The sequence below is a fragment of the Microbacterium stercoris genome (genome assembly GCF_017592545.1).
Lineage (GTDB): Bacteria > Actinomycetota > Actinomycetes > Actinomycetales > Microbacteriaceae > Microbacterium > Microbacterium stercoris.
On the sequence record NZ_JAGFOA010000001.1, the window covers coordinates 284,405 to 342,075 of the forward strand.

The 57,671-nt window shown below is 70.1% G+C and carries 47 protein-coding genes and 1 tRNA gene (1 of these 48 cut by a window edge); 35 read left to right on the top strand and 13 right to left on the bottom strand.

Annotated features, from left to right (window positions below):
• Positions 1–48: 48 nt before the first annotated feature.
• Positions 49–987: a 4-(cytidine 5'-diphospho)-2-C-methyl-D-erythritol kinase gene (locus J5V96_RS01295; RefSeq protein WP_208499781.1), complete on the top strand. Its 939-nt coding sequence runs from the start codon at positions 49–51 to the stop codon at positions 985–987.
• Positions 988–1,002: 15 nt separating this feature from the next.
• Here the strand turns inward: J5V96_RS01295 and J5V96_RS01300 are convergent, their stop codons facing one another.
• The 4 genes from J5V96_RS01300 to J5V96_RS01315 form a co-directional block, all read right to left on the bottom strand.
• Positions 1,003–1,971 (bottom strand): glycoside hydrolase family 43 protein, encoded by a 969-nt coding sequence (locus tag J5V96_RS01300; RefSeq protein WP_208499783.1) that lies wholly within the window; start codon positions 1,969–1,971, stop codon positions 1,003–1,005.
• Positions 1,971–2,933 carry a carbohydrate ABC transporter permease gene (locus J5V96_RS01305; RefSeq protein ID WP_372439926.1) on the bottom strand — a complete coding sequence of 321 codons (963 nt, stop codon included), beginning with the start codon at positions 2,931–2,933 and terminating at the stop codon, positions 1,971–1,973. Before J5V96_RS01305 ends, J5V96_RS01300 begins: the two co-directional genes overlap by 1 nt.
• Positions 2,933–3,871, bottom strand: coding sequence for an ABC transporter permease (locus J5V96_RS01310; RefSeq protein WP_208499784.1), 939 nt, complete (start codon positions 3,869–3,871; stop codon positions 2,933–2,935). Before J5V96_RS01310 ends, J5V96_RS01305 begins: the two co-directional genes overlap by 1 nt.
• 72 nt (positions 3,872–3,943) lie before the next feature.
• Complete coding sequence (locus J5V96_RS01315; protein WP_208499786.1) at positions 3,944–5,611, bottom strand: ABC transporter substrate-binding protein; 1,668 nt, start codon at positions 5,609–5,611, stop codon at positions 3,944–3,946.
• 208 nt (positions 5,612–5,819) lie between these two features.
• On the opposite strand from J5V96_RS01315, the gene J5V96_RS01320 reads away from it, so the two are divergent.
• The 22 genes from J5V96_RS01320 (at position 5,820) to J5V96_RS01425 (ending at position 29,361) form a co-directional block, all read left to right on the top strand.
• Positions 5,820–6,836 carry a LacI family DNA-binding transcriptional regulator gene (locus tag J5V96_RS01320; protein WP_236014354.1) on the top strand — a complete coding sequence of 339 codons (1,017 nt, stop codon included), beginning with the start codon at positions 5,820–5,822 and terminating at the stop codon, positions 6,834–6,836.
• Between the two features lie 64 nt (positions 6,837–6,900).
• On the top strand, positions 6,901–8,427 hold the full coding sequence (locus J5V96_RS01325; RefSeq protein ID WP_208499788.1) for an alpha-N-arabinofuranosidase: 1,527 nt from the start codon (positions 6,901–6,903) through the stop codon (positions 8,425–8,427).
• Positions 8,428–8,489: 62 nt separating this feature from the next.
• Positions 8,490–8,804, top strand: a complete 315-nt coding sequence (locus J5V96_RS01330; RefSeq protein ID WP_208499790.1) for a DUF427 domain-containing protein — start codon at positions 8,490–8,492, stop codon at positions 8,802–8,804.
• A 2-nt stretch (positions 8,805–8,806) separates the two neighbouring features.
• Positions 8,807–9,640: an ABC transporter ATP-binding protein gene (locus tag J5V96_RS01335; protein ID WP_208499793.1), complete on the top strand. Its 834-nt coding sequence runs from the start codon at positions 8,807–8,809 to the stop codon at positions 9,638–9,640.
• Positions 9,637–10,284: an ABC transporter permease gene (locus J5V96_RS01340; RefSeq protein ID WP_208499794.1), complete on the top strand. Its 648-nt coding sequence runs from the start codon at positions 9,637–9,639 to the stop codon at positions 10,282–10,284. The genes J5V96_RS01335 and J5V96_RS01340 overlap by 4 nt, the downstream gene beginning before the upstream one ends.
• Positions 10,281–11,000 (top strand): ABC transporter permease, encoded by a 720-nt coding sequence (locus J5V96_RS01345; protein ID WP_208499795.1) that lies wholly within the window; start codon positions 10,281–10,283, stop codon positions 10,998–11,000. The genes J5V96_RS01340 and J5V96_RS01345 overlap by 4 nt, the downstream gene beginning before the upstream one ends.
• A gap of 106 nt (positions 11,001–11,106) precedes the next feature.
• The gene (locus J5V96_RS01350; RefSeq protein ID WP_208499797.1) at positions 11,107–12,102 is read left to right on the top strand and encodes a LacI family DNA-binding transcriptional regulator; all 996 of its coding nucleotides are present in this window, start codon (positions 11,107–11,109) and stop codon (positions 12,100–12,102) included.
• A 183-nt stretch (positions 12,103–12,285) separates the two neighbouring features.
• A complete protein-coding gene (mmsA, locus tag J5V96_RS01355; protein WP_208500512.1) occupies positions 12,286–13,827 on the top strand; it encodes a multiple monosaccharide ABC transporter ATP-binding protein in 1,542 nt (513 codons plus the stop codon).
• Positions 13,828–13,838: 11 nt separating this feature from the next.
• Positions 13,839–15,182 carry a multiple monosaccharide ABC transporter permease gene (mmsB, locus tag J5V96_RS01360; RefSeq protein ID WP_208499799.1) on the top strand — a complete coding sequence of 448 codons (1,344 nt, stop codon included), beginning with the start codon at positions 13,839–13,841 and terminating at the stop codon, positions 15,180–15,182.
• A gap of 37 nt (positions 15,183–15,219) precedes the next feature.
• Positions 15,220–16,347 carry a substrate-binding domain-containing protein gene (locus J5V96_RS01365; RefSeq protein WP_208499800.1) on the top strand — a complete coding sequence of 376 codons (1,128 nt, stop codon included), beginning with the start codon at positions 15,220–15,222 and terminating at the stop codon, positions 16,345–16,347.
• Positions 16,348–16,493: 146 nt separating this feature from the next.
• Positions 16,494–17,513, top strand: a complete 1,020-nt coding sequence (locus tag J5V96_RS01370) for a LacI family DNA-binding transcriptional regulator (RefSeq protein ID WP_208499803.1) — start codon at positions 16,494–16,496, stop codon at positions 17,511–17,513.
• On the top strand, positions 17,510–19,051 hold the full coding sequence (locus J5V96_RS01375) for a sugar ABC transporter ATP-binding protein (protein WP_236014355.1): 1,542 nt from the start codon (positions 17,510–17,512) through the stop codon (positions 19,049–19,051). Before J5V96_RS01370 ends, J5V96_RS01375 begins: the two co-directional genes overlap by 4 nt.
• A 168-nt stretch (positions 19,052–19,219) precedes the next feature.
• A complete protein-coding gene (locus tag J5V96_RS01380; protein ID WP_208499805.1) occupies positions 19,220–20,224 on the top strand; it encodes a substrate-binding domain-containing protein in 1,005 nt (334 codons plus the stop codon).
• Positions 20,225–20,289: 65 nt separating this feature from the next.
• Positions 20,290–21,903: a sugar ABC transporter ATP-binding protein gene (locus tag J5V96_RS01385; protein WP_236014356.1), complete on the top strand. Its 1,614-nt coding sequence runs from the start codon at positions 20,290–20,292 to the stop codon at positions 21,901–21,903.
• On the top strand, positions 21,900–22,982 hold the full coding sequence (locus J5V96_RS01390; protein WP_208499808.1) for an ABC transporter permease: 1,083 nt from the start codon (positions 21,900–21,902) through the stop codon (positions 22,980–22,982). Before J5V96_RS01385 ends, J5V96_RS01390 begins: the two co-directional genes overlap by 4 nt.
• Positions 22,979–24,019: an ABC transporter permease gene (locus J5V96_RS01395; protein WP_208499810.1), complete on the top strand. Its 1,041-nt coding sequence runs from the start codon at positions 22,979–22,981 to the stop codon at positions 24,017–24,019. Before J5V96_RS01390 ends, J5V96_RS01395 begins: the two co-directional genes overlap by 4 nt.
• Positions 24,020–24,112: 93 nt before the next feature.
• The gene (locus J5V96_RS01400) at positions 24,113–24,913 is read left to right on the top strand and encodes a DNA/RNA non-specific endonuclease (RefSeq protein WP_208499812.1); all 801 of its coding nucleotides are present in this window, start codon (positions 24,113–24,115) and stop codon (positions 24,911–24,913) included.
• A gap of 67 nt (positions 24,914–24,980) precedes the next feature.
• Positions 24,981–25,832: an SDR family NAD(P)-dependent oxidoreductase gene (locus J5V96_RS01405; RefSeq protein WP_208499823.1), complete on the top strand. Its 852-nt coding sequence runs from the start codon at positions 24,981–24,983 to the stop codon at positions 25,830–25,832.
• Between the two features lie 618 nt (positions 25,833–26,450).
• The gene (locus tag J5V96_RS01410; RefSeq protein WP_208499825.1) at positions 26,451–28,064 is read left to right on the top strand and encodes an HNH endonuclease signature motif containing protein; all 1,614 of its coding nucleotides are present in this window, start codon (positions 26,451–26,453) and stop codon (positions 28,062–28,064) included.
• 32 nt (positions 28,065–28,096) lie between these two features.
• Positions 28,097–28,612 carry an NUDIX domain-containing protein gene (locus tag J5V96_RS01415; protein WP_208499827.1) on the top strand — a complete coding sequence of 172 codons (516 nt, stop codon included), beginning with the start codon at positions 28,097–28,099 and terminating at the stop codon, positions 28,610–28,612.
• A 35-nt stretch (positions 28,613–28,647) separates the two neighbouring features.
• Positions 28,648–28,899: a hypothetical protein gene (locus J5V96_RS01420; RefSeq protein WP_208499829.1), complete on the top strand. Its 252-nt coding sequence runs from the start codon at positions 28,648–28,650 to the stop codon at positions 28,897–28,899.
• A gap of 9 nt (positions 28,900–28,908) precedes the next feature.
• The gene (locus J5V96_RS01425) at positions 28,909–29,361 is read left to right on the top strand and encodes a GNAT family N-acetyltransferase (RefSeq protein WP_208499831.1); all 453 of its coding nucleotides are present in this window, start codon (positions 28,909–28,911) and stop codon (positions 29,359–29,361) included.
• 41 nt (positions 29,362–29,402) lie between these two features.
• On the opposite strand, the gene J5V96_RS01430 is transcribed toward J5V96_RS01425, so the two are convergent.
• Together J5V96_RS01430 and J5V96_RS01435 are read right to left on the bottom strand one after the other, a co-directional pair.
• On the bottom strand, positions 29,403–29,984 hold the full coding sequence (locus tag J5V96_RS01430; RefSeq protein WP_307793157.1) for an alpha/beta fold hydrolase: 582 nt from the start codon (positions 29,982–29,984) through the stop codon (positions 29,403–29,405).
• Positions 29,985–30,189: 205 nt separating this feature from the next.
• The gene (locus J5V96_RS01435; RefSeq protein WP_208499833.1) at positions 30,190–30,975 is read right to left on the bottom strand and encodes an alpha/beta hydrolase; all 786 of its coding nucleotides are present in this window, start codon (positions 30,973–30,975) and stop codon (positions 30,190–30,192) included.
• A 303-nt stretch (positions 30,976–31,278) separates the two neighbouring features.
• Here J5V96_RS01435 and J5V96_RS01440 point away from each other — a divergent pair, with 303 nt between their 5' ends.
• On the top strand, positions 31,279–33,072 hold the full coding sequence (locus J5V96_RS01440; RefSeq protein WP_208499835.1) for an ABC-F family ATP-binding cassette domain-containing protein: 1,794 nt from the start codon (positions 31,279–31,281) through the stop codon (positions 33,070–33,072).
• Here J5V96_RS01440 and J5V96_RS01445 read toward each other — a convergent pair whose 3' ends face one another.
• Together J5V96_RS01445 and J5V96_RS01450 are read right to left on the bottom strand one after the other, a co-directional pair.
• The gene (locus tag J5V96_RS01445; protein ID WP_208499837.1) at positions 33,073–33,789 is read right to left on the bottom strand and encodes an MBL fold metallo-hydrolase; all 717 of its coding nucleotides are present in this window, start codon (positions 33,787–33,789) and stop codon (positions 33,073–33,075) included.
• Positions 33,790–33,818: 29 nt separating this feature from the next.
• Entirely contained in the window at positions 33,819–34,727 is a 909-nt protein-coding gene (locus J5V96_RS01450; RefSeq protein ID WP_208499839.1) for an alpha/beta hydrolase, read from the bottom strand.
• A gap of 97 nt (positions 34,728–34,824) precedes the next feature.
• Between J5V96_RS01450 and J5V96_RS01455 the strand changes: the two genes are divergently transcribed.
• Entirely contained in the window at positions 34,825–35,469 is a 645-nt protein-coding gene (locus J5V96_RS01455) for a TetR/AcrR family transcriptional regulator (RefSeq protein WP_208499841.1), read from the top strand.
• Between the two features lie 25 nt (positions 35,470–35,494).
• Here the strand turns inward: J5V96_RS01455 and J5V96_RS01460 are convergent, their stop codons facing one another.
• Positions 35,495–36,004 carry a MarR family winged helix-turn-helix transcriptional regulator gene (locus J5V96_RS01460; protein ID WP_208499842.1) on the bottom strand — a complete coding sequence of 170 codons (510 nt, stop codon included), beginning with the start codon at positions 36,002–36,004 and terminating at the stop codon, positions 35,495–35,497.
• A gap of 104 nt (positions 36,005–36,108) precedes the next feature.
• Here J5V96_RS01460 and J5V96_RS01465 point away from each other — a divergent pair.
• From J5V96_RS01465 to J5V96_RS01475, 3 genes are all read left to right on the top strand, one after another.
• A tRNA-Gln gene (locus J5V96_RS01465) sits at positions 36,109–36,180 on the top strand.
• A 1-nt stretch (position 36,181) separates the two neighbouring features.
• A complete protein-coding gene (gene glmU / locus J5V96_RS01470) occupies positions 36,182–37,612 on the top strand; it encodes a bifunctional UDP-N-acetylglucosamine diphosphorylase/glucosamine-1-phosphate N-acetyltransferase GlmU (RefSeq protein WP_208499843.1) in 1,431 nt (476 codons plus the stop codon).
• An 8-nt stretch (positions 37,613–37,620) separates the two neighbouring features.
• Complete coding sequence (locus J5V96_RS01475; protein ID WP_208499845.1) at positions 37,621–38,658, top strand: ribose-phosphate diphosphokinase; 1,038 nt, start codon at positions 37,621–37,623, stop codon at positions 38,656–38,658.
• A gap of 205 nt (positions 38,659–38,863) precedes the next feature.
• Here J5V96_RS01475 and J5V96_RS01480 read toward each other — a convergent pair whose 3' ends face one another.
• Both J5V96_RS01480 and J5V96_RS01485 read right to left on the bottom strand, forming a co-directional pair.
• Positions 38,864–40,297, bottom strand: a complete 1,434-nt coding sequence (locus J5V96_RS01480) for a sensor histidine kinase (protein ID WP_208500521.1) — start codon at positions 40,295–40,297, stop codon at positions 38,864–38,866.
• An 89-nt stretch (positions 40,298–40,386) separates the two neighbouring features.
• Positions 40,387–41,118 carry a response regulator transcription factor gene (locus J5V96_RS01485; RefSeq protein WP_208499847.1) on the bottom strand — a complete coding sequence of 244 codons (732 nt, stop codon included), beginning with the start codon at positions 41,116–41,118 and terminating at the stop codon, positions 40,387–40,389.
• A 171-nt stretch (positions 41,119–41,289) separates the two neighbouring features.
• Between J5V96_RS01485 and J5V96_RS01490 the strand changes: the two genes are divergently transcribed.
• Together J5V96_RS01490 and J5V96_RS01495 are read left to right on the top strand one after the other, a co-directional pair.
• Complete coding sequence (locus J5V96_RS01490; protein WP_208499849.1) at positions 41,290–42,747, top strand: ABC transporter permease; 1,458 nt, start codon at positions 41,290–41,292, stop codon at positions 42,745–42,747.
• Between the two features lie 32 nt (positions 42,748–42,779).
• Positions 42,780–43,478, top strand: coding sequence for an ABC transporter ATP-binding protein (locus J5V96_RS01495; protein WP_208500527.1), 699 nt, complete (start codon positions 42,780–42,782; stop codon positions 43,476–43,478).
• A gap of 84 nt (positions 43,479–43,562) precedes the next feature.
• Here the strand turns inward: J5V96_RS01495 and gnd are convergent, their stop codons facing one another.
• Positions 43,563–45,026, bottom strand: a complete 1,464-nt coding sequence (gnd, locus tag J5V96_RS01500; protein ID WP_307793166.1) for an NADP-dependent phosphogluconate dehydrogenase — start codon at positions 45,024–45,026, stop codon at positions 43,563–43,565.
• Between the two features lie 533 nt (positions 45,027–45,559).
• Between gnd and J5V96_RS01505 the strand changes: the two genes are divergently transcribed.
• Together J5V96_RS01505 and pth are read left to right on the top strand one after the other, a co-directional pair.
• The gene (locus tag J5V96_RS01505; RefSeq protein ID WP_208499853.1) at positions 45,560–46,162 is read left to right on the top strand and encodes a 50S ribosomal protein L25/general stress protein Ctc; all 603 of its coding nucleotides are present in this window, start codon (positions 45,560–45,562) and stop codon (positions 46,160–46,162) included.
• A gap of 102 nt (positions 46,163–46,264) precedes the next feature.
• A complete protein-coding gene (gene pth, locus J5V96_RS01510) occupies positions 46,265–46,849 on the top strand; it encodes an aminoacyl-tRNA hydrolase (protein ID WP_208499855.1) in 585 nt (194 codons plus the stop codon).
• Positions 46,850–46,855: 6 nt separating this feature from the next.
• On the opposite strand, the gene J5V96_RS01515 is transcribed toward pth, so the two are convergent.
• A complete protein-coding gene (locus J5V96_RS01515) occupies positions 46,856–47,419 on the bottom strand; it encodes a hypothetical protein (RefSeq protein ID WP_208499857.1) in 564 nt (187 codons plus the stop codon).
• 59 nt (positions 47,420–47,478) lie between these two features.
• On the opposite strand from J5V96_RS01515, the gene mfd reads away from it, so the two are divergent.
• The 3 genes from mfd to J5V96_RS01530 form a co-directional block, all read left to right on the top strand.
• Entirely contained in the window at positions 47,479–51,096 is a 3,618-nt protein-coding gene (gene mfd, locus J5V96_RS01520) for a transcription-repair coupling factor (protein ID WP_208499859.1), read from the top strand.
• A gap of 8 nt (positions 51,097–51,104) precedes the next feature.
• On the top strand, positions 51,105–51,419 hold the full coding sequence (locus tag J5V96_RS01525) for a GNAT family N-acetyltransferase (RefSeq protein WP_208499862.1): 315 nt from the start codon (positions 51,105–51,107) through the stop codon (positions 51,417–51,419).
• A 116-nt stretch (positions 51,420–51,535) separates the two neighbouring features.
• Positions 51,536–57,671, top strand: partial view of an Ig-like domain-containing protein gene (locus J5V96_RS01530; RefSeq protein WP_208499864.1) — the 5' portion only. Its footprint extends 26 nt past the window's final position; only the first 6,136 of its 6,162 coding nucleotides appear in the window; the start codon lies at positions 51,536–51,538; the stop codon falls past the right edge of the window.

Here is a 57,671-nt window from a genome sequence, read left to right on the forward strand (position 1 = left end):
CGTGATCTCCGCCACAAGCGCCACCGATCTGCCCGACAGGACCGCCGCATGACGTTCGCGGAGGAGATCCCGTCGGTGCGCGTGCGCGCTCCGGGGAAGATCAATGTCTACCTCGAGGTCGGCGCGCTCCAGGACGACGGATATCACGAGCTGGCGACCGCCTTCCAGGCGGTGTCGCTGTACGAGGACGTGGTCGCGACCATGGCCGACACGTTCAGCCTGACGGTCACGGGCGCGGACGGCGTCGACCTCGACGGTGTGCCCACCGACGACCGTAATCTCGCGCTGAAGGCCGCGCTGCTGCTCGCCGACGCCACGGGCTACGAGGGCGGCGTGCACCTCGACATCCACAAGCAGGTGCCGGTCGCCGGCGGCATGGGAGGCGGATCGGCGGACGCCGCCGCCGCGCTGCTCGCCTGCGACGCGCTGTGGGACACGCGCCTGACGCACCAGGAGCTGCACCGGCTCGCCGCCCAGCTCGGCGCCGACGTGCCTTTCGCTCTCAAGGGCGGCACGGCCGTCGGCACGGGCCGGGGCGACGTGCTCAACCCGGCGCTGGCGCGCGGACGCTTCGACTGGGTGCTCGTCACGAGCGAGGAGGGCGTCTCGACCCCGAAGGTCTACGGGGAGCTCGACCTGCACCGCGAGCGCCACAAGGTCGACATCGGACCGGTCGCCCAGACGCCGTCGGTCGACGTGGAGGTGCTGCACGCGCTGCGAGCGGGCGACGCCGACATGCTCGCCGCGTCGCTGCGCAACGACCTGCAGGTGGCGACCCTGCGTCTGCGCCCCGATCTGGCCGCCGTGCTCGAACTCGGCGAGGCCTCCGGCGCGCTGGCGGGCATCGTCTCCGGATCGGGCCCGACCCTCGCGTTCCTCTGCGCCTCTCCCGAGCACGCGCTCGAGCTCAGCACCGACCTGCAGCGGGCCGGCCACGCCTCGCTGCACGTGCACGGCCCGGTGCCGGGCGCCCGCATCGTCGGCTGACGCCCGGCGCGCCCGTCAGCCCCAGCGCTCCCGCAGCGCGCTGTACTCGTGGCGCCGCAGCGGCAGCACCGCCCCGTGCTTGGTGTTCGGCGGCAGGTCGAAGGCGTCATCCGGAACCGGCTCCCACCGACCCGATGCCGGATCGTCCGACGTCAGCGCGTGGTACCCCTGCGGCATGCGCGAGTACTGGTCGACCCAGAGATACCAGCGCTCGGGCTCGCCGGCCCGGGGGTGCGCGCGGAAGACCAGCGGCCCTTCGACGTGCTCGGCGATGTGCTGGCCGATGCCCCGCGCGACCGTCGTGTAGTCGTCGCTCTCGAGCCCGCCGCCCACCTGCTGGAAGATCCGCCAGGAACCCGGGTATGCGTCATCCTGCTTCGCGAAGCGCATGACGCGCCCGTCGTCGAGCAGCGCGATCGTCAGGTCGATCACGCCGCCCGGGCGCTCGAGCACGATCCGCGGCTCGGTGAAGGTGCGGAAGTCGCGCGTGCGCGACGCCAGGATGCAGGCCGGGCCCGTCGCCCCGGTCGAGTCGCCGGCGTCGGCGGGCAGACCGGAGGCCCAGTGCACGAGGAACTCCCCGGTCGAGGAATCGAGCACGCTCTCCGGCGCCCACGCCATGCCGGCGCCCTCGGGGGCCACGGTGACCGCCCGGGGGGTGCTCCACGTCACGAGGTCGGGGGAGTCCCACACCACCAGATCGCGACTGCCCCGGTGACGGTAGGCGCCCCAGTCGGGGCCCTCCGGACGCCAGACGCGCAGGTCGGTGGCGATGAGGTGGAAGCCCTCCGGCCCGCGCACGATGTGCGGATCGCGCACCCCGCCCGTGCCCGACGTCCACTCGAGCACCGGCTCGCCTCCGTTCATCCGCTCCCACGCGAGCGGATCGTCCCCCCGGGACAGCGAGAAGAAGATCTTCTCGCTGTGCCCGGAGGGATCCTCGACGAAGTGGACGAGGAGGTATCCGAAGCCGTCGTCGCTCATCAGCCCTTGACCGCGCCGAGCATCACGCCCGAGACGAAGTGACGCTGCACGAACGGGTAGATGGCGAGGATGGGGATGATCGCCAGCACCATCGTGACGGCCCGGACGTTGTCCTTGATCGCCGCCGAGGTCGTGCCCACGGCCGCCGCGCTCTCCGCCGTGGTGGTCGTCGCGCCGGCGATGAGGTTGCGCAGGTGGAGCGAGAGCGGATAGAGGTCCGTCTGATCCAGATACAGGAACGCGCTGAACCAGTCGTTCCAGAACTGCACGGAGTAGAACAGCGTCATCGTCGCGAGAACGGGCTTGGACAGCGGCAGGGCGATCCGGGTGAAGATGCCCCACCAGCCGAGACCGTCGATGCGCGCGGCCTCCTCGAGCTCGCGCGGGAGGCTCTCGAAGAACGACTTCATCACGAGGAGATTGAACACCGACATGGCGCCGGGCAGGATGACGGCCCACATCGTGTTCTTCAGCTCGAGCGATGAGATCAGCACGTAATTCGGGATGATGCCGCCGTTGAAGAACATCGTGAACACCGCGATGCCGATGATCACGTTGCGTCCGCGCAGGTGCTCGCGGCTCATCACGTACGCCAGCAGCGTGGTGAGCACCATCGCCACGAGCGTGCCCACCACCGTGTACAGCACCGTGTTGCCGTAGCTGCGCCAGAAGTGCACGTCGTTCGTGACCGCGTGATAGGTGTCGAGGTTGAAGCCGACCGGCAGCAGGTTCACCAGACCGGCCTTGATCGCCCCGCTGGAGGAGAACGACTGGGCGATCAGCGTGACGAACGGGTAGAGCGTGACCGCGCAGATGATCACCAGCGCGATCGCGTTGACGGTGAGATACGTCCGGTATCCCCTCGACTCCTGGGGGAGGCGCCCGCGGGGGCGGGGCTTTCCCGTCAGGATCGTCTCCGTGCGCGGATCGGTGCGCACCTCTACGGGCGCGGGGTTCAGGATCACCACAGGCTTGCTCCAACCGTTCGGCGCGAGATCAGGTTCGCGGACAGCACCATCACGAGCCCGATGCACGCCTGGAACAGGCCGATCGCGGCGGCGTAGCTGAGATTGTTCGACACGAGGCCGACGCGGTACAGGTAGGTCGAGATGACATCGGCCGTCTGGTAGGTGAGCGGCGTGTAGAGCAGCAGCACCTTCTCGAAGCCGACGTTGAGGAACGTGCCGATGTTCAGGATCAGCAGGGTGATCATGGTCGGCCGGATGCCCGGCAGCGTCACATGCCAGGTCTGGCGCAGGCGATTGGCGCCGTCGATGCGCGCCGCCTCGTAGAGCGAGTCGTCGATGGTCGTGAGGGCCGCGAGGTAGAGGATCGTGCCCCATCCGACCGTCTGCCAGACCTCGGATCCGACGTAGATCGTGCGGAACCACTCGGGCTTCTGCAGGAAGGGGATCTTCTCACCGCCCATCGCGGTGATGATCTGGTTGACGGTGCCCTCGAGCGAGAGCAGCTGCATCACGATGCCGACGACGATGACCACCGAGAGGAAGTGCGGCAGGTACGTGATCGACTGCACGATCGTCTTGAACGCCCTCTTGCGCACCTCGTTCAGCATCAGGGCGAGGATGATCGGCAGCGGGAAGCAGACGATGAGCGTGAGGGCGCCGAGGATGGCCGTGTTCGCGAACACGTGCCAGAAGGTCGGGTCAGACAGGAACATGCTGACGTAGCGCAGGCCGACCCACTCCTCGCCGAGGATGCTTCCGCCGGGGCGGAAGCGGCGGAAGGCGATGACGTTTCCGATCATGGGCACGTAGCGGAAGATGACGAGGTACACGATCGGCACAAGGGCCATCGCGTACAGCACGCCGTCGTGGCGGAGCGTTCGGCTCCACGGCACCTGCGCTCTGCGGCGCTCGGTGCGGGTGAGGGATGTCATGGGTGCGTCTCCGTTCGCGAGAGGACCCGGTGGGGCCGATCGCTCCGCCCCACCGGATCCTCGTCGGGATGATCAGCCGTTGTTCTCGGCCCAGCGCTGGGACGCGCCGTTGATCAGGTCGAGGTAGCCCTGGAGGTTCTTGCCCTCGAGCTCGGAGACGAACGCATCCCACTCGGAGAGCGGGCGCTCGCCCATGATGAACTTCAGCGTGTTCGTGTCGACGTGGTCCTTGAGCGGGGTCGACAGAAGCGAGGCCTGCTCCAGCTCGCTCTCGTTCAGCGGTGCCGGCGGGAACGGATCGCGCGGGGTGCGGTCGGTCAGCACGGAGTCGATGTACTCGACGAAGGCGGGCACGTTGTACGACTCCTTGAGCGCGCGCGACTCGGTGGATCCGGTCAGCGGGTCATTCGAGAAGCCGAGGTCCTTCTGGATGTCGGTCTTGCCGTCCGGGTTGATGTTGAAGGCGTCGAGCGAGTACTCGGGGTTCAGCGTGTAGGTGTCGCCGTCCTTCGTGTAGGTCTCGCCCTCGATGCCCCAGCGCAGCATGTCGCGGGCCTCCGGGCTGTAGTACAGCCAGTCGAGGAACTGCAGCATCGCGATGAAGTTCGGGCTCTCCTCCGCCTCCTTCGTCAGCATGAAGCCGTTCCAGAAGTTGCGGGGCTCGACGAGCTGACCGGCCGGGCCGCCCGGGGGAGCGATCTGGAGCACCTCGTAGTCGGTGACGCCGGCCGCATCGAGCGCCGTGTTGAACTCCTGCACGGTGCCGTTCGCGCCGGAGGCGACGAAGACCTTCTCGGACGCGAGCTTCTCGGTGACGGTGCTGCCGCCCTCGACGGCCGCCGTGAACGACTCGGTGTCCAGCAGGCGGTCGGCGACGAGCCCGTGGAAGTACTCGACCATCTCCTTGTAGCCGTCGTTGGTGGCGGCGTACTCGAACTCGCCGGCGTCCTCGTTCCAGAACGTGCCGTTTCCGAAGCCCCACCCGGCGACGGTGCCGAAGGCGTGCGCCGCGTAGTTCAGCATCGACTGGCCCTCGAAGCCGTCGGCCAGCGGCGCGCTGTCGGGGTACTTCGCCTTGATCTTCTCGAGGACCGTGCGCAGCTCATCCCACGTCTGGGGGATCTCCTCGCCGACCTCCTCCACCACGTCCTTGCGGACCAGCAGGGTGAACGTCGGGACCGAGACCTCCTGGAGGCCGGGCATCATGTAGTACTTGCCGTCGTCCTGGCGGAGGTTGTCGACCATGTCGCGCAGGTCCCATTCCTCCACGTACTTCTGGAAGTTGGGCATGTAGTCCTCGTAGTCGCTGAGGGCGACGACGGCCCCGGTCGCGGCGAACTGCTTCTCCTCGCCGGTGTAGACGAGGGGGATGATCTGCGGCGCGTCTCCCGCGCTGATGAGGAGGCTGCGCTTCTCGGTGGCGTCGCTGAAGGGGATGTTGGTCAGATCCAGGTGCACGTTCGTGCGCTTCTCGATCTCGTCGAAGACCTGCCACGACTCGGTGATGGGCACCTCGGGCCAGTCGGTCCACAGGAGCGAGAAGTCGATCGGCTCGGTCGCCTTGAACGTCGTGTCCGCCTTGTAGTCCTTCATGGACGCCGCGGTGTTGTCGGCGCCCGCGGCCTCGTCGCCGCCGGACCCGCCGGCGGTGCAGCCCGAGAGGGCGAGGGTGCCTGCCACGGCGAGCGCGATGGCCGCTCGCCCGAATCGGCGCGGCGCGCGCGTGGTGATCCTCTTCATGTCTCTCCTTCGAGAACCGTCCGATCGTCATCGACCGGACGTCGCTGTGCATGGTGGCGAGGGGTGACGCGCCTCCGATGCGGGGGGATTTTAACGTCAAACTAAATCGTTATCGGTGGGGCGTCAAGAGGCAGTTTTATCGATATAGTTCGAGCACTCCGACGCCGGGTCGGCGGATCGTGCGCGATGACCGCGTGCGGATGGGAGGATGCAGACGGGAGGAAAGCCGATGGTCACGATGTCCGACGTCGCGCGCGCCGCCGGGGTGTCCACCATGACCGTGTCCAACGTGCTCAACGAACGCCGACCCGTCGCGCCGGCGACGCGCGAGCGCGTGCTCGCCAGCGTCGAGAGCCTCGGCTACGAGATGAACCAGACCGCGCGCAACCTGCGCGCGGGACGCACGGGGACGATCGCGCTGATCGTGCCCAGCTTCTTCGACTACTACAGCGAGCTCGCCGACGCCGTGGCGCGCGAGGTCGAGCCGCGCGGCAGCCACCTGGTGCTCGAGCGCACCGCCGCGACGGCCGAGCACGAGATGGCCTCGGTCAGCGGCGCCCGCCTGCAGCTGTACGACGGCGTGATCATGTCCTCGGTGGGGCTGGACCGCGAGCAGCTCGACCGCATCCGCCGTCCGAAGCCGATCGTGCTTCTCGGCGAGCGGGACGTGCCCGAGAGGTTCGATCACGTGCGCCTCGCCAACGAGGACGGCGCGCGGATGGCCACCGCCCACATGATCGAGCGCGGATCGCGACGGATCCTCGCCCTCGGTGCGACGCCGGGGGACGGGCACGCGATGACGACCGATCGACGCGTGGGATGGGAGCAGGCGCTCCGCGACGCCGGCCTTCCGGCCGACGAGCGCTACGTCGTGCCCATCGGCGACTACTCGTTCGAGAACGCACGCGCGGCCATGCTGTCGATCATCGATTCGGGGCTGCCCGTCGACGGCGTCTTCGCCATGACCGATGTGATCGCCATCGCCGCCCTCGGCGCCCTGCACGAGCGCGGCCTCCGGGTGCCGGACGACGTGCAGGTGGCGGGCTTCGACGACCTCAAGGTCGGCCGCTTCCTGCCCCCGGCGCTGACCTCGATCGATCCGGGCCATGAGGCGGTCGCCCGCGAGGCGGTGCGCCTGCTGCACCGCCGGATGGATGATCCCGAGGTCGCCGCCGAGCACGTCAGCGTGCCGGTGACCCTCTCGGTGCGCGGCACCACGCGCTAATCCGACGACCCTTTCCGACCCGCAAGACCCCGCAGACCTGCAAGACCCCCACGAAAGGCAGACAGTGACGTCCACCACGACCGCGATCATCAACCTCGACCTCGCGGGTCCCACCATCTCCCGACACGTCTACGGCCAGTTCGCCGAGCATCTCGGTCGCTGCATCTACGGCGGCTTCTGGGTCGGCGAGGACTCCGAGGTGCCCAATGTGCGCGGCATCCGCAGCGACGTCGTCGAGGCGCTGCGCGCGATCCGGATCCCCAACCTGCGCTGGCCGGGCGGCTGCTTCGCCGACGACTACCACTGGCGCGACGGCATCGGCCCGCGCGACCAGCGGCCCCGCATGGTCAACTCGCACTGGGGCGATGTCGTCGAGGACAACTCGTTCGGCACCCATGAGTTCATGGACCTGTGCGAGATGCTCGACGCCGATCCGTACATCTCGGGCAATGTCGGCTCCGGAACCGTGCAGGAGATGAGCGACTGGGTCGAGTACCTCACCCGCGGCGACGATTCCCCGATGGCGGCGCTTCGCCGGGAGAACGGCCGCGACGAGCCGTGGAAGGTGCCGTTCTGGGGCCTCGGCAACGAGGCCTGGGGCTGTGGCGGCCACATGCGCATCGAGACCTTCGCCGCCCTCGCACGCCAGTACGCGACGTATGCCCGCAACCACGGCGACAACAAGCTGTACCGGGTCGCGGCGGGAGCCGACACGGCCGACTACCACTGGACCGAGACGCTGATGCGCTCGTTCGGCGACCTCGCGGCCGATGCGGACGGCGCGGCGCACCCATATCAGGCGCTGTCGCTGCACTACTACACGATGAGCGGCGACTGGGCAGACAAGGGCGCCGCCACCTCGTTCACCGAGGACGAGTGGTACCTGACGCTCTCGCGTGCGCACCGTATGCGCGAGCTGCTCTCGCGCCACTCCACGGTGATGGACCGCTACGACCCGCATCGCAAGGTCGGGCTCGTCGTCGACGAGTGGGGCACCTGGTGGAACGTGGAGGAGGGCACCAACCCGGGCTTCCTGTACCAGCAGAACACGCTCCGCGACGCGCTCGTGGCCTCGACGCACTTCGACGCGTTCCACGCGCACGCCGACCGCGTGGTGATGACGAACATCGCGCAGACGGTGAACGTGCTGCAGGCGATGATCCTGACCGATCCCGACACCAACGCGCTGGTGCTCACGCCGACGTACCACGTCTTCGCGATGAACACCGGGCACCAGGATGCGCAGGCGCTCGATGTGCATCTGCGCGACGTGCCCACCGTCGCCTCCGACGGCCGCGAGCTGCCGCTCGTGTCGGCATCCGCGTCGACGAAGGACGACGGCGCGCTGATCTCGCTGTCCAACCTGTCGACCGACGAGGACCGCACGGTGCAGCTCGATCTGCGCGGGCGATCCGTGGCGGGCTTCACCGCGCAGATCCTGAGCGCGGGCGAGCTGAGCGCGCACAACACGCCCGAGGCCCCGGCGGCGGTCGCCCCGGCCGACCACGCCGGTGTGCGCGCGACAGAGCGCGGCCTCGAGGTCGACCTGCCCGCCCACTCGTACGTGACGGTCTCGCTGCGGCTCGTGTGAGGTCACCGCGAGGATGACGCCCCCGGGTGCCGGATGTCGGCACCCGGGGCTACCCTCGCGGTATGCGCGCACTCTGGCGCGACCATGTGGTCGCCGACTCCCCGGATGATCGGATCATCGTGATCGAGGGCAACCGGTACTTCCCGCCGGACACCCTCGACCGCTCGCTGTTCCACGCCAGCCCCACGCCGTACACGTGCCCGTGGAAGGGCGAGTGCCAGTACTGGACGCTGCGGCACAGTCAGGGCGATCAGCACGACGAGGCGGTCGACGCCGCCTGGAGCTACCCGACGCCCCTGCCCACCGCCATCGAGCGCGTCGGGGGCGACTTCTCCGGCTACGTCGCGTTCGGCGATGCCGTGACGATCCTGCCCTGACCGTGGGAATCGAGTTCCGGGGAGTACGCAAGGAGTATCCCGACGGCACCGTCGCGGTCGACGGGGTCGACCTCGTTGTGCCCTCTCGACGCACGGTTGTGCTGCTGGGCTCGTCCGGCTCGGGCAAGACCACCCTTCTGCGCATGGTCAACCGCATGGTCGACCCGACCGCGGGATCCGTGCTCATCGACGATCAGGACGTGCGCGAGCAGGATGCGGTCGCCCTGCGCCGCCGTATCGGGTACGTGATGCAGCAGGCGGGCCTGCTGCCGCACGTGCGCGTGATCGACAACATCGCCACGGTGCCCCTGCTGAACGGCGTCCCGCGCGGCGAGGCCCGCGGGCGCGCCCGCGAGCTCATGGAGACGGTGGGCCTCGACGCGAAGCTCGCGCAGCGCTATCCCTCGCAGCTCTCCGGCGGACAGCAGCAGCGCGTGGGCGTCGCCCGAGCGCTCGCCGCGGACCCGAACATCCTGCTGATGGACGAGCCGTTCGGCGCCGTCGATCCCATCGTGCGACGCGAGCTGCAGCAGGAGCTCCTGCGCCTGCAGAGCGAGCTGGGCAAGACGATCCTGTTCGTCACGCATGACGTCGACGAGGCGTTCCTGCTGGGCGACGAGGTCGTGATCCTTGCGACGGGCGGACGCATCGCGCAGCGCGGCACGCCGGAGCAGATCCTGAGCGATCCGGCCGATGCGTTCGTCGCCGACTTCGTCGGACTGGCCGGGGGAGAGCGGTCGTTCACGCTGCGCGAGAGGCCCGGGGGCGGCACCGTCGTGGTCGACGGCGCCGGCCGTGTGCAGGGCGTGCTGCGCCAGGAGACGACGGCCCCGTGACCTGGATCGGCGACAACCTGGGGCTGATCCTGGGTCTCACGGTCGAGCATCTTCGCCAGAGCCTGTGGCCGATCGTGTGGGGGCTGCTGCTCTCGCTGCCGCTCGGATGGGCCGCGCACCGCTGGCGCGCGGCCAGGGGGCCCATCATCGTGATCACCGGCCTGCTCTACACGCTGCCCTCCCTGGCGCTGCTGCCGCTGCTCCCCGTCGTGTTCGGGATCAGCGCGCTGAGCGAGCTGAATCTCGTGCTGGCGCTGACGATCTACGCGGTCGCGATCCTGGTGCGCTCCGTCGCGGACGGCTTCGACGCGGTCGACGGAGACGTGCGCCGGGCCGCGGTCGCGCTCGGCTTCGGACCGGCGCGCCGGTTCTGGGGAGTGGAGCTCCCGCTCGCCGGCCCCGTGATCCTCGCCGGGCTCCGCGTCGCGGCGGTGAGCACCGTTGCGCTGGCCACGGTCGGCATCCTGATCGGCGTCAACAATCTCGGCTACCTGTTCACCAACGGGTTCCAGCGTCGCATCGTCGAGGAGATCCTCGCGGGGGTCGTCGCCGTCGCGCTCGTGGCACTGGTCGTCGATGTCGCCCTGGTGCTCGCGGGGCGGGTGCTGCTGCCCTGGACACGGGCGGCCGGGAGGCGCGCGTGAATCTGCTGCTCGACGCCATCGCCTGGCTTCTCGCTCCCGAGCGGCTCACCGGCGCGCATCCTCTGCCCGCCGCGCTGGTCGTGCACCTCGGCTACACGTTCGGCGCCGTCGCGCTCGCCGCACTCGTCGGCATCCCCGCGGGCTGGGCGATCGGTCACACCGGCCGCGGCCGCGAGATCGCGGTCGGCATCTCCGGCGCCGCGCGAGCGATCCCCTCCTTCGGGCTGATCCTGCTGCTTGTGCTGCTGATGGGCGTCACGCAGAAGCCCGCCGCCGCGATCACCGCCTTCGTGCTGCTCGCGATCCCGCCCCTCCTCGCCGGCGCCTACGCGGGGCTCGAGGCGATCGACCGGCGCATCATCGACGCGGCGCGCGCACAGGGGATGAGCGAGTGGCAGATCCTGTGGCGGGTCGAGGTGCCCCTGGGACTGCCGCTACTGGTGGCGGGCCTGCGCTCGGCCGTGCTGCAGGTGGTGGCCACGGTCACCCTCGCCGCATACGTCAGCCTCGGCGGGCTGGGTTACGACATCATCCAGGGCATCGCGCTGCGCCGCTTCGACCAGGTGCTGGGCGGAGCGATCGCGGTGGCCGTCCTCGCGCTGGTGCTCGACGGGGTGTTCGCGCTCCTGCAGCGGGCCGCGACCCCGCGCCACCTGCGTTCCGCGGCGCGGCCGGAGGGGGCCCGGGGCGGGCGTCGCGAGGTTCGTTCGGCATAATGAGTCGACGGGGTTGTGAACGAGCACATCCCCATGCCGCCGGGGCGACGCAGCCGGCGCGGCCGACGCAGGGAGCATCCGGGTGGAACAGGCGAGCGAGCGACGGATGCCCAGCATCCGGGACGTCGCGCGCGTCGCCGCGGTGTCGCACCAGACCGTCTCTCGCGTGCTCAACGATCATCCGAGCATCCGACCCGAGACGAAGCAGCGGGTGCTCGATGCGATCACGCAGCTCGACTACCGCCCGAATCTCGCCGCCCGCGCCCTTGTCACGCGCTCGTCGAACGTGCTCGGGGTGCTCTCGGCCAGCGTCGGCGAGTTCGGTCCCGCGTCGTCGATCGCGGCGATCGAGGAGGCCGCGCGCGCCGAGGGCTACTCCGTGTCGACGATCAATCTCCCCGCCACCACGCCGGAGGCGATCGACACCGCCGTGCGTCAGCTCGTGCGCGAACAGGTCGCCGGCCTGGTGGTGCTGGCGCCGCAGCTGCGCGTGTTCCATGTGCTCCAGGGCATGGCGATCGGCGTGCCCTACGTCAGCCTGCAGACCGCCTCCGGCGCGTCGGGGGAGCGTCACGCGGCCGACCAGGTGGCCGGCGCCCGCCTCGCAGTCAACCACCTGATCGAGCTCGGGCACCGCGACATCGTGCACCTCGCCGGACCGCAGGACTGGATCGAGGCGGAGTCGCGGATGCGGGGTTATCTCGATGCGCTTCTCGACGCCGACCTGCCGACGATCCCGCCCGTCCGCGGCGACTGGACCGCCGACTTCGGCCACTTCGCCGGGCGCGAGCTCGCCCGGCGAGTGGACTTCACCGCGGTGTTCGCCGCGAACGACCTCATGGCCATCGGCCTGATCCACGGCTTCCGCGACGCGGGGCTGGACGTGCCGAACGACGTGAGCGTCGTCGGGTTCGACGACATCCCCGTCGCCCCGCACATCTGGCCGCCGCTCACCACCGTGCACCAGGACTTCCCCGAGCTCGGACGTCGTGCCGTCGCGCTGCTCGTCGCCGACATCCGGGGCGAGGAGCGCCCCGCCCTCGGTCCGCTCGAGCCCCAGCTCGTCGCGCGCGCCTCGAGCTCTCACGGTCGCCGTTCCTGACTTCGGGCTCTTGACAGCCGCGGGCGCGTGAGGGCACGATCAGACCACATGTGAACGGTCACAAACCTCGACGGTGAGGATGCCCGCTGAGCGGGCCGTCGCCGCGGGGCCCGTGGCCCCGACAGCGAGGTCGACGTGAGCAGCACAGCAACCGTTTCATCGGCATCCCCGCCGATCCTCGAGATGCGCGACATCTCGAAGGAGTTCCCGGGCGTGAAGGCGCTCGCGCACGTGAGTCTCACCGTGCACGAGGGGGAGATCCACGCGATCTGCGGCGAGAACGGTGCCGGCAAGTCCACGCTGATGAAGGTGCTCTCCGGGGTCTACCCGTACGGCTCCTACTCCGGCGACATCCTGCTGCACGGCGAGGAGGTGCGATTCCGCGACATCCGCGCGAGTGAGGCGGCGGGCATCGTCATCATCCATCAGGAGCTCGCACTCATCCCGGAGCTGTCGATCACCGAGAACATCTTCCTCGGCAACGAGGTGCGCTCGGGCATCTCGATCGACTGGCGCACGGCGCGGGCTCGCGCGGTCGAGCTGCTGGCCCGGGTGGGGCTGCACGACGATCCGGACACGCAGATCAAGGCCCTCGGAGTGGGCAAGCAGCAGCTCGTGGAGATCGCGAAGGCGCTCAACAAGGACGTGAAGCTGCTGATCCTCGACGAGCCGACGGCCGCCTTGAACGAGAACGACTCGCAGCACCTGCTGGGCCTCATCCGCGAGCTGAAGTCGCGGGGCATCGCGTCGATCATCATCAGCCACAAGCTCAACGAGATCGAGCAGATCGCCGACGAGATCACGATCATCCGCGACGGCCGACCCGTCGAGACCCTCGATGTCGGGCGCGGCGAGATCAACGAGGACCGGATCATCCGGGGCATGGTGGGGCGCTCGCTGTCGAGCCGGTTCCCCGATCGGGAGTCGCACCCCGGAGAGGTCTTCTTCGAGGTGCAGGACTGGGTCGTGCGCCACCCCACCGTCTCGGAGCGCTTCGTCGTCAAGGGCTCGAGCCTCACGGTGCGACGCGGCGAGGTCGTCGGCATCGCGGGGCTGATGGGGGCCGGACGGACCGAGTTCGCGATGAGCGTCTTCGGCCGCTCGTATGGCGAGTACGTGTCGGGCACCATCCGCAAGGACGGCGCCGAGGTCGAGCTGCTCGACGTGCCGACCGCGATCCGGCACGGGCTCGCCTACGTCAGCGAGGACCGCAAGGTGCTGGGGCTCAACCTGCTCGACACCATCAAGCGCTCCACGGTCTCCGCCAAGCTCGCGAAGATCGCTCGGCGCGGTGTGGTCGACGAGCGCCTCGAGCACCGCGTCGCCGAGGACTACCGGCGGGCGCTGCGCATCAAGGCGCCCAGCGTCGAGGTCGGCGTCTCCACGCTCTCGGGCGGCAATCAGCAGAAGGTCGTGCTCGCGAAGTGGATGTTCACGGATCCGGATCTGCTCATCCTGGATGAGCCCACGCGCGGCATCGACGTCGGCGCGAAGTACGAGATCTACCAGATCATCAACGACCTCGCCGCGGCCGGGAAGGGCGTGATCGTCATCTCCAGCGAGCTCCCCGAGCTCCTTGGCATCTCCGACCGCATCTACACGGTCTTCGAGGGGCGGATCACCGACTGCCTCGACGCGGCCGAGGCCACCCCCGAGGCGCTGATGCGCAGCATGACCTCCCTGAACCAGAAGGCGTACGACGCATACGCCGCATCGAGCGAGTGAAGCGAGACGAGATGACCACCGCACCCAGCCCCACGCCTGAGCAGCCGCGCGGCTTCCACTTCAGCGACCTCCGCACGATGTTCGGGACGGGCACGTCCGCCTCGCGTCAGTTCGGCATCCTCGGCGCGCTGATCGTCATCATCCTGCTGTTCCAGGTGCTCACGGGAGGACTGACGCTCTCGAGCGGCAACCTGATCAACGTCGTCAACCAGTACTCGTACATCCTGATCCTGGCCATCGGCATGGTGATGGTCATCATCATGGGGCACATCGATCTGTCGGTCGGATCGGTCGCCGCCTTCGTCGGCATCATCGTCGCGAAGGCGATGGCGGAGTGGCAGATCGCGTGGCCGCTCGCGATCGTGCTCGGGCTGCTGGTGGGCGCGGCCGTCGGCCTCTGGCACGGACTGTGGGTGGCGATCGTCGGTGTGCCCGCGTTCATCGTCACGCTGGCGGGCATGCTGTTCTTCCGCGGTGCCAACCAGTGGATCGGCGATTCGCAGACCATCTCGGTGCCGCGCGAGTTCGTCTACATCGGCGCCGGCTATCTGCCGGAGGTGGCGCTGCCGCTGCCCTTCAACGTGCCCACCATGATCCTCGCCCTCCTGGGCGTCGCGTGGATCGTGTTCAACGAGCTCCGGCTGCGGCGCATCCAGACCCGGATGGGCGCCGCGAAGGCGCCCCTGTGGGTGAGTCTGCTGAAGATGGCCGTGCTGGCGGCCGTCATCCTCTGGGCCGGATGGATGTTCGCGACCGGCCGCGAGGGCACGAGCTTCCCGGTCTCGGGCATCATCCTGCTGGTGCTCGTGGTGGCGTACTCGTTCGTGACGAACAGCACGGTGGCCGGCCGTCACATCTACGCGGTCGGAGGCAACCGCCAGGCCGCTCGGCTCTCGGGAGTGAAGGATCGCCGGGTCGACTTCTTCGTGATGATGAACATGTCGATCCTCGCGGCCATCGCCGGCATGATCTACGTCGCCCGCGCCACGGCCTCGGGGCCGCAGGACGGCAACGGCTGGGAGCTCGACGCCATCGCCTCCGTGTTCATCGGCGGCGCGGCGGTCTCGGGCGGCATCGGCACGGTGATCGGATCCATCATCGGCGGTCTGGTCATGGCGTTCCTCAACAACGGCCTCGCCCTGCTGGGTGTCGGCGCCGACCTCGTCGCGATGATCAAGGGACTCGTGCTGCTCGTCGCGGTCGGCATCGATGTCTGGAACAAGCAGCAGGGCCGTCCCTCGATCACCGGCCTCATCCTCAACCGCCGCAAGGCGGACGCCGACTTCGGCGGCGACCTCATGACTCCCGCCGGCAGCGATGCGGCGGGGAAGCAGGAGACCGCGGCTCGCCGCTGAGTCGCGACCTCGTCCCCCAACAGAAAGTGGCAATCACATGAAGAAGATCGCTTTCACCGCTGTCGCGGCCTTCGCCGCGCTGGCGATCGGGCTGACCGGCTGCACCTCCGAGCGCGGAGGCGGAACCGGCGGCGGCACGGATCCGGGCAGCACCGATGCGCCCGCGGGTTTCGACGCCGGCGCGCGCATCGGCGTGGCCCTGCCCGACAAGACCAGTGAGAACTGGGTGCTCGCGGGCGACCTGTTCACCCAGGGTCTGACGGATGCGGGCTTCGAGCCCGACGTGCAGTACGCCCCCGCGAGCAACACGGTCGCCGAGCAGCAGAACCAGATCCAGGCGATGGTGACGTCCGGTGCCAAGGTCATCGTGATCGGCGCCAAGGACGGCAAGCAGCTCTCGACACAGGTGGAGGCGGCACGGGACGCCGGTGCGTATGTGATCGCGTACGACCGCCTGATCGAGAACACGGAGGCCGTCGACTACTACGTGGCCTTCGACAACTTCAAGGTCGGCCAGCTGCAGGGCCAGGCGCTGCTGGACGGCCTCGAGACCCTCGCGGGCCACGAGGCGCCGTACAACATCGAGCTGTTCTCCGGTTCGCCGGACGACGCCAACTCGGCCGTGTTCTTCAACGGCGCGATGGAGGTGCTGCAGCCGAAGATCGACGATGGCACCCTCGTGGTTGGCTCGGGGCAGACCGACATCGCCCAGACGGCCACGCAGGGCTGGCTGCCCGAGAACGCGCAGGAGCGTATGGACGGTCTGCTCACCTCGACCTACGGCGACAAGGAGCTCGACGGTGTGCTGTCGCCCAACGACACGCTCGCCCGTGCGATCCTCACCTCGGTCGAGCAGGCGGGCAAGAAGCAGCCCGTCGTGACGGGTCAGGACTCCGAGGCCGAGTCGGTGCGCTGGATCATGGAGGGCCGCCAGTTCTCCACGATCAACAAGGACACCACGCTCCTCGTCGAGCAGACGATCAAGATGATCGGTCAGCTGCAGGCCGGCGAGGAGGTCGACGTCAACGACACCGAGCAGTACGACAACGGCGTGAAGGTCGTGCCCGCCTACCTGCTCGATCCGGTCATCGTCACCAAGGAGAACGCCCTCGAGGCGTATGCCAACGTGCCGAGCCTGCTGGAGATCGTCAAGTCGTTCCAGTGATCAGCTCGACAGCACGAGGGGCCGTCCGGTTCGCCGGGCGGCCCCTCGCCGCAGGCCGTCCCGCGTTGCACCTCGCTCGCTGTTCTCGGTAACATCGCGAGGCGCGACGCAGCCGTCGCGCTCTGGTCGCGGCGGACGGAGGGACCATGGCGAGCATCCCCTCCGACAAGCCGAACATCCGGCAGGTCGCATCGATCGCCGGTGTCTCGCACATGACCGTCTCGCGTGTGCTCAACGACCACCCGAACATCAAGCCGGAGACACGGCGGCGTGTGCTCGAGGCCATCGAGGAGCTCGACTACCGCCCGAACCTCGCGGCCCGCGCGCTGGCCACCCAGCGCACCGGGCGCATCGGCGTGATCGTCGAGAGCGCCGTGGCCTTCGCCCCGTCCAGTGTGCTGCGCGCGGTCGAGCGCGCCGCCCGGGCGGCCGGCTACTCGATCACCTCGGTGGCGCTGCACGACGACGATCCGCTCACGCCCCAGGACGCCGTCGACAATCTCACCGCCCAGGGGGTCGACGCGCTGTGCGTGGTGGCACCGCGGTCGTCGTCGGTGGCTGCGCTGCGCAAGATCGCCATCACGGTGCCGCTCCTCGTGGTCAAGGCGGACAGCGATCCGACCTTCCTGACGGTGTCGGTGGATCAGCAGGCGGGGGCGTCCCTCGTCGTCGACCACCTGGTCGCGCTCGGCCACCGCGACATCCTCCACGTCGCCGGACCTCTCGACTGGCTGGATGCGCGTGCGAGGGAGCGCGCGTTCCACGCGCGCGCGAAGTCGTGGGGCATCCGTGAACGGCCGATCGTGGTGGGGGACTGGACGGCCGACTTCGCCTACGACTTCGCGATGGGCCTCACGCGTCTTCCCGAGTACACCGCGATCTTCGCGGCCAACGACGACACGGCCATCGGCCTCATCCACGGCCTGCACGATCGGGGCTTCGACGTGCCGGGCGATCTCAGCGTGGTGGGCTTCGACGACGTGCCTCTGTCGCGCCACTTCCTGCCGCCCCTGACCACCGTGCGACAGGACTTCCACGCGCTCGGCCAGGCCGTGGTGGAGATGCTGCACGCGGCGATGGAGGAGCGTGAGATCCCGCACCTCACCCGCATCCCCACCGAGCTCGTGGTGCGCGGATCGACCGCGTCGCCCCGGGGCGCGCGATGATGCGGCCCGCAGGCGGCGCCGCGCCGGTCGTCGAGCTCGAGGGCATCACGGTCGAGTTCCCCGGTGTGCGTGCGCTCGACGACGTCGACTTCCGCCTGCTGCCGGGTGAGGTGCATGCGGTGATGGGCGAGAACGGCGCCGGGAAGTCGACGCTGATCGGCGTGCTCACCGGCACGATCCGGCCGGTCGCGGGGGTCGTGCGCGTCAGGGGTGAGGAGCGCCGATTCTCGGGCGTCGCCGACAGCCGCTCGGCGGGCATCGCCACCGTCTTCCAGGAGACGCAGCTGAGCCCCAACCTCACAGTCGCGGAGAACGTGATGCTCGGCCGCGAGCGCCCTGGTCGCTGGGGCATCGACTGGCGTCGCACCCGCGCCGACGCGGCCGAGGCGATGGGGCGTCTGGGGCTCGACGACCTCGATCCGCGCACCCCGCTCGCCCTGCTCTCGCCCGCTCAGAAGCAGCTCGTGGCTCTCGCTCGCTCGGTGGTCGACGACCCCGGGGTGTTGGTGCTCGACGAGCCGACGTCGAGCCTCGACCAGGCCGAGGTGCAGGTGCTGATGCGGGTGATCCGCGGACTGCGGGATCGGGGAGTCGCGATCCTGTTCGTCTCGCACTTCCTGGAGCAGGCCTTCGCCATCAGCGATCGGATGACGGTGCTCCGCGGCGGGCGCCGCATCGGCGAGCACGTCACGCGCGATCTCGAACGCGCCGACCTGATCTCCCAGATGCTCGGCAAGGACATCGAGAGCCTGCGGGCGCTGGGGTCGGAGCGCAAGGCCCACCACTATGCCTCGGACAGCGAGCCCGCTCTGCGCGCCGCGGGACTCGGACGCCGCGGCGAGCTGGGGCCGAGCGACATCGACGTGCTGCCCGGGGAGATCGTGGGCCTCGCGGGCCTGCGCGGATCGGGGCGCACCGAGCTCGCCTCGTTGATGAGCGGCACGCTGCGCGCGGACAGCGGGGAGCTGTGGGTCGACGGCGAGCGCGTGTCGCTGCGCGACCCCGCCGGGGCACTGCGCCGGCGCATCGCGATGTCGGCGGAGAACCGCCGCGCCGACGGCATCATCGGCGAGCTGACGGGGCGGGAGAACATCATCCTGTCGCTGCAGGCGCTGCGCGGGTGGACCCGCCCCCTCTCGTCCGAGGAGGGGGCGGCCCTCGTCGAGACGTACATCGACGCTCTGCATCTGGATCCGGCCGACCTCGATCGCCCGGCCGCCGAGCTCTCCGGCGGCACGCAGCAGAAGCTGCTGCTAGCGCGGGCCCTGGCGACCCGGCCGCACGTGCTGATCCTGGACGAGCCCACGCGGGGCATCGACATCGCGGCGAAGGTGGAGATCCAGCGCCGGATCAGCCGGCTCGCCGGCGGGGGAGTGGCGGTGGTGTTCATCTCGTCCGAGCTGGAGGAGGTCGTGCGGCTCTCCGACCGGATCGTTGTGCTCAAGGACCGCGAGAAGATCGGCGAACTGAGCAACGGACCCGGCGTGACGGTCGACACCGTCGTCGAGATGATCGCGGCCGAGCTCGACCTGTCCTGAGGCATCGGATCCCTCCGAGTGTGCTCGGTAACAATCGGCCGTGGCTGATCTGGCTCCCCTTTGCTGGGAACTTCTTGTGTTCCGCGGATTGTTCCCGGTAACATCCCGGCAGGGCCCATCGCTGAGCCCTGCACATCACATGCATTCCGGATCTCAAGGAGGAGATCGATGTTCGCAATGAAGCACATCCGCACGGCGCTGGGTCTCGCCGCGGTCGGCGCGCTCGCGCTGGGTCTTTCCGCCTGCGCAGGCGGCGGCGACACGGCCGGCGGCAGCGAGGGCGGGGGCGACGGCGAGCTGATCAAGGTCGGCTTCGTCGCCGTCGGTCCCGAGGGCGGCTGGCGCCAGGCCAACGAGCAGAACGTGAAGGACACCTTCACCGAGGAGGCCGGCTACGACCTCAGCTACGCGCCCGCGGCGAACCTCGACCAGAAGTCGCAGATCGACAACTTCACGTCGTTCGTCGACGAGGGCGTCGACGTCATCCTGCTCTCGGCGACCGAGGCCACCGGCTGGGAGGATTCGCTCAAGCGCGCCCAGGAGGCGGAGATCCCCGTGATCCTGCTCGACCGCGGCATCGAGCCGGAGGACACCAGCCTCTACGTCACCCGCATCGCCCCCGACAACGTCGAGGTCGCCAAGGAGGTCGGCGCGTGGGCTGCCGCCCAGTTCCCGGACGGCGGCAACTACGTCACCCTCGAGGGCCCGGCCGGCGTCGGCGTGGTCAACGAGCGCAACGAGGGCTTCGAGCAGGGCCTGGGCGATTCGAAGCTCACCAAGGTCGACGCGCAGACCGCGAACTGGTCGACCGAGGAGGGCAAGAGCGTCCTCGAGACGATGCTCAAGGCGAACGACAACGACATCCAGTTCGTGTTCGCGCAGAACGACGAGATGGGTCTCGGCGCCGCGCAGGCGGCGGAGGAGGCGGGTCTCGTTGTCGGCACCGACATCAAGATCGCCACGATCGACGGCACGAAGAACGCCATCCAGGCGCTCGCCGACGGCAAGCTCAGCTACGTGCACGAGTACAACCCGCTCTTCGGCGAGACGGCGCTCGACGTCGTCGAGAAGACGCTCGACGGCGAGAAGGTCGACTCGTACATCATCGTCCCGAGCGAGGCCTTCGACTCGGCCGAGGCGGCCAAGGCCGTCCTGGCGGACCGCAAGTACTGACCCTCGCGGCCGGGCCGGGGGAGGGATCCCTCGGCCCGGCCCTGTCTTTCGAGAACGAACGGGCGATGAGAGATGCAGCGATGAACGAACCACTCGTGCAGATGCGCGGGATCACGATCGAGTTCCCCGGGGTGAAAGCCCTGGACGGTGTGGACTTCCGGCTGTTCCCCGGCGAGGTGCACGCGCTGATGGGGGAGAACGGCGCGGGCAAGTCCACGCTGATCAAGGCGCTCACGGGCGTGTACCGGATCGACTCCGGCACGATCACCGTGGAGGGTGCGGAGCGCGAGTTCGCGGGCACCGGCGACGCGCAGGCCGCGGGCATCTCGACGGTCTACCAGGAGGTCAACCTCGCGCCGAACCTCTCGATCGGCGAGAACGTCATGCTGGGGCACGAGGTGCGCGGCCCGTTCGGCGTCAACTGGCGGGCGACGCACCGCGCGGCCGCGGAGGCGCTCGGTCGCCTGGGTCTCGGCGACCTCGACCCCCGTCGTCCGCTGTCCTCCCTCTCCATCGCGATGCAGCAGCTCGTCGCCATCAGCCGCGCCATGGCGATCCGGGCGAAGGTGCTGATCCTCGACGAGCCCACCTCGAGCCTCGACGCCGCCGAGGTCGAGGGGCTGTTCGCGGTCATCCGCACCCTGCGCGACGAGGGCGTGGCGATCCTGTTCGTCTCGCACTTCCTCGATCAGATCTACGCGATCAGCGACCGGCTCACCGTGCTGCGCAACGGCCGGTTCGTGGGGGAGCATCTCACCTCCGACCTCGACCGGCATGCGCTCATCTCGACCATGATCGGCAAGGATCTCGACGCACTGCGCTCGCTCGGAGGCAGCCGCGGCACCGTGCGCGACACCGATGAGGCGCCCCTCCTCGAGGCCGCGGGTCTTGCCCGTCGCGGATCCGTCGAGGCCACCGATCTGCAGATCCGGCCGGGCGAGGTCGTCGGCTTCGCCGGGCTGCTCGGATCCGGTCGCACGGAGCTTGCCCGACTGCTCTACGGCGCCGACCGCGCGGACGCGGGCACGGTCGAGGTGAGGGGGCGACGCGTCGACCTGCGCTCACCCGCCGACGCGCTCGCGCAGCGCGTGGCGTTCTCGACCGAGAATCGGCGCGACGAGGGCATCGTCGGCGACCTCACCGTGCGCGAGAACCTCATCCTCGCCGTGCAGGCGGAACGCGGCTGGGCCAAGCCCCTCTCGCGGCGCGAGCAGGACGAGATCGTCGACACCTGGATCACGCGCATGGGCGTGCGCCCTTCCGACCCCGAGCGCATGATCAAGAACCTCTCCGGCGGAAACCAGCAGAAGGTGCTGCTGGGGCGCTGGCTGGCGACGGACCCGGATCTCCTGATCCTGGACGAGCCGACCCGCGGCATCGACGTGGGTGCGAAGGCCGAGATCCAGGAGACCGTCGCTCAGCTGGCGGACGACGGCATGGCCGTGGTGTTCATCTCCTCCGAGCTCGAGGAGGTCGTGCGTCTGTCCGAGCGCATGGTCGTGCTCAAGGACCATCGCAAGATCGGTGAGATCGCAGGTGGCGAAGGCGTCACCGCGCAGGAGATCGTGGACATCATCGCTGCGCACGGCACCGAGGCCGCTGTCGCAGAGCTCGACGACATCGAGGCGGACACCGTGGTCGCCGCAGGCGTCGCACACGAAGAAGAGGAGGCGCGATGAGCGCGTCGTCGCGCCCCGCCTGGTGGCGGGAGCTGATCCACCGTCCGTTCTTCTGGGGCATCGTCGCGATCGCGGCGCTCCTCGCCCTGAACGTGATCAAGGATCCGGGTTACCTCGCCATCTCGGTGAACCCGGCCAACGGGAACCTCGTCGGCAACCTGATCGACATCCTGCGGTACGCCGCGCCGATCATGATGATCGCGATCGGGATGTCCCTGGTCATCGCCACGGGCGGCATCGACCTCTCGGTCGGCTCGGTCATGGCGGTCGCGGGCGCCACGTCCATGCAGTTCCTCAACGCCGCGGGGGCGCCCACGTCGGTCGGAGCCGCGCTCGCCGCTGTGGGTCTGTCGGTCGCGATCGCCGGCGTGCTGGGAGCCGTGAACGGCGTGCTCGTCGCGTACGTGGGGCTGCAGCCCTTCATCGCCACGCTCGTGCTGATGATGGCCGGGCGCGGCATCGCCAAGGTCATCACCGGCGGCCAGAACACCTCGGCGACCAACGATCCGTTCCGCTGGATCGCCAACGGCTACGTGCTCGGATTCCCGGTGATCTTCCTGCTCGCCGTGGTCATCGTGCTGATCGTGGCGTGGGTCGTGCGGCGCAGCGCCCTCGGGCTCATGATCGAGGCGATCGGCATCAACCCGAGAGCGAGCCGGATGGCGGGCATCCGCCCCAAGGGCCTGCTGCTGACGGCGTACATCCTGAGCGGTGTGCTCGCCGGCATCGCGGGCCTGATGTCGGTCGGCAGCGTGATGACCGTCGACATCTCGCGCACCGGAAACCAGCTCGAGCTCGACGCCATCCTGGCCGTCGTGATCGGCGGCGCATCGCTCGCGGGTGGCAAGTTCTCGCTCGCCGGGGCCTTCGTCGGCGCGCTGATGATCGCCACCCTCGACAAGACGGTGCTGTTCCTCGGCATCTCGTCCTCCGCCACCCCGGCGTTCAAGGCCATCGTCATCGTCGTGCTGTGCCTGCTGCAGTCCAGCCGCGTGCGCGGCTGGTTCGGCCGCCGCCGCGCGACCCCTTCGGCCCCGGTTCCGGCGGCATCCCCCGTGAAAGAGGAGGTGGCGGCATGACCGCGCTCGCCGCAGCACCCGCCCGCACCGGCGGCTCGGGCATCGGACCGCGCCTGCGACGCCTGGCGACGGCCAACCCGTCGGCCCTGCCCACGATCGCCTCGGTGGTGATCTTCGTGGCGATGGTCGTCTACGGCGAGGTGGCCTACGGCCGCATCGTGCAGTTCAACACCCTCTCGAACCTGCTCATCAACAACGCACATCTCATCGTGCTCGCGGTCGCGCTGACCTTCGTGATCCTGACGGGCGGCATCGATCTGTCTGTCGGCTCGGTCATCGCGTTCTCCTCGGTCGCCGGTGTCATGCTCGCGAACGCCGGATGGGATCCCACGCTCGTGATCATCGTGATGATCGCGGCGGGTGCCGGTTTCGGGCTCGGATCGGGCATCCTGATCCGCTACTTCGGCGTGCAGCCGTTCATCGCCACGCTGGCGATGATGTTCCTCGGTCGCGGCCTCGCGTCGCTGCTGAGCACCCAGCCCGAGCGGCTCGCGGAGGATTCGCCGATCCGCGCCCTGGGCGCCGAGTGGGAGATCGTCGACGGACCCAAGGTCAACGACCTCGTCATCACGCCGGCGGTGCTGATCGCGGTGGTCGTGGTGGCCGTGGCGTACTTCGTGCTGCACCGCACGCGCACCGGGCGCACGGTCTACGCGATCGGCGGATCCGAGAACTCCGCCCTGCTGATGGGTCTGCCGGTGCCGCGTACGAAGGTGCTGGTCTACGTCATCAGCGGTGCGCTGGCCGGCCTTGCGGCGGTGCTCTACACCGCCCGGCTCGGCACCGCGCAGAACATCACCGGCATCGGCTGGGAGCTCGACGCGATCGCGGCGGCCGTCATCGGCGGCACCGTGCTGACGGGCGCGTACGGCTACGTGCTCGGATCCGTCGTCGGCGCGCTCGTGCTGGGCCTGATGAACGTGCTGATCACGCGAGACGGCGGCATCCCGCCGGAGGCGACGACGATCATCACCGGCGGCATCCTGCTGGTGTTCGTGCTGCTGCAGCGCGCCGTGATCGCGCGGCGCCGGGAGTAGCGTCCCGAGCGCGCATCGCGCGTCGCATCGGGGCCGCCGGGTGTTCACCCGGCGGCCCCTTGCTGTGTCGGAGGGCACTCGTAGGGTCGGGTCATGGCCCTCGGATACGACCCCGACTTCCTGACCCTGCCTGTGCCGCTTCCTGGCCTCGGGCGCGACGCGGAGCGCGATGCGGCGGTGCTCGACTACGTGCACTTCACCGTTGTGCTCGACCGGGTGCGGCGCCTCGCCCGGCTCACGGCCGTGAACATCGACGGCGCGGCGCTCGTCGACGTGCCGCGCGGTGATGACTGGCGGCTCGACGACCGGGTGCCCGCCGAATGGCAGGCTGGGCCCGAGGTGTACTCCCGCAACGACCTCGACCGCGGGCACCTCGTGCGCCGCCGCGATCCGGTGTGGGGCGACGACGCGCGGCAGGCGAACAGCGACACGTTCCACTACACGAACGCCGCGCCGCAGGCCTCGGGCTTCAACCAGTCGGAGCAGCTGTGGGTCGGGCTCGAAGATCACGTGCTGGCCTACGCCGACGCGCATGACCACCGCGTATCGGTGTTCACCGCGCCGGTCCTCGGCGCCGAGGACCTGCCCTACCGTGGCATCCTCGTGCCGCTGCGGTTCTTCAAGATCGCCGCCTGGGTGCGCGGCGGCGAGCTGCGCGCCACCGGGTTCGTGCTCGACCAGTCGCGGGCGGTCGATCTCGAAGAGATCTCCCGTGGGGTGCGTGACGAGGTGCCGGATCTCGGCCCGTTCCGCACGTTCCAGGTGCCGATCGCCGACATCGCGGGCCTCACCGGCCTGGATCTCGCCCCGCTCGCGGCCGCCGACGTGCGACCGGCCACGGCCGTCGCCGAGCCGTGGCGCGAGCTGACCTCGCTGGGCGACGTGCGGCTCTAGGCCGCGGGGCGGGCTGGCGCCCCTAGGCTGACGGGAATCCGCGACCCCCACCCGAGGAGGCCTGACGATGGCGTCACGCACCCCGTCCGATCCGATCATCCCCGGCGCCACCGTGCTCGTCACGGGGGCGGCCCGAGGCATGGGCGAGCTCTACGCGCGCCGCGCCGCGTCTGAGGGGGCCGCCGCGCTCGCCCTCTGGGACGTCGACGACGCGGCGGTCACCGCGCTCGCCCGGCAGCTCGAGCGGCCCGGGCTGAAGGTCGTGCCGATCGTGGCCGATGTGTCGCGCCTCGCATCGGTGCGCGACGGCCTCGCTCGCACGGTGGAGGCGGTTGGATCTCCGGACGTGCTGATCAACAACGCGGGCATCGTGCGCGGCGCTCCGTTCTGGGAGCACGACTCCGAGCGCGACATCGAGGGGACGATGCGCGTGAACACCCTCGCGCCCATGTGGATCACCCGCGAGGCGCTGCCCGCGATGATGGCTGACGCGTCGCGGCCCAAGCGCATCCTGAACATCGCGTCGGCGGCGGCGACGATCGCGAACCCGAACATGAGCGTGTACGCCGCGTCGAAGTGGGCGATGCTCGGCTGGAGCGAGTCGCTGCGTCTCGAGCTCGGCCGCAGCGGCGCGTCGCACATCGCGGTGACCACGTTCTGCCCGAGTTACGTGTCGACGGGTATGTTCGCGGGCGCCCGCGGCCCGCTGCTCACGCCGATCCTGACGCCCGAGCGGGCGGTGGACGCGGCCTGGCGCGGCATGCTCGCGGGCCGGCCGATCGTCTCGAAGCCCTGGTCGGTCAAGCTCGGCATGGCGCTGCGCGGTGTGCTCCCGACCCGCGCGTGGGACGTGCTGGCCGACCGCATCTTCCACATCTACTCGTCCATGGACAACTTCACGGGCCGCTCGGGCCGCTGACGCGGCCCGGCGCCGGCGCCGGCGCGCCGCCTCCTCGTTCGTCGAGCGAGCGGAGCGAGTCGAGGCGCCCCCGAACCCCTGCGTGGGCAGGTTCCCTCGCGTTCGTCGAGCGAGCGGAGCGAGTCGAGACGCCCCGAGCCTGGCGCGGGCAGGTTCCCTTCTCGTTCGTCGAGCGAGCGGAGCGAGTCGAGACGCCCCGAACCCGGCGCAGGCGCCTCGCCCTCGGTCGCGCTCCCTCCCCGTTCGTCGAGCGAGCGGAGCGAGTCGAGACGCCCCGAGCCTGGCGCGGGCAGGTTCCCTTCTCGTTCGTCGAGCGAGCGGAGCGAGTCGAGACGCGCCGGGCCTGGCGTAGTCAGGTTCCCTCCGCTCGCTCCCTCTGCCTTACTCGTTCGTCGAGCGAGCGGAGCGAGTCGAGACGCCTCGAACCTGGCGCAGGCGCCTCTCTCTCGGTCGCGTTCCTTCCCGTTCGTAGAGCGGAGCGAGTCGAGACGCGCCGAGCCTGGCGCAGGCGCGGGGTGGCGGCCTGGCTGGTTCGTCCACACCCCGCGTCAGGCGCGGTCGCTTCCCGCGCGTGGTTCCATTCGAACAAATGTCCGAACCTCGTGGGACAATGAACCCATGCCCACCTTCACCGATTCCGCACCTCTCACCTGGGATTTCACCCCGGATGAGCGGTCGCGTGCGCGGGCGGGCATTGCGGAGCTTGCGGCGATCCGCACCGCCCGGGCGGTGCTGGATGCGCGGGAGGCGCGTGCGCAAGCAGGCCTGATGCAGATCGCCCTCGACCAACTCGGGCGGATGCCACGCGCGTCGGATTATGCGTTCCCGGTGCGGTCGATGGCCGCTGAGGTGGCGCTGGCGTTGAAGGAATCACCGCGCACGATTCAGGCGCGCCTGGACAGTGCCTACGACCTGGTGGTGCGGTTCCCCGCCACGACCACCGCACTCGAGGAAGGCCGGATCACGCAGCGTCACGCCCGCGAGATCGTCGAGGCCGGCTCCCGCATCTCCGATGACACCAGCCGTGCGGCGTTCGAAGCCGAGATCCTCCCGGTTGCCGAGCGTTCCACACCGTCACGGATGAAGAAGCAGGTGGCGCTGATCGCGGATCGCCACGAGCCGGAGCCGATCCAGGAGCGGCACGACAGGGCCCGCGCCGACCGACACGTGTATGTGGTGCATCTGCCGGATGCGATGGCCGAGCTGCGCATCCTCACCACCGCCGTCCGCGCCCGCGCGATCCATGACCGCCTCACCGCGCAAGCCAAGGCCCTCGCCCGCGACAACCGCGCCGTCGCCCGCGCCCAGAACGCGGCAACCACCGCACCTACCGCCGCCCCCAAGGCCACGCGCACGCCCGAGGGCACCGCCGCGGGCGCCGACACCCCGACTGCTGCCGACGCCACCGGCGCGCCCGCGGACTCCGGCGCGCGAGTGAACTCTGATAGGGCCACCGACGCGAGCGTGAACTCAGATGCGGCAACCACCGACGCGTATGCGGCCGCCGCCAGCTCGGCCCGCACTGAGCCGGCCCTCGCTGATGAGCTGGCCCTCGCGTTCGCCACCACCCACCCGGATGCCACCAACACCGCCTCGGCCCCCACCGAACCGGTCCCCACCCAGCCGGCGGTGATCGATGATCGTCGCCTCGGTCAGCTGCGTGCCGACCTCGCCACCGACCTGCTCCTCACCGGCGAGCCCACCGCTCACGACCTCGACGCCGACATCACCGCCACCGTCGAAGTCACCATCCCCGTCACCACCCTCCTCGGTCTTGACGACGGGCCCGCACTGCTGGACGGATACGGTCCCATCGACCCCGACACCGCCCGCCGGCTCGCCGCCCGAAGCCCCGGATGGGAACGCATCTTCCTCCACCCCGACACCCGAGCGCTGCTCACCGTCGACCACTACACCCCCACCGCAGCCCAACGCCGCCTGCTGCTCGCACGCGACAAGACCTGCCGCCTGCCCGGATGCGCCACAAAGGCCAAGCACTCCGACATCGACCACACCGTCCCCTACTCGGCAGGTGGACCCACCAGCGTGCACAACCTCGCCTGCCTCTGCGAGGCGCATCACATGATGAAGCACCACGCCCCCTGGACATTCCGCCACCACGGCCACGGCCACTTCACCATCACCACCCCCTGCGGCTACACCTACAACGACGATCCACCCGCCATCCACGCCGCCGCACCCGGTCTGGCACCCGCGCCGGCACCGTTCTGACGCGGCTTCCGCGGGGCTGGCACGATGTGCGCATGAGCGCTGACGAACTCTGGGATCTCGTCGACCGCGACGGCGTCGCCCTCGGGCGCACGCACCGCCGGGGCGACGGCGCGGTGCCGACCGGCACGTTCCACGTCATCGCGGCGACCTGCGCGCACCGCCCCGACGGACGAGTGCTGCTGACGTTCCGGTCCGCACGCAAGGCCTATCCGCTGTCGTGGGAGTTCCCGGCAGGCAGCGCCCTCGCCGGCGAGACCAGCGTCGAGGCGGCGGCTCGCGAGCTCCGCGAGGAGACGGGCCTCACCCCGCCTATCGAAGGTTTCGGTTTCGTGGGGCGCTTCGTCGAGGAATCCGCGCTCGTCGACATCTACGCGGTCGCGCTCGATGACGAACCGCTCCTCGACCTGGATCCCGTCGAGATCGCAGACTCCGAGTGGGCGACCCTCGCGCAGGTCGAGGCCCGGCACCGAGCTGGTGAGTTCGCCGCGCCGTGGGGCCCGCGCCTCGATGAGCTCTGGACATCCATCCGCCCCGCGATCGCGTCGTAGCCGCGGCGCGCCCCGCAGCCTGCCATGCTCGCGACATGACCGATCAGGATCCTCGCGCGGCGGCTCCCGGCAAACGCTGGGGCTGGATCGTGCTCGCGCTGGTCGCGGGTCTCCTCGTCCTGCTGCTGACCGGGCTCCACCACGGCGTCTGCAACGACTCGAGCGACCCGGCGTTGAGCAGCTGCGAGTCCGGCCCCGTCCTCGGCGTCGCAGGAACGTGGCTCGCGTGGATCGCGTACGCCCTCTTCCTCGGGTTCTGCGCCTGGCGAGTCGCGCGCCGCCGATAGCCTCGACGGATGATCCTCACCATCCGCCCCGTGGACGAACGCGACGAGAAGCGATGGAGCGACCTGTACGCCGGCTACCGCGCCTTCTACCGACTCCCGGATGACCCGGCTGCCGTCGCGACGACGTGGCAGTGGGTGCGCGATGGCGAGCACAGCCTCGTCGGGATCGTCGCGGTCGACGAGCAGGATCATCCGATCGCCTTCGCGAACCTGCGGTGGTTCGCGCGTCCGTCGACCGCGACGATCGGCCTCTACCTCGACGATCTCTTCACCTCGCCGGCGGCCCGCGGGCACGGCGCCGCGACCGCGCTGCTGGAGCGCGCCGCCGCCATCGCGGGCGAGCGGGGCGCGAGCGTCGTGCGCTGGATCACGGCAGACGACAACGCAGCCGCTCGATCCGTGTACGACGCCCACGCCACCGCGACCCCGTGGGTCACGTACGACATGAAGCCCACCGCCTGATCCGGCCGCTCACCGCGCGAACGGCCAAGCTCCGCACCGGTTCAGGCCGGCTGCGACTCGATCCAGGAGCGCGCGGCGGCGCCGATCGAGGCGACGACGGCGTCGGGCTGCGAGACGCTGATCGCGTGTGAGGCGCCCGCGACCTCATTCACCCCGCGTGCGCCTGCGCGCTCGGCGCCCGCGCGGAAGACCGCGACGGGGATGTTGCGGTCCGCGTCGCCGAACACGTGCCACGACGCGATGTCCTTCCACGCGGGGCGGGTCGTCGGCAGCGCCTCCGACAGCGCCGCCTCCGTGACCGGGCGCTGCGTCGCGGCCATCAGCGCCGTCTGCGCCTCCGGCACGTCCGCCGCGAACTGGCCGTGGAACGCGTCCGGACGGATCGCGAACTCGCTGCCGCCCGAAGACACCGGGTAGGCGGCGAGGGCCTCACCGAGCGTGCTGCCCGGTGCACTGGTCGAGAGACTGAACGCGCTCTCGCCGGTGTCGGGCGCGAACGCCGACGCGTAGACGAGCCCGACGACGGCGGGGTTCCCGGCGGCGGCCTCGGTGATGACGAGTCCGCCGTACGAGTGCCCCACGAGCACAACGGGTCCGCCGACCGATGCGATGAGGTCCCGCACGTGCGGCGTCGCCGGTCAGGCTGCGGAGGGGGTTCGCGGCCGCGACGGCGCGCACGCCTTTTTCCTGCAGACGCGCGATCACCCCGTTCCACGATTCGGATCCGGCGAACGCGCCGTGGACGAGGAGGACGGTGGGCTTCTCGATGCTCATGATTGCGGCTTTCTGGGGAGGGGAGGGGAGGGGAGGGGGAGGGATGGGTGGGGATCAGGCGCCGAGCGCCTTGCGGAGGACGTGGATCGCCTGCTCGATCGCAGCCGTTGAGGCGGCCGAGGGGCGAAGGGGGTTCAGCATCATGAAGTCATGGATCGTCGCGTCGTAGCGCACGAGCGTGGTGCGCACACCGGCCTCGATGAGCCGCCGGCCATAGGCCTCGCCCTCGTCGCGCAGCACGTCGTTCTCATCCACGACGAGGAAGGTCTCCGGCAGACCCGAGAGCTCCTCTCGCGTCGCGCGCAGGGGAGAGGCGGTGACGTCGCCGCGTGCCGCCGTGTCGGGCAGATACGCATCCCAGAACCAGGCCATGGCGTCGGCTCGCAGGTGGAACCCCGTCGCGAACTCGGCGTAGCTGGGAGTGTCCATGCCGGCGTCGGTGACCGGGTAGTAGAGCGACTGATGCACGAAGGTCACATCGCCCCGCTTCTTGGCGAGGATCGCCAGCACGGCGGCCATGTTTCCGCCCACCGAGTCGCCGGCGACGGCGAGACGGTTCGCGTCGACGCCGAGCTCGGCGGCGTTCGCGATGATCCACTGCGCCGCCGCGTAGCCCTGTTCGATGGCCACGGGGTGGTGCACCTCGGGGGAGCGGTCGTACTCGACGAACACCACCGCGGCGTTCGCGCCGACCGCCAGCTCGCGAACGAGGCGGTCGTGCGTGCCGGCATTGCCGAGCACCCAGCCGCCGCCGTGCATGTAGAGCACCACCGGCAGCGCCGACGCGGCATCCACGGGCTTCACCACGCGCACCTGCAACTCGCCGACGGCGGCGGGCACGGTGTGCCATCGCTCTTCGACCTCGTGCAGGCGGCACCGGTGCCGCCTGCACGTCGTCGAGCAGCTGTCGGGCGCCGTCGACGCCGCGCTCCACGAGGGTGGGCGGCTGAGCCGCCGCCTCGGCGAACGCCTGAGCCTCGGGCTGGAGGAGGGGAGTGGTCATAAGAGGGTTCCTTCCGAGATCGGCACTGATGAGAAGAGGCCCGCCTCGATGCCGGGCTCAGAAGGATGACCGCGCAGCGACCCGCGATGTGACACGCCCGGCGGATGCGCCCAGGTGCGCTCGAATACGCTGGAACCCTCATGGCGCATCTTCTGGGGGCCGAGGCCCTGCACCTCGAATACCCGACCAAGGTCGTCTTCGACTCCGTCTCCCTGGGCGTGAACGAAGGCGACCGCATCGGCATCGTCGGCCGCAACGGCGACGGCAAGTCGAGCCTCCTCGGCATGCTCGCCGGCCTCAAGGAACCGGATGGCGGCCGCGTCACCGTGCGCGGCGGCGTGACGATCGGCGTGCTCGACCAGCAGGACACGCTCGACGACGACCTCACGATCGGCGAGGCGGTCGTCGGCGACATTCCCGAGCACGTGTGGGCGGGTGACCCCAAGGTGCGCGACGTCATCGCGGGTCTGCTCACGGATCTGCCCTGGGATGCGAAGCTCGGCAGCCTCTCGGGCGGTCAGCGCCGCCGCGTGGCGCTCGCCGCCCTGCTCGCCGGCGACTGGGACGTGCTCGCGCTCGATGAGCCCACCAACCACCTCGACGTCGAGGCCATCGCGTGGCTCGCCGCGCACCTCAAGAAGCGCTGGGCTCCGAATGCCGGCGGACTGCTGACCGTCACCCACGATCGCTGGTTCCTCGACGAGGTCTGCACCATGACGTGGGAGGTGCACGACCGCATCGTGGATCCCTTCGAGGGCGGCTATGCGGCGTACATCCTGCAGCGCGTCGAGCGAGACCGTCAGGCCGCCGCCATCGAGCAGCGCCGACAGAACCTCGCCCGCAAGGAGCTCGCGTGGCTGCGCCGCGGCGCCCCCGCCCGCACGAGCAAGCCGAAGTTCCGCATCGACGCGGCCAACCAGCTGATCGAGGACGTCCCGGAGATCCGCAACAAGACCGAGCTCGCCTCGCTGGCCGTCTCACGCCTGGGCAAGGACGTCGTCGACCTGCTCGACGTGTCGGTGTCCTACGGCGACAAGAAGGTCATCGAGAAGGTCGATTGGCGCCTCGCGCCGGGCGAGCGCACGGGCATCCTGGGCGTGAACGGCGCGGGCAAGTCGACGCTGCTCAGCCTCATCTCGGGCACCGTCGAGCCGACGACCGGCCGGGTCAAGCGCGGCTCCACCGTCAAGGTCGCCACCCTCACCCAGCGTCTCGACGAGCTCGAAGAGCACATGAACGAGCCGGTGCGCGTGGTCATCTCGCGCCTGCGCACGACGTACACGTTCGGATCCGGATCGAAGGCGCAGGAGCTCAGTCCCGGCCAGCTCCTCGAGCGCATGGGCTTCTCGAGCGCCCAGCTCTCCACGCCCGTGAAGGATCTCTCCGGTGGCCAGAAGCGTCGCCTGCAGCTTCTGCTGATCCTGCTCGACCAGCCGAATGTGCTGATCCTCGACGAGCCCACCAACGACCTCGACACCGACATGCTCGCCGCCATGGAGGACCTGCTCGACTCCTGGCCGGGCACGCTCATCGTGGTCAGCCACGACCGGTACTTCCTCGAGCGCGTGACCGACAACCAGTACGCGATCCTGGGCCACCGGCTGCGGCACCTGCCGGGCGGTGTGGACGAGTACCTGAAGCTGCGTCAGCTCGAGCAGAGCGCGCCCGTGAAGCCCGCGTCCTCGGCTGCGACGGCTGCCCCGACGGGTCTGCAGGGCGCGGAGCTGCGTGCCGCGCAGAAGGAGGTCACCGCGCTCGAGCGCAGGATCGCCAAGCTCACCGAGCAGGTCGACAGGGCGCGCGCCGCGCTCGCCGACCACGATCAGGCCGACTACGCGGGCCTCGCCCGCGAGATGGAGGCCATCTCGGCCATCCAGGGCGAGATCGACGCGGCCGAGGAACGCTGGTTCGAGCTCACCGAGGAGATCGGCTGATCAGCGCGCCGCTGCGCGGTCGACGGACGCCACCGCCTCCTCGACACCCTGGCCCCACGGCATGCCGTGCCCGGGCAGCACCCACCTCGCGCCCGTCGGGAGCAGCGCGCGCAAAGACTCCAGGGCCTGCTCCGGGTCGTCGGTGAACGGCGCAGGCGCCGGTCCGACCGCGCCCGTCAGCACATGACGCGTGGTGAGCGCATCGCCGACGAATACGGCGTCCGCGACGGGCACCCACACGGCGATGCTGCCGGGCGAGTGTCCGGGCATCCCGATGATCTGCGGCGAACCGGGAAGGTCCAGCGTCTCGCCCGGGAGCGCATCGACGGTCTGCGAGAGCCAGCGCGTGCGCAGCCCTCCCTTGCGCACGGCGTACCCGAGGAAGCTCAGCACCGGACCGAGGCGCAGCGACTGGCGCCCCGTCTTCGGCTTCGCTCCGCCGCGGGCGCGGTCGGCGTCATCGGGGTGCACATAGACGGGCACGGCGTGCTCGCGGCGCAGGCGCTCCGCGAAGCCGACATGGTCGGAGTCTCCGTGGGTGAGGATGAGCCCCTTCACGTCGGCGAGTGAGCGCCCCATCACGTCGAGCTCACGGATCAGGTCTCGCCAGTGTCCGCCCAGACCCGCATCGATGATCGTGATCCCCTCGGCGGTGTCGACGAGATACGCGGCGACGATGTCGTTGCCGATGCGGTGCAGGTGCGGCCCGAGTTCCATAACCCCACGCTACGCAGGGCCCTCGACATTCACGAAGCGGGGCGGTCCACCGAGCCCCGCTCGGTCCGCTCTGCATGCGACGGGATGCCGCGGAGGCCGCCGCGTGCGAACGCGACGATCGCGTCGAGGGCCGGATCGGCGCTCAGGATGCGACCGTGGCCGTATCCGGACGTGCGCACGAGCCACGCCCGCCCCGCGTGGGCCCCCACGAGGGCTTCCGAGGCGGCGAGGGGCACCTGCCTGTCGCCCTCGTCATGCACCGCCAGAAGCTCGACGTGCGCGGGCAGCGGATGCGCGACGGCGTCGAAGCGTCGTCTGACCGACGACTCGCTCTCGCCGAGGCGTCGCGCGAAGTCGTGCGGCATCCGCCGCCGCACGGGCGCGGGGATCGCGGCGAGCTCGCCGAAGCGCTCCAGGAAGACCGCCGGCGACCCTGCGCCGGACACCGCCGCCACCCCGTCGGCGTGCACCCCCTCGCGCACGGCCGTGAGGGCGGCGAGGGCGCCGAACGAGTGTCCGATGATCACGCGGAAGGGGCCGTGGAGGCGCTCGAGCTGCCGGATCGCATCCAGCCAGTCCCGGATGTCCGTGCGGCGGCCGGTCGAGGCGCCGTGCGCGGGCGCGTCGAAGGAGACCACCCGCAGGCCCTCGCTGACGAGCTCGCGCACCAGCGGTGCGAACTGCGATGCGCGGCCGCGCCAGCCGTGCACGAGCAGCACCGCGTCCACTCCCGCTCCCCACGCGTAGGTCCTCACGCTCGCGTCGCGCACCGAGAGCGTGCGACGCGTCGCGGCGATGTCCGTCTCGGCCTGGGCGGGGTGCAGCCGCATGCGCGGCCGCGTCTCGAAGAACATCTCCAGTGCCATGCGGGAGGCGAGAGCGGGGGACAGGCGGGCGACGCCGCGCAGGCTCACCTGTGCGGTGGTCAGGCGATCCATAACGACTCCTTGATGCCGAGGCGAATGTTTACGAACGTTCGTCTGTAAAGATAGCCCTTCCGGCCAGAAAACGCACGACCGTACGTATACTCGCCTCATGAGCATCCCCACTGTCGATGGCCGGCGGCTTCGCGGCGATGCGTCGCGCCGCTCGATCCTGGCCCATGCGACCGACCTGGCTTCGGTCGAAGGGCTCGACGGGGTGAGCTTCGGCCGTCTCGCCGAGGTCTCGGGGCACAGCAAGAGCAGCATCGCGACACTCTTCCGCGGCAAGGAGGCGCTGCAGCTCGCCACGGTCGAGGCCGCCGCCGAGGTGTTCCGCCTGCACGTCGTCGAGCCCGCGCGCGCCCTGCCGCGGGGCGCGCCCCGCGTCGCGGCGCTGCTGCGCGCCACCGTCGAGTACTCGCGGGCTCGAGTGTTCACGGGTGGCTGCTTCTTCTCCGCCATCAGCGCCGACGTCGATTCGAAGCCCGGCCCCGTGCGCGACGAGGTGCGTCGCTGGCAGGCCAGCTGGCGCGGCTACGTCGAGGCGCAGCTGCGCCATGCGCGTGATCTGGGCGAACTGGCACCCGACGTCGATCCCGAGGGCCTTGCTTTCGAGCTGCTCGCCTACTTCACGGAGGCCAACGCCCGGTCGCTGCTGACGGGCGAGGAGCAGCCCTACGACCTCGCGTGCCGCGCGATGCGCGGCCGCCTGCTGGCCGCCGGCGCGCCGTCCGCCGCCCTCGACGAGCTGACCTGATCCGGAGTGAGCCCGAGGGGCGACCTCACGCTTCGGGCGCGGCGTCGAACCCCAGGCTCAGGCGGCGCAGCAGCGTCGCCAGTCGATCACGTTCCGATCCGTTCAGCGTGCCCAGCAGCAGCGCCTCGGCATCCATCAGGCGCGTGATGGCGGCATCCACCCGGATCCTGCCCTCGTCGGTGAGCGTCACGAGCACGCTGCGGCCGTCGCCGGGATCCGCCTCGCGGCGCACGAATCGGCGCCCCACGAGCCGGTCGATGCGGTTGGTCATCGTGCCGCTCGAGACGAGCGTCTGCTGCAGCAGCTGCTTCGGGCTGAGCTGATACGGCTGTCCGGCCCGGCGCAGAGCGGAGAGCACGTCCCACTCCCATGGCTCGATGTCGGTGCGCCGGAACGCGTCGCGGCGCGCGCGGTCGAGATGCCGGGAGAGGCGGTCGACCCGCGAGAGCACCTCCATGGGCGAGAAATCGAGGTCGGGGCGCTGCTGCGCCCACGCGCCGACGATGCGGTCGACCTCGTCTGTCTCGGATGCCATGCGCTCATTATCCCGTGCGCGTTCCCGGCGCGTTCGTCGCGCGGCCGTTCCGGCGCGGGCGACGGGGAATGGCAGACTGGGACCGTGTGCCCCTGCGCGCACATTCCGCCATGGTGTAACGGCAGCACGACAGCCTTTGGAGCTGTGAGGACCAGGTTCGAATCCTGGTGGCGGAGCATGACCGATAACACCGCACTCGCGATCGTCATCCTGGCCGCCGGCCAGGGAACCCGTATGCGCTCGTCGCTGCCGAAGGTGCTGCACCCGATCGGCGGGCGCACGCTGCTCGGTCACGTGCTGCACACCGCACAACAGCTGCCGGCGTCGACGGTGCGCGTTGTGGTGCGCCACGAACGCGACCGCGTTGTGCAGTCGCTCGAGGACATCCCGGGAGTGGAGATCGTCGATCAGGACGAGATCCCGGGCACCGGTCGCGCCGTGCAGCTCGCGGTGGACGGGCTCCCGGCCGACTTCGACGGCGACGTGCTGGTGCTCTCCGGCGATGTGCCGCTGCTCGAAGCCGAGACGCTCGCCGGCTTCCTCGAGGCCCACCGTGCCGCCGCCGCGGAGGCGACCCTGATGAGCGCGACGCTCGACGACCCCAGCGGCTACGGGCGCATCATCCGCGATCACGACGGATCCGTCGCGCGCATCGTCGAGCAGAAGGATGCGTCGGACGACGAGGCCGCGGTCACCGAGATCAACGCGGGCGTCTATGTGTTCCGCGCCGCGTCGCTGCGCGAGAGCCTCGCCCGGGTGGGCACCGACAATGCGCAGGGTGAGATGTACCTCACCGACGTCGTGCGCCTGCTGCGCGAGACCGGCCGCACGGTCGCCGCGCAGGCGGTCGCCGACGCCCGCGTGACATTCGGCGTGAACGACCGCGCGCAGCTGTCCGACGTCGGCGCGATCCTGAACGCCCGCATCGTGCGTCATTGGCAGCGCCAGGGGGTCACCATCCAGGATCCGGCCACCACGTGGATCGACGACACCGCCACCCTCGCGCAGGACGTCACGATTCTGCCGAACACGCACATCCTGGGCGCGACGACCGTCGCCGAGGGAGCGAAGATCGGCCCCGACACCTCGCTCGTCGACTGCGAGGTCGGTGAGAATGCGGTGATCCGCCGCGCGGACGCGACGCTCGCCGTGATCGGCGCCGGTGCGACCGTCGGCCCCTACGCGTATCTGCGCGCCGGTGCTGAGCTCGCCGCCGGTGCGAAGGTGGGAACCTACGTCGAGATCAAGAACTCCCAGATCGGCGAGGGATCCAAGGTGCCTCACCTGTCGTACATCGGCGACACCACGATCGGCCGCGGCGTCAATCTCGGCGCCGGAGCGATCACCGCGAACTACGACGACATCCACAAGCACCGCACCGAGATCGGCGACGAGGTGCACAGCGGCTCCCATAACGTCTTCGTCGCGCCCGTTAAGCTGGGAGCAGGTGCGAAGACCGGTGCCGGAGCGGTCATCCGCAAGGATGTTCCCGCCGGAGCTCTCGCCCTCAGTGTCGCCCCTCAGCGCAATGTCGAGGGGTGGGTCGAGAAGAACCGAGCGGGCACCGCAGCGGCTGACGCCGCGGCCAAGGCCCAGAGCGCAGAGTAAGGCAGCGAATGGCGCGCAAGAAGAGGATCACGACCGAGGACGAGCGCCAGCGGGGCATGGCCCCGGGCATCGTCGCGAAGACCAAGAAGCGCCTCGTTCTGGTGACCGGGGGATCGCACCCCGAGCTGGCGCACGCGGTCGCCGAGCACCTCGGCATCGAGGTCGCGCCGACCGAGCGTCGTGTCTTCGCCTCCGGCGAGATCTACACGCGCTTCGAGACGTCGATGCGCGGCGCCGACGTGTTCCTCATCCAGTCGTTCGGGGCTCCGGTCAACGAGTGGCTGATGGAGATGCTCATCATGCTCGACGCGCTCAAGCGCTCGTCGGCCAAGCGCATCACCGTCGTCGCGCCGTACTATCCGTACTCGCGCCAGGACAAGAAGGGCCGCGGGCGCGAGCCGATCTCGGCTCGACTGGTCACCGACCTCATCGCCACCGCCGGCGCCGACCGCATCATGAGCATCGACCTGCACGCCGCGCAGATCCAGGGCTTCTTCAACGGACCCGTCGACCACCTGTTCGCGAAGTCGATCCTCGCGTCGTACTTCGAGAAGTCGCTCCAGGGCGAGGACCGCGAGACGCTCACGGTCGTCTCGCCCGACATGGGCCGCGTGCGTGTGGCCGACACGTGGGCCGACGAGTTCGGCGCCCCGCTGGCGATCATCCACAAGCGACGCGACCCGAAGGTCGCCAACCAGGTCACCGTGCACGACATCGTGGGACAGGTCGACGGGCGCACCTGCCTCCTCGTCGACGACATGATCGACACCGGCGGCACGATCGTGAAGGCCGCGCAGGCCCTCAAGGCGAACGGCGCCCGCAAGGTCATCGTCGCGGCGACGCACGCGATCTTCAGCCCGCCGGCTGCCCAGAAGCTGCAGGACGCCGCCATCGACGAGGTCGTCGTCACCGACACCGTGCCGCTCTCCGACGACCAGCGTTTCCCGACGCTGACCGTGCTGTCGGCCGCGCCGCTGCTTGCCCGCGCGATCCACGAGGTCTTCGACGACGGATCCGTCACCAGCATGTTCGACGGCGCCGCGTAAGCAGCACCCCTGTTCGTCGGTTAGCCCCCGCTTGTTCTTCGAGCAGCGCCCCGCTCGTTCGTCGCGCAGCGCCCCCCGCTCGTTCGCCGGGCAGCGCCCCTGTTCGTTCGTCGGGCAGCGCCCCCACTCGTTCGTCGAGCGAGCGAAGCGAGTCGAGACGCCCAAGCCCTCCGCGGGCATGGGCGTCTTCGTCTTCGTCCCGGGTTCAGGCGACCGGCTTGGCGGGCAGGTCGACCTCGAAGGTCGTGTCCCCGGGTGTGCTGCGCACGGAGATGGTGCCGTGGTGCGCCTCGACGATCGCCTTGACGATCGCAAGTCCCAGTCCGGTGCCCCCTGTTGCTCGCGCGCGTGAGCGATCCGCACGGGCGAAGCGTGTGAAGAGCTCCGGCAGAAGTGCTTGATCGATGCCGGGACCGTCGTCGTGCACGCGCAGGACCCCGCGTGTCGCTGAGCCGGATCCCTCGTGCGACACCGACACGGTGACCGTGGTGCCCGCGGGGGTGTGCGTGCGTGCGTTGGCGAGCAGGTTGATGACCACCTGATTCAGGCGTGCGGCATCGCCCGCGACGATGACCGGCTCCTCGTCCACCTCGACGCGCATGGTGTGCGACGAGCCGGTGACCCGCTGATCCGCGACCGATTCCAGGGCGAGCTGCGTGAGGTCGACCGCGCCGTAGACCAGCTCCTGGCCCTCGTCGAGGCGGGCGAGCAGCAGCAGGTCCTCCACGAGGCCGGTCATCCGGATCGACTGGGCTTGGATGCGCTCCAGCGACTGCGATGTGATCTCCGACAGGGCCGGATCCCGCAGCGACAGCTCGGAATAGCCGCGGATCGAGGCGAGCGGCGTGCGCAGCTCGTGGCTGGCATCCGCGACGAACGTGCGCATGCGCTCCTCATTGCGCTGCCGCGCGTGCAGGGAGGCGTCGACGTGATCGAGCAGCGTGTTCAGCGCGGCGCCCACCTGCCCGAACTCGGTATGCGGGTTCGCCTGTTCGGCGGGCACGCGCTCCTCGATGCGGACGACGCCCTGATCCAGTGGCTGGCGCGAGACGCGCTGTGCCGTGGCGGCGACGGTGCGCAGGGGCTTGAGTCCCTGACGGATGACCAGGGTGATCGCCGCGCCCAGCACGAACAGCCCGACGGCGGTGGCGGCCGTGATCACGGTGAGCATGTTCCCGATGGTGGCGCGGACGTCGCCTGTGGACTGGCCCATCACCGCCCAGCCGCCCGGGATCGCGCCGTGCAGCACGCGGAACTCGCCGAGCCGCGGCACCGTGAGCGTGTCCACGGCGACGACGGAGGGAGCGTCCTCTGCGGCGGGCACCGTGCCGCCCAGCTGCAGCCCGCTGAGCTGGGCCTCGGTGAGCGACTGCACGTTGTAATGGCCGTCGACCACCGCGCCGGAGCGCACCTGGTCGTCGCTCTCGAAGATGAGGATGGAGCCGGGGGGCAGCTGCGCGAGCCGCAGGTTGGCCGCCGCGTCGACCGCCCCCGAGCGGACGAGCATGGGCTGCGACTCGTTCACCATCGTGCGCACCTGCTGCGTGAGGCGCTCCTCGAGCGAGGCGTTGAGCATCACGCTCGTCACCGCGGCGACGATCACGAAGATGAGCGAGACGAAGCCGAAGACGGTCAGCATCAGCCGCCCCTGGAACGACAGCGTCGGCAGGAGACGCCGACCGGCGGCTTCACCGGCCTCCGGAACGTCGGTGTCGACGCCTCCGGAGGTCACTGCGGGGCCTTGATCATGTACCCGACGCCGCGCACGGTGTGGATGAGAGGCTCGCGGCCCGCGTCGATCTTCTTCCGCAGGTACGAGATGTACAGCTCGACGACGCTCGATCGCCCGCCGAAGTCGTAGCTCCAGACCCGGTCGAGGATCTGCGCCTTCGAGACGACCTTGCGCTCATTGCGCATGAGGAAGCGCAGCAGCTCGAACTCGGTGGCGGTCAGCTCGATCTCGGCGCCGTCGCGGATGACCTCGTGGCTGTCCTCGTTGAGGCTGAGGTCGCCCACGCGCAGGATCGGCTCGTCGTCGGCCGAGTGGGCGGTGCCGGAGCGGCGCATCAGCGCGCGCAGGCGCGCCACCACCTCCTCGAGGCTGAAGGGCTTCGTCACGTAGTCGTCGCCGCCTGCCGTGAGACCGGCGACGCGATCGACCACGGCATCCTTGGCCGTGAGGAAAAGCACGGGCACGTCGTCGCCGCCCTGACGCAGGCGCTGCAGCACGGCCATGCCATCGAGATCGGGCATCATGATGTCGAGCACCAGCGCGTCGGGGCGGAACTCCTTCACGGCCGCGAGAGCTTCGAAGCCGCTGCCCGCGGTGCGCACCTCCCAGCCCTCCATCTTCAGGGCCATGGCGAGGAGATCCGTCAGCATCTGTTCGTCGTCGACGACGAGGACACGAACGGCGGTGCCATCGGGGCGCTGGAGTGCGGGGGCGTGGGGCATGCTCATGGCCCCATCTTGACCCTCTTCCTATGAGGTTTCTATGGAGCGGGCTATGCGTGGGGTGAGAGAAACGGATGCCCGCCGCCATAGCGAATCCATATCCGGATCCGACGAGCGGCAAATGGTCGGTTCGTAGCTTTCCGATGTCGGCGAGTTCCGCCGACCGGAGGAGAACCCATGTACTTGACCTACTTGCGACGCGAGCTGTCCGGCCGCAAGAAGCAGACCGTGATCGTGGCCGCCGGCCTCGCGATCGCCATCGCCCTCGTGCTCATCGTCAACTCGCTGGCGGCGGGCGTTCGCGACGCGCAGGCCGCGGCGCTGCAATCCGTCTACGGCGTCGGCACCGACGTGACCGTGACGGGCGCGCAGTCCCAGCCCGGCGACGGCCCGAGATTCCAGTTCGGCGAGGACGGCGGCACGCAGAACGACGACGGATCCACGAGCCTCAGCCAGTCGATGCTGATGCCCGACCGGATGCGCGGCACCCTCGAGGCGGCGACGGTGGACGCCGTCGCCGACCTCGACGGCGTCGCGGCGGCCTCGGGCGCGCTGAGCCTGACCAACACGACCTTCGACGGCGAACTTCCGCAGCGACCGGCCGAGGGGGAGCAGCCGGACACCGACGTGCAGCCCGGTGAGAGCCCGCAGGGCGGCCAGGGCGGCGGCTTCGGCGGTGGAGACTTCGGCGTCGACTCGTTCAGCGTTCTGGGCATCACCGCGGCGGATGACGCCATCGGGCCGATGTCGTCGGTCGAGGCGGCCGAGGGCCGTCTGCTCGACGCCGAGGATGAGGGCGCGAACGTGGCGGTCATCGACCAGACCTACGCGACCACGAACGAGCTGGCCGTGGGCGGCACGATCGATGTGGGCGGGAACGAGCTGGAGATCGTCGGCATCGCCGCCTCCACCTCCGCCGAGGCGGACACCGCAGCGGACGTCTACATCCCTCTCGACGTCGCGCAGACGCTGTCGGGGTCGGAGGACGCCGTGTCGACGATCTACGTGCAGGCCGCGTCCTCCGAGGACATCGAGGCGGTGCAGGCGGCGATTCAGGCCGAGCTGCCCGATGCCACCGTGAGCACGCAGTCCGACCTCGCCTCGACGGTGTCCGGATCGCTCGCGAGCGCGACGTCGCTCATCACGAACCTGGGCACGTGGCTGTCGATCATCGTCCTCGCCGTCGCCGTGCTGCTGGCGGTGCTCTTCACGATCTCGGGCGTCACCCGCCGCACCCGCGAGTTCGGCACGCTCAAGGCGATCGGCTGGTCGAACGGCCGCGTGGTCGGCCAGGTGGCGGGCGAAGCGGTCGTGCAGGGTCTCATCGGCGGTGCCGCGGGGCTTGTGCTGGGCCTGGCCGGAGTGCTGGTGATCAACCTGGTGCATCCGGTGATCTCCGCGGCTCCCGCCGCGAGCAGCGGGCAGGACGGCGCACCGGGCGGAGGGTTCGGGGGCGGCCCGTTCGGCGGCAGCTCGCAGGCCGTCGCCGACATCGCGCTCTCCGCACCCGTCTCGGTCACGGTGATCCTCGCCGCGATCGGCCTGGCGATCGCCGGCGGCCTCGTCGCCGGTGCCATCGGCGGCTGGCGTGCCGCGCGACTGAGTCCCGCCGAGGCCCTGCGGTCGGTGGCCTGATGAACGACTTGAAGGAGACAGCGGACATGACCATGACCGATGGCACGGACACCGCGGTGGCGACGGCGTATCGCCTGACCGGAGTGACGAAGACCTACGACCAGAAGGGGCGCGAGGTCCGGGCGCTGCGCGGCGTCGACATCGAGATCGCGCAGGGTGACTTCGTGACGATCCAGGGCCCGACAGGGGGCGGGAAGTCCACCTTCCTGCAGATCCTCGGGGCGCTGGATCGCCCCACGAGCGGATCCGTCCTGCTCGGCGAGGAGGACATCGCGAAGGCGTCGAACGGCGAGCTGAGCCGCCTCCGGGCGCACGACATCGGGTTCGTGTTTCAGGGGTTCAACCTCATCCCGACGCTCACGGCCGCCGAGAACGTCGACATGGGGCTCGAGCCCCTGCGCCTGTCGCAGGCCGAACGTGCGCAGCGCGTGACGCAGGCGCTGGCCCACGTCGGTCTGGCCGAGCGCGGCGATCACCGCCCGGGCGAGCTCTCGGGCGGCCAGCAGCAGCGTGTGGCGATCGCCCGCGCCATCGCGAAGCGGCCCCGGGTGCTGCTCGCCGACGAGCCCACCGGCAACCTCGACGAGAGCATGCGCGACGAGATCCTCCAGGTGCTCGAGGCGCTGAACGCCGAAGGGCTCACGCTCATCGTCGTGACGCACGACTCGGCGGTGGCCAAGCGGGCGCGCCGGCGCCTGCGGCTGGACAAGGGTGTGGTCAGCGACATCTGACGCGCCGATCCACTCCCTGAGAGACGCGGGAGGCCGCACCTGAAGACAGGTGCGGCCTCTCGGGTGTTCAGGCGAGGGGAACGCTCAGTGCGTGTCCTCGGCCTCGATCTCGGTGCGGTCACCCGACCACTGCGTGTGGAAGGTGCCCTCCTTGTCGATGCGCTTGTAGGTGTGCGCGCCGAAGAAGTCGCGCTGGCCCTGCACAAGCGCGGCCGGCAGGCGCTCGGCGCGGATGCCGTCGTAGTACGCGAGCGACGACGAGAACGCGGGCGAGGGGATGCCCGCCTGGGTCGCGGCGATCACCACACGGCGCCACGCGGCCTGGCCGCGGGCCAGAGCGTCGGCGAAGTACGGCGCCGACGCGAGGAGCGGGAGCTCCGGCTGCTCGGCGTACGCGTCGGCGATGCGGTTGAGGAACTGGGCGCGGATGATGCAGCCACCCCGCCAGATGCGGCTCACGGCGCCGTTGTCGATGGTCCAGTTGTACTCGGCGGCGCCGGCGCGGATCTCGTCGAAGCCCTGCGAGTAGGCGATGATCTTCGAGGCGAACAGGGCCTGGCGCACGTCCTCGATGAAGGCGTCGGCGTCGGCGACCGTGAACTCCTCGTCGGGGCCGGGGAACGAGCGGGCCGCGGCGCGCTGCTCCGGGTGCGACGACAGCGAGCGGGCGAAGGTCGCCTCCGCGATGCCCGACACCGGCACACCGAGGGAGAGGGCGGTCTGCACGGTCCAGGCGCCGGTGCCCTTGGCTCCGGCCTGGTCGAGGATGACGTCCACGAGCGGCTTGCCGGTCTCGGCATCGACCTGACGGAGCACCTCGGCGGTGATCTCGATGAGGTACGACTCGAGCTCGCCCTTGTTCCACTCCGCGAAGACCTCGGCGATCTCGGCGGGGGTCTTGCCCGTGCCGCGACGGATCAAATCGTAGGCCTCGGCGATGAGCTGCATGTCGGCGTACTCGATGCCGTTGTGCACCATCTTGACGAAGTGGCCGGCACCGTCGTGACCGACGTGCGTGACGCAGGGCTCGCCTTCGGCGACCGCGGCGATCGACTTCAGGATCGGGCCGAGCGTGATCCACGACTCGTCCGAGCCGCCGGGCATGATCGAGGGGCCCGTGAGGGCGCCCTCCTCGCCGCCGGAGATGCCGGCGCCGACGAAGTTGATGCCCGTCTCGCGGACGGCCTTCTCACGACGGATGGTGTCGGGGAAGTAGGCGTTGCCGCCGTCGACGATGATGTCGCCCGGCTCGAAGACCTTCACGAGCTCGTCGATGACGGCGTCGGTCGGGCCGCCGGCCTTGACCATGATGATCGCCGTGCGGGGCTTGGCGAGGCTCGCGGCGAACTCCTCGTACGAGAAGGTGCCCACGAACTCGGCCTCGGGGTGGGCGGCCAGCAGCTCGTCGGTCTTCGAACGGCTGCGGTTGAGGATCGCCACCTTGTTGCCCTCGCGGCTGGCGAGGTTGCGGGCGAGGTTCGAGCCCATAACGGCGAGGCCCACGACGCCGATGTTGGCGACGGCCTGAGTGGTGGAAGCGTCGGTCACGCGATCTCCTTGCACACGGATCACTGGGGGTGATCTTCATTGGGGACGTGTCTCGGGACGCGGGCGCCGCCGGACAGCGGTAGTCGGGACGGCGCTCGCGTCATCAAGAGCATTCCGTCGCCTACAGATTAGTGCGCGCGCACCTCACCCCGGTTCATGCGGCGTGGTGAGGCGCACGGTCCGGTGGGGTCAGTCCTTGCGGTAGCCCGAGCGACCGAGCGAGAAGAAGGCGCCGGCGACGAGCACGGCGGCGGCGATGCTCATCAGGGCGATGACGGTGGTCACGATGTGCGTGGGATCGATCACGGTGTTCTCCAGGGGGGTTCTCGCGCAGACGAGCGCGGTTCAAATCTACCGGCACGTCCGGTAGGATGGAGACGACCTCGGCGAGGGCGCGCGCTCACAGCGCAGCCGTTATCGACGCGGGACGAGCCTCGTGGCTCTCCTCATGCGTTGCCTTCTGCCAAGCCTGGGTCGAGAGAATCCACAGACCTTCGCCCGACGGATCGTCGCGCGTCCACGAGGAGAACACCATGACTGAGCAGACCACGCTCGACGTCGACGTCCGCACCGAGTTCGGCAAGGGCTTCGCCCGCCGTCTGCGCGCCGCCGGCAAGATCCCCGCCGTCCTGTACGGCCACGGCACCGAGCCGGTCCACGTCGCCCTGCCGGGTCACGAGACCGCCCTCATCGTGCGTCACGCCAACGCCGTCATCGAGCTCAAGATCGAGGGCAAGGCCCAGCTCGCGCTCGTCAAGGACGTCCAGAAGGACCCGGTGCGCCAGATCATCGAGCACATCGACCTCATCGTCGTGAAGGCCGGCGAGAAGATCACCGTCGACGTCCCCGTCGTCGTCGAGGGCGAGTCCTTCGCCGGCACGATCGTCAACCAGGACGCGACCTCGCTGTCGCTCGAGGTCGAGGCGACCCACATCCCCGAGAACGTCGTCGTCAACGTCGAGGGTCTCGAGGACGGCACGCACATCACCGCCGGTCAGGTCGAGCTGCCCAAGGGTGCCACGCTCGTGACCGACGCCGAGACGCTGGTCATCGGCATCACGACCCCGGCCGCCCCGGTCGAGGACGAGGCCGAGGCCGGCACCGAGGCCCCGGCCGAGGAGGCCGCGGCCGAGTAATCGGGCCGCTGTTCTTCGGAACGACTTCCGGGAGGGGGACGCGAGCGATCGCGTCCCCCTCTTGCGTGCGCGATGCGCATGGCGACTTGAGAGGATGGATCCATGGCGGACACGTGGCTGATCGTGGGACTCGGAAACCCCGGACCCCGGTACGAGACGACCCGGCACAACGTCGGCCAGATGGTGATGGATGAGCTCGCCTCCCGTCGGCAGGCCGCGTTCAAGCAGCACAAGGCGAACGCGCGCGTCGCCGAGACGTGGCTGCGTCCGGGAGCCGCGAAGCTCGTGCTGGCGAAGCCCAACTCGTTTATGAACGTCTCGGGAGGGCCGGTCGCCGGCCTCGCGCGCTTCTACGGCACGGATCCGGATCACGTCATCGTCGTGCACGACGAGCTCGACATCCCCTTCGACACCCTCAAGCTCAAGACGGGCGGCGGGCACGGAGGCCACAACGGCGTGCGCGATGTCGCCAAAGCGCTCAGCACGCCGGACTTCCACCGCGTGCGGGTGGGCATCGGGCGCCCTCCGGGCCGGCAGGATCCGGCCGACTGGGTGCTGGATCCGTTCAGCGCATCCGATCGTCAGACGCTGCCGATCCTGATCTCGGATGCGGCCGACGCGGTCGAGCGGATCGTCGAGCACGGCATCACCGCGGCACAGCAGGTCGCCCACGCCCCGAAGGGCTGACGCGCCTCAGAGCGCGAGCGACGCCGAGCCGGCGGCCACGAACACCGCGGCCAGGGCGGTGAGCGCGGTGATCATCGGACCGAGCGCCGAGATCACGATCGCGGCGATGCCCGGCCCGCGGCCGCGGCGCCTCGCCGTGGCGACGATGCCGAGGACGAGGGCCGCGATCCCGAGCGCTGCGCCGCCGTATACGGCGATCTCGCCCGCGAGCACCCAATCGCGCACCGGAGTGAGAAGGCCCCAGTGCGGCGCGTCCGGGAAGTCCGCGAGACGCGGTCCGAGCTCTACGGCCACCTGGAAGAGCGCGACGGTCAGCAGCCCGTTGAGGCCGACGGCGGCCACGAGCGCCAGCACGAGGGCGGTGATCCCCAGCGCGCTCGAGCCCTTCGCGGCGGGCGCCTGAAGCCGCTGACCGTAGCGAGGATCCTGCGGCGGGGCGTAGGGCGCGACCGGCGGGAATCCCGCCCCCACCGCACCCGGGGGCGCGGAGACCGGCTGCGACGATGGCGGGAGAAGGCCGTACGGCTGGTGCGGGGGAGCCGGAACCGGGGGCTGCTCGGGGGTGGTCACCTCGCAATCCTAAGGAGGCCGTCGGCTCCGATGTCGGAGGCCGCACCTAGACTCGACGGGTGAGTTTCCAGGGGATCGTCCGGGCGCTGCAGGGCGCCGAATCGTTCCGCGATGCGCTTGTCGCATCCGCCGTCGACGCCGACCTCTCGCTCGTCGACGGGCTCGATGCCCCCGCGCTCGCCGCGCTGCTGGCGAAGCGCGTCGAGGCGGGCCATCCCGCGGTGATGCTGGCGATCGCTCCCACGGGCCGCCGGGCGGAGAGCCTGGCGGCCGCCCTGTGCGCCGTGATGCCCGACGCCGAGGTGCGCGACTTCCCCTCGTGGGAGACGCTTCCGCACGAGCGACTGAGCCCGAGTCCGGAGACGGTCGGCCGTCGCCTCGAGACCCTGCGCCGTCTCGCGATGTGGGACGGCGCGCATCCGCTCGTCATCACCACCTCCGTCCGGTCGGCCATCCAGCCTCTCGCGAGGGGGCTGGGCGATGCGCAGCCAATCCGCCTCGCCGTCGGCGAGCGAGGGGCCGAGCTCGACGAGGTCGTGCGACGGCTGGTGGAGCTCGCATACGCGCGCGTCGACATGGTGTCGCGCCGCGGCGAGTTCGCGGTGCGCGGCGGCATCCTCGACGTGTTCGCTCCCGTGGCAGACCATCCGCACCGCATCGAGTTCTTCGGCGACGAGGTGGATCAGATCCGCGCCTTCTCGGTTGCCGATCAGCGTTCGCTGCCGGGCGAGGTGCGCGAGGTCGAGCTGGTGCCCAGTCGCGAGCTGCTGCTCACCGACGACGTGCGCAGCCGCGCGCGTCAGCTGCAGCACGAGTTCCCCGGCATCGCCCAGATGCTCGAGAAGATGGGCCAGGGCATCCCGGTCGAGGGCATGGAGTCGCTGACGCCCGTCGTCGCCGGACCGCTCGTGTCGCTCGCCGAGTACCTCCCCGATGGTGCCGCGGTCGCGATCGTCGATCCCGAGCGCGCGGTCTCGCGTGCCATCAACCTCGGCGAGACCAACCGCGAGTTCCTCGAGGCCGCCTGGAGCGCCGCGACGAGCGGCGCCAGCGCGCCGATCAACCTCGATGCGGGCGACTTCGTGTCGCTCTCGCGCCTGCACGACGACGTGCGCGAGCGCCACGGGGTGTGGTGGACGCTGAGCCCCTTCGACTCCGGCGCGGCCGACATCGCGGCCGAGCTCGACGCGCTCGCCGACGACGGCGTCGACGTCGCGCAGCGCCCGGCGCCGAGCGACGTGGGCTTCCGCGTGCGCGGCACCGCGGTGCCGTCGTACGCGGGCAATGTCGACGGCGCCGTCGAGCACGTCTCGGCCCGCCTCGCCGACGGCTGGGCCGTGGTCGTGGCGGCATCCGGATCCGGCCTCGTCGATCGCGCTCGCGACGTGCTGGCCGATCGCGGACTGGCGGCGCGCGTCGTCGAGTCGCTCGATGAGGCACCCGAGCGCGGCATCGCGACGCTGATCCAGGCATCGGTCGAGCGCGGGTTCGAGATGCCCGAGGCGAAGCTCGCCGTCCTGACTGAGAGCGAGTTCTACGGGCGCACCATCGGCGGCGACAGCCGAGTCGTCAAGAAGCTCGCCTCGCGTCGCCGCAACGTCGTCGACCCGCTGCAGCTGAAGCCGGGAGATCACGTCGTCCACGCGACGCACGGCATCGGCCGCTTCGTCGAGATGACGCAGCGGGTGGTCTCGAGCGGCGGACGCAACGCGACCAAGTCGACGCGCGATTACCTCGTGCTCGAGTACGCGCCCTCCAAGCGCGGTCATCCGGGCGACAAGCTGTTTGTGCCCACCGACCAGCTCGATCTGCTCTCGAAGTACGTCGGCGGCGAAGCCCCCGTGCTGTCGAAGATGGGCGGCGGCGACTGGGCCGCGGCCAAGAGCAAGGCCCGCAAGGCGGTGCGCGACATCGCCGTCGAGCTCGTGAAGCTCTACTCGGCGCGCATGGCGGCCAAGGGACACGCGTTCGGGCCCGACACCCCGTGGCAGCGAGAACTGGAAGAGGCGTTCCCGTTCGCCGAGACGCCTGATCAGCTGCAGACCATCGACGAGGTCAAGCGCGACATGGAGCGCCCGATCCCGATGGACCGCCTGCTCTCCGGAGACGTCGGCTTCGGCAAGACCGAGGTGGCCGTGCGCGCCGCGTTCAAGGCCATCCAGGACGGCAAGCAGGTCGCGATGCTCGTGCCGACGACGCTGCTGGTCAAACAGCACCTCGAGACGTTCCAGGAGCGATTCGCGGGCTTCCCCGTCACGGTCAAGCCCCTCTCGCGGTTCCAGACGGCGACCGAGGCGCGCAAGACGCTCGACGGCCTGCTCGACGGAACGGTCGACATGGTGATCGGCACCCACCGCATCCTGACCGACCAGGTCCTCTTCAAGGATCTCGGGCTGATGATCATCGACGAGGAGCAGCGCTTCGGCGTCGAGCACAAGGATCAGCTGAAGAAGCTCAAGACCAACGTCGACATCCTCGCGATGAGCGCCACCCCCATCCCTCGCACGCTGGAGATGGCGGTGACGGGCATCCGCGAGATGTCGACCCTCGCCACCCCGCCCGAGGACCGGCACCCGATCCTGTCCTACGTCGGACCGCGCAGCGACAAGCAGATCGCCGCCGCGATCCGTCGCGAGATGATGCGGGAGGGGCAGGTGTTCTACGTGCACAACCGCGTCACGTCGATCAACGCCGTCGCGGCCCATCTCGCAGAGCTCGTGCCGGATGCGCGCATCGCCGTCGCGCACGGGAAGATGGGCGAGCATCAGCTCGAGCAGGTGGTCGATGACTTCTGGGAGCGCAAGTTCGACGTGCTCGTCTGCACGACGATCATCGAGACCGGCATCGACATCGCCAACGCGAACACGATCATCATCGATCGCGCAGACAAGTACGGACTCGCGCAGCTGCACCAGCTGCGCGGACGCGTCGGCCGCAGCCGCGAGCGCGCATACGCCTACTTCGTCTACGACGAGACGAAGCCGCTCTCCGAGACGGCGGCCGATCGTCTGCAGACGATCGCCGTGCACAACGACCTCGGCTCCGGCATCCAGGTGGCCATGAAGGACCTCGAGATCCGCGGGGCGGGCAACCTGCTCGGCGCGGAGCAGGCGGGCCACATCGCCGGCGTCGGCTTCGACCTGTACCTGCGGATGATCGGCGAGGCCGTGGCGACCTTCCGCGGTGACGAGGTCGAGGGCCCCACCGAGCTGCGCCTGGAGCTGCCGATCGAGGCGCGCCTTCCCGAGGACTACATCGACGCCGAGCGCCTGCGGCTCGAGGCCTACCAGAAGCTCTCGGCGGCGGCCGCGGCGACGGCGAAGGACGACGCGATCGACCTCGTCGTCGAGGAGCTCACCGACCGCTACGGCACCCCGCCGCCGGAGGTCGACGGCCTCATCGCCGCGGCTCGACTGCGTCGCCGTGCGGCGCGCTCCGGGCTGAGTGACGTGGTGGCCATGGGCCGCAACCTGCGCATCGCCCCCGCCAACCTGCCGGAGTCCATGAAGGTGCGACTCGCGCGGCTCTACCCGGGCGCCAAGCTGCTCGCCGGCGGCGAGGCGATGGTCGTGCCCCTGCCGACCGCGGGTGGCGAGCCGCTCGGCGACGCCGACCTGCTGGCGTGGGTGGCGCAGCTGCTCGATGCGCTCTTCCCGGTGCCGCCTCGTGAGGGTTGAATGACGTCATGAGCACCGCAGACATCTCCGTCTCCGACAACGCCGAGCGCTCCCGGTACGAGGCGCACATCCTCGATCCGGAATCGGGCGAGCGTCAGCTTGCGGGGGTGCTCGTGTACGAGGACGCGGATGGCGACGGCGGCTCTCGCACCCTGCTTCACACCGTGGTCTGGCAGGAGCACTCGGGTCACGGCATCGGCGGGCGGCTCGCGGAGACGGCCTTCGCCGACGCGCGTGAGCGCGGGACGAAGATCGTGCCGGTCTGCACGTTCGTGCTGGCGTGGCTCGAGCGTCATCCGGAGCAGCACGAGCTCGTCGCCTGAGGCGTCCGCGCCCGTGGGGGGCAGGGGTGCCCCCTGCCGGCGATGTCGACCCGCGGTAGTCTGAGGCGGTTGCACGGCGCCCCGGCGCCGGATGGGCGCTGTCTCGGGGGAAGCGAATGCGCAGATCGGACCACGTCGGTGTCGGCCATGGGCGCGTGCGCGCCGGATCGGTCTTCGCGGGCGCGGTCGTGGCGATCGCCGCGATCGGCATCACGACGGCGGCGATCGCGTTCGAGGGGAACCCGACCGCGCAGCTCGACCTGCACGACGGCTCCGTGTGGATCACGAAGTCCGACGAGCAGCTCGTCGGGCACTTCAACAACGAGTCGCGCCGGCTCGACGGGCAGCTCAAGGCACCGAGCGCCGAGTTCGATCTGCTGCAGGAACGCGACCAGGTGCTGGTGCACAACGGCGGGGGTGAACCCACGCTGATTCCGCTGGACACCGCGGGGGTCGCCCTGGGCGACGCGACCGACCTTCCGGTCGGGGCCGTCGTCGAGATGGGTGGTGGCACGGTCGCGATCCTCGATCCCGCATCCGGCGCCCTCCACGCGCTGCCCTTCACGGGTGTCGCGTCGTTCTCGGCCGCCGAAGCGGAACCGCTCGCCGAGCTCGGCGAGGACGCCGCGATGACGGTGGCGGCCGATGGCACGGTGTACGCCGTCTCGCCGAAGCAGGGGACGCTGCTGACCATCACGGTCGGCGGCGACGGCACCGCCGAGCGCACGGCCGAACAGCCCCTCGAGGGCCTCGAGAAGGGGTCGGCCGTCGAGGTGACCTCGGTGGGCGACGTGCCGGTGGTGCTGGATCGCGCGCGGGAGCTCCTCGTGGTGGAGGGCCGCGAGGTGCCCGTCGCCGGCGCGGAGGTCGCGCGTCTCGCGGCCGATGTGGCGCAGGGCGACACCGTCACGCTGGCGGTCGAGGACGCGCTGCTCACCCTGCCGCTCGGCGGGGGAGAGGCGGCCGAGACGCGCACCGGATCGTCGGGCGGTCGCCCGGCCCAGCCGGTGGTCGTCGAGGGCTGCGCGTACGGCGCCTGGTCGGGGACCGGGCGCGTGGTGCGCGACTGCGTGGGCACCGAGGCCGACCTCGTCGACAGCATCGCGCAGTACGACGGGAAGGGCGAACTCCGGTTCCGCGTGAACCGCGACGTGGTCATCCTGAACGACGTCGTCACCGGCGGCGCCTGGCTGCCGAGCGATGCGCTCCAGAAGGTCGACAACTGGGACGATCTGGTCGCGCCGGAGGGCGAGGGCGAGGAGAGCGACGAGACGACGACCTCGACCGTGCCGGATCCGCTCCCGCCCGATCGCGGCCCCGACAACAAGCCGCCCGTCGCCAACGACGACGATCTCGGCGCACGGGCCGGACAGACGGTCATCCTGCCGGTGCTGCTCAACGACACCGATCCGGACGGCGACGTGCTCACGGTGACGCTGCCCGACGGCTCGCCCTCGCTCGGCGACGTGCAGCCCATCCAGAACGGGCAGGCGCTGCAGATCAGCGTGCGGCCCGACGCATCCGGCACGGAGAGCTTCCGCTACGAGGCCGACGACGGCCGGGGCGGCACCGATGTCGCGACCGTCTCGCTCACGGTTCGCACCGACGACCAGAACGGGGCGCCCGAGCAGCTGCAGAAGATGCAGGTGCCGCTCGAGCAGGGCGGTGAGGTCACCTACAACGTGCTCCCGGAGTGGCGCGATCCGGATGGCGACCCCATCTTCCTCATGGCCGTCCACGCCGCTCCGGGAGACGAGGTCTCGTTCACCCCCGATGGCCGCGTCACCTACCGGGCCGTGGCCGGGACTCTCGGCCCGCTCGACGTGCCGATCGAGGTGTCGGATGGCACGACCTCGATCGCCGGCGTGCTCGCGCTCGACATCCGCCAGCCCGGATCCAATCCGCCCGTGACGACCGCTGATCACGTGGTGACGCGGGCCGGCGTGCAGGTCGAGGTCGCGCCTCTGGTCAACGACCTGGGCGCCGGATCCGAACCTCTGCGTCTCGCGCGCGTGGACCAGGTGGTCGGCACCGAGATCGAGGCGGACTTCGCCAACCGCACGTTCACGTTCAGCTCCACGAAGGTGGACACGTACTACGTGCAGTACCTCGCCTCCAACGGCGTGACCGCCGTGCCGGGCATCGTGCGCATCGACGTCCTCGAGCCGACCGACGCCGATCGCGCTCCCGTTGCCGTGCGCGACATCGCGATGCTGACGCGCGGCGGCGAGGTGCTCGTCGACGTGCTCGCCAACGACAGCGACCCGAGCGGGGGCGTTCTTGTCGTGCAGTCGATCGACGTGCCCACGACGACGGGGCTGTCGGTGTCGGTGCTCGGGCACGAGACGCTCCGGATCACTGATCGCGCCGCCGCGACCGACCGGGTCACCATCCGGTACCAGATGTCGAACGGCCAGCACAGCGCCCAGGGCGAGGTCATCGTGATCCTCGTTCCGGCGCCGGAGAAGCTGCGGCCGCCGCACGCGAGCGACGACACGGCCGTGGTGCGCGCGGGCGATGTCGTGACCGTCCCCGTGCTGGACAACGACACCCATCCGAACGACGACGAGATGCACGTGGTGCCCGAGCTCGTCACTCCGGCGGACACGGCGCTCGGCGAGTCGTTCGTCTCCCAGGACACCGTGCGCTTCCGCTCCACCGGCGATGAGGGTCAGGCGACCATCGTCTACGAGGTCGTCGACAGCGTGGGTCAGAAGCAGGCGGCCTCCGTCACCATCCAGATCCTGCCGGTCGACGTCGAGAACAACGCGCCTCCCCGTCCCCTCGACCTCGAGGCGCGCGCCGTGGCAGGAAGCCCAGCCACGATCGTGGTGCCGCTGGACGGGATCGACCCTGACGGCGACTCCGTGGAATTCGCGGGCTTCGCCACCGGACAGACCAAGGGCTCGGTCGCGCCGGTGCGTCCGGGCGTCTTCACGTACACGCCCTCGGAGACCTCGAGCGGCGTCGACACGTTCACCTATCGCGTGCGCGATGCGCTCGGGAAGGAGGCGACCGCCACGATCCGTGTCGGCATCGCCCCGGGGGCCGGCGTGAACCAGGCGCCGTTCGCCGTGCGCGACGACGTGGCGACCCGCCCCGGTCGCATCGTCTCGGTGCCGGTGCTCGACAACGACTCCGACCCGGAGGGCGACGACCCGGCTCTCGTCGACGACGGGCTGATCGTGCCGGACGACGTGCCGGGCCTCGACGCCCAGGTCGCCGACGGCAGCCGGATCGATGTGACCGCCCCGGAGGACGAGGGGCAGTACGCGCTGCAGTACACGATCGCCGATTCGCTGGGCGCCGAGGCCCAGGGCGTCGTGCAGATCACGGTCGACGACGAGGTGCCGCTCGTGCCGCCGATCGCGCGCGACGACTACGTGCCCTCCGAGGAGATCATCGACGGGGTCTATGCCGATGTGGACCTGCTGTCGAACGACGAGGATCCCGACGGCCGCGCTGCCGACCTCTCGCTCGCGGTCGACGGCGACGTGCAGGCGGATGCGCAGGGTGTGCTGCGCGTGGAGATCGGCGAGAAGCGTCAGCTCATCGGCTACACCGTCACCGACGAGGACGAGGGCGTCGCACGGGCCTTTGTGCACGTGCCCGGCATCGAGGATCTGCGCCCCACGCTGATCTCGACGGATGCCGTCGAGGTGCGCAGCGGCGAGACGATCGAGCTGCCGCTGGACGAGCACGTCCGCGCCACGGACGGACGCGACCTGATGCTCACCGATCCGGATCTCATCCAGGCGCAGCACGCGGACGGCTCGCCGCTCTTCACCGACGAGCACACGCTTGTCTACACCTCGGTCGACGACTATGTCGGCTCCGACGCCATCAGCTTCGAGGTGACCGACGGCTCCTCGATCGACGACCCCGCCGGTCGGAAGTCGACGCTGTCGATCCCGCTCACGGTGCTGCCGCCGGCGAACGCGGCGCCGACGTTCGTGAACGCCCGCATGTCCGTCGGGGCCGGCGATCCGGAAGCCGCGACGCTGGAGCTCGGACCGCTCGCGACCGACCCCAATCCCGAGGACACCCTGACCTTTGCGATCGAGGGCGCGCCCGAGGGGATCACGGCCGCGGTCGAGGGCGACACGCTGCGCGTGACCGCCGACCCGTCGCTGCGGGGCTCGGCGGGGGTCGTCCAGGTGCGGGTGAGCGACGGCGAGGCCGAAGCAGTGATCGGCGAGGTCGAGATCACGGTGACCGCGTCGACGCAGCCCCTCGCGACGGTCTCGAACGATGCCGTTCCTGACGCCGTGCAGGGCAGAGCCGTCGATGTGCCGGTGCTGGCCAACGACCAGAGTCCCTTCCCGGGCGAGCCGCTGTCGCTCGACATCGTCACGCTGGAGTCCACCGGCGCCGGCAAAGCCGAGATCGTGGGCGATCAGGTGCGGGTCACGCCGAAATCCGACTTCGTCGGCCGGATGACCGTGCGCTATCGCGTGCTGGATGCGACGGGAGACGCGGAGCGGGCGGTCGAGGGACGCATCGTCCTCACCGTGCGCGGTGCCCCGGATGCGCCGGGTCGACCCACCGTGTCGGGCGTGCAGGATCGTCAGGTCACGCTGTCGTGGTCGGCCCCCGCAGACAACGGCGAGCCGATCACCGAGTACCTCGTCACGGGCACGGGCGGATCCGGCTACCAGCGGTCGTGCACCTCCACCCGCTGCGACCTGACCGGGCTGACGAACAACGTCGAGTACACGTTCACCGTGGTGGCCGTGAACGAAGTGGGCCCGTCCGAGCCTTCCCTGGTGAGCGAGGTCGCGCGACCGGACGTGCGCCCGAACACGCCCGCGATGCCCACGGTGACGGACTTCGGCAACGGCGAGCTCACCGTGCAGTGGACGAAGCCGAAGACCGCGGGCTCGCCGGTGTCCGGGTACACGCTCGAGGTGAACCCCGCCCTCCCCAATGGCACGTCCGTGATCGACGTGCCCGAGGCGGGCTCCCAGACTCCGTCGCGGGTCGTGAAGGGGCTGCTCAACGGGGTCACCTACGAGTTCCGCGTGCAGGCGCGCAACGCGGCACCCGATCCGTCCGACTGGAGCGGATGGAGCAAGCCCGGCGGTGTGCCGGCGACGGTGCCGGATGCCCCCACCGCGCTGCAGATGTCGAGCGGGTCCGGGGCGAACGGCGATGCGACCGTGAGTGTGCAGTGGACGCCTCCTGCCTTCAACGGCGGCGATGCGATCGCGGGCTACGAGATCCGCGCGATCCTCAACGGCTCGGTCAAGAAGACGAACACCGCGCTCGCCGGGGCGCGATCGACGACCTTTGCGCTTCCCGCCTCGGGTACCGACTACGAGTTCCAGGTGCGCGCCCAGAACAAGGCCGGGTGGAGCGAACCCGGTGTGGGCCGCGCCCGCGCGTTCACCAAGCCCGGTGCCCCGAGCGGCGTGACCACGGCCGCGGGCGATCGCTCGATCACCGTGCGCTGGAACGATGCGGCCCTCAACGGCGCGAGCGCGTCGTGGGTCCAGTATCAGTTCAACGTGGGCTCCGGATGGTCGAGCGGCTGGGCCAGCGGCGGCGCGAGCGGCAGCGGTGTGATCGGCGGCCTCACGGCAAAGCAGACGTACTCGGTCGCGGTGCGCGCGGTCGTCCACCCGAACGGCGACGCCTCCCAGACGCTTGCAGGAGACGCCGCCTCGGGCCCGGAGGCCACGCCGTGGGGCCCGCCCATCGCGCCGAGCGTCTCGGCGAGCACGCCCAACACGAGCAACGCGAACTGGTCGGTGAACGCGACCTCCTCCGGCAACGGACGGTCGGTGACCCGCGTCATCGTCAAGGTGGGCGGCCGCACCGTCTACGACGGCGCGAACCTCAAGCCGAGCGGAAGCAGCGGCTACAACAGCGGCGAGACCGTGACGGCGCAGGTGATCGTGCAGGGCGGAGATGCGTCCCCCTGGGGCAGCAGCGGCACACTCCTCAAGCCCTGGGCCCCGCCGGGCGCCCCGCGCATCATCCGCACCGAAGAGGGCGACCGCAAGGTGGGCATCGAGTGGCGCGATGACCGCACGGGCACCGATCCGGACGGCCATCTGTCGTGGCAGTTCTCCCTCAACGGCGGAGGGTGGACCACCGACGGGGTGGTGGCCGGGCAGGCCGGCGTGCGCCTGTGGGCGATCACGGGCCTCCAGAACGGCACGACCTACCGCATCCGCATGCGTGCGGTCGAGCACACCTCCGACGGGCGGCTCCTGTACAGCGACCCGTCCGAGACGATGACGCTCACGC

Excerpts from the sequence above, each read along its gene's own strand:
- J5V96_RS01460 (WP_208499842.1), bottom strand. The coding sequence starts at position 36,004 with ATGGCATCCGAGACAGACGAGGTCGACCGCATCGTCGGCGCGTGGGCG.
- J5V96_RS01495 (WP_208500527.1), top strand. The coding sequence starts at position 42,780 with ATGACCGATGGCACGGACACCGCGGTGGCGACGGCGTATCGCCTGACC.
- J5V96_RS01490 (WP_208499849.1), top strand. The coding sequence starts at position 41,290 with ATGTACTTGACCTACTTGCGACGCGAGCTGTCCGGCCGCAAGAAGCAG.
- J5V96_RS01525 (WP_208499862.1), top strand. The coding sequence starts at position 51,105 with ATGAGCACCGCAGACATCTCCGTCTCCGACAACGCCGAGCGCTCCCGG.
- J5V96_RS01365 (WP_208499800.1), top strand. The coding sequence starts at position 15,220 with ATGAAGAAGATCGCTTTCACCGCTGTCGCGGCCTTCGCCGCGCTGGCG.
- J5V96_RS01440 (WP_208499835.1), top strand. The coding sequence starts at position 31,279 with ATGGCGCATCTTCTGGGGGCCGAGGCCCTGCACCTCGAATACCCGACC.
- J5V96_RS01385 (WP_236014356.1), top strand. The coding sequence starts at position 20,290 with ATGAGAGATGCAGCGATGAACGAACCACTCGTGCAGATGCGCGGGATC.
- J5V96_RS01395 (WP_208499810.1), top strand. The coding sequence starts at position 22,979 with ATGACCGCGCTCGCCGCAGCACCCGCCCGCACCGGCGGCTCGGGCATC.
- mmsB (WP_208499799.1), top strand. The coding sequence starts at position 13,839 with ATGACCACCGCACCCAGCCCCACGCCTGAGCAGCCGCGCGGCTTCCAC.
- J5V96_RS01315 (WP_208499786.1), bottom strand. The coding sequence starts at position 5,611 with ATGAAGAGGATCACCACGCGCGCGCCGCGCCGATTCGGGCGAGCGGCC.
- J5V96_RS01400 (WP_208499812.1), top strand. The coding sequence starts at position 24,113 with ATGGCCCTCGGATACGACCCCGACTTCCTGACCCTGCCTGTGCCGCTT.
- J5V96_RS01475 (WP_208499845.1), top strand. The coding sequence starts at position 37,621 with ATGGCGCGCAAGAAGAGGATCACGACCGAGGACGAGCGCCAGCGGGGC.
- J5V96_RS01485 (WP_208499847.1), bottom strand. The coding sequence starts at position 41,118 with ATGAGCATGCCCCACGCCCCCGCACTCCAGCGCCCCGATGGCACCGCC.
- J5V96_RS01410 (WP_208499825.1), top strand. The coding sequence starts at position 26,451 with ATGCCCACCTTCACCGATTCCGCACCTCTCACCTGGGATTTCACCCCG.
- J5V96_RS01425 (WP_208499831.1), top strand. The coding sequence starts at position 28,909 with ATGATCCTCACCATCCGCCCCGTGGACGAACGCGACGAGAAGCGATGG.
- J5V96_RS01445 (WP_208499837.1), bottom strand. The coding sequence starts at position 33,789 with ATGGAACTCGGGCCGCACCTGCACCGCATCGGCAACGACATCGTCGCC.
- J5V96_RS01300 (WP_208499783.1), bottom strand. The coding sequence starts at position 1,971 with ATGAGCGACGACGGCTTCGGATACCTCCTCGTCCACTTCGTCGAGGAT.
- J5V96_RS01480 (WP_208500521.1), bottom strand. The coding sequence starts at position 40,297 with ATGCTGACCGTCTTCGGCTTCGTCTCGCTCATCTTCGTGATCGTCGCC.
- J5V96_RS01375 (WP_236014355.1), top strand. The coding sequence starts at position 17,510 with ATGATGCGGCCCGCAGGCGGCGCCGCGCCGGTCGTCGAGCTCGAGGGC.
- J5V96_RS01505 (WP_208499853.1), top strand. The coding sequence starts at position 45,560 with ATGACTGAGCAGACCACGCTCGACGTCGACGTCCGCACCGAGTTCGGC.
- J5V96_RS01390 (WP_208499808.1), top strand. The coding sequence starts at position 21,900 with ATGAGCGCGTCGTCGCGCCCCGCCTGGTGGCGGGAGCTGATCCACCGT.
- J5V96_RS01370 (WP_208499803.1), top strand. The coding sequence starts at position 16,494 with ATGGCGAGCATCCCCTCCGACAAGCCGAACATCCGGCAGGTCGCATCG.
- mmsA (WP_208500512.1), top strand. The coding sequence starts at position 12,286 with ATGCGCGACATCTCGAAGGAGTTCCCGGGCGTGAAGGCGCTCGCGCAC.
- J5V96_RS01320 (WP_236014354.1), top strand. The coding sequence starts at position 5,820 with ATGCAGACGGGAGGAAAGCCGATGGTCACGATGTCCGACGTCGCGCGC.
- pth (WP_208499855.1), top strand. The coding sequence starts at position 46,265 with ATGGCGGACACGTGGCTGATCGTGGGACTCGGAAACCCCGGACCCCGG.
- J5V96_RS01450 (WP_208499839.1), bottom strand. The coding sequence starts at position 34,727 with ATGGATCGCCTGACCACCGCACAGGTGAGCCTGCGCGGCGTCGCCCGC.
- J5V96_RS01380 (WP_208499805.1), top strand. The coding sequence starts at position 19,220 with ATGTTCGCAATGAAGCACATCCGCACGGCGCTGGGTCTCGCCGCGGTC.
- J5V96_RS01330 (WP_208499790.1), top strand. The coding sequence starts at position 8,490 with ATGCGCGCACTCTGGCGCGACCATGTGGTCGCCGACTCCCCGGATGAT.
- J5V96_RS01350 (WP_208499797.1), top strand. The coding sequence starts at position 11,107 with ATGCCCAGCATCCGGGACGTCGCGCGCGTCGCCGCGGTGTCGCACCAG.
- J5V96_RS01295 (WP_208499781.1), top strand. The coding sequence starts at position 49 with ATGACGTTCGCGGAGGAGATCCCGTCGGTGCGCGTGCGCGCTCCGGGG.
- J5V96_RS01420 (WP_208499829.1), top strand. The coding sequence starts at position 28,648 with ATGACCGATCAGGATCCTCGCGCGGCGGCTCCCGGCAAACGCTGGGGC.
- J5V96_RS01455 (WP_208499841.1), top strand. The coding sequence starts at position 34,825 with ATGAGCATCCCCACTGTCGATGGCCGGCGGCTTCGCGGCGATGCGTCG.
- J5V96_RS01415 (WP_208499827.1), top strand. The coding sequence starts at position 28,097 with ATGAGCGCTGACGAACTCTGGGATCTCGTCGACCGCGACGGCGTCGCC.
- J5V96_RS01310 (WP_208499784.1), bottom strand. The coding sequence starts at position 3,871 with ATGACATCCCTCACCCGCACCGAGCGCCGCAGAGCGCAGGTGCCGTGG.
- J5V96_RS01405 (WP_208499823.1), top strand. The coding sequence starts at position 24,981 with ATGGCGTCACGCACCCCGTCCGATCCGATCATCCCCGGCGCCACCGTG.
- glmU (WP_208499843.1), top strand. The coding sequence starts at position 36,182 with ATGACCGATAACACCGCACTCGCGATCGTCATCCTGGCCGCCGGCCAG.